This is a genomic window from Nostoc sp. LEGE 12454 (assembly GCF_056620565.1).
The window spans coordinates 1-41694 of the sequence record NZ_JBWQXL010000055.1 but is presented as its reverse complement, the minus strand read 5'-3'; the positions used below and the strand labels follow the sequence as shown (position 1 = coordinate 41694).

Sequence of the window (41694 nt, the reverse complement as noted above, 5' to 3'; positions counted from 1 at the left end):
GTTATTTACTGGGATCTGCCGATCCTTTAGCTTTTTTGACTCCGACTGCGCGGCAAGTTTGGGAACTTTTGCAAGGGCAGCCGGCGGGGGACTACAGTTTTGTTTACCTGCAACAAAAAGTCAAATCTGCTTATCGGGGAATTCGGGAGTTGTTGCGATTTGGTTTAGTAGAAAGCTACTTAGAACCACCACGACTGACTCGACCAAAATTGCAAAAAGCAGTTACGCTCACAGGTACAATTGACCAAGAGTTAACTACTCGCCAACGAGAGATATTAGAAGTGCTGCGGCGGCGCGGTGGCGAGTTATGGTTAAATGAGTTCTTACAGATTTGTAAAACAACTACCCCTACCCTGAAAGGGCTAGAGGAAAAAGGCTACATCGTCATCGAAGAACGAGAAGTTTTGCGAACCGAACAAGGCCCGACTTTAGTAGGCGATGGTGCTAAATCTTTAACTACAGCTCAAGCTAGCGCCTTAGCGACAATCCAGACATTAGATGGATTTGCTCAAGTTTTATTGCATGGGGTGACAGGTTCAGGAAAAACCGAAGTATATTTGCAAGCGATCGCACCTCTCCTCAATCAAGGTAAATCTGCCCTGGTTTTAGTCCCAGAAATTGGACTCACACCGCAGTTAACCGATCGTTTTCGCGCCCGTTTTGGTAATAAAGTCAGCGTCTATCACAGCGCCCTTTCAGACGGCGAACGTTATGACACTTGGCGACAAATGCTTACCGGAGAACCCCAAGTTGTCATTGGTACTCGTAGCGCCGTTTTCGCCCCTTTGCCCAACTTGGGTTTAATTATTTTAGATGAAGAACACGATAGCAGCTTTAAACAAGATTCCCCTATACCTACCTACCACGCCCGTACCGTTGCCCTGTGGCGAGCCGAATTAGAAAATTGCCCCTTGGTGCTGGGTTCCGCTACGCCTTCGTTGGAAACTTGGGTAAGCGTGGGGAGGCAGGGGAGCAGGGGAGCAGGGGAGCAGGGGGGTAGGGGGGTAGGGGGAGAATTTGTAACTCCTAACTCTTCACTCCTCACTCCTCACTCCTCACTCCTCACTCCTCACTCAGCACTCAGCACTCATTACTTAAGTTTGCCTGAGCGCATCAACTCCCGCCCTTTACCGCCTGTGGAAATTGTCGATATGCGGCAAGAGTTACAGCAGGGAAATCGTTCTATATTTAGTAGATCGCTGCAAGCAGCTTTAGAAGAGTTGCAAGAAAGAAAACAACAGGGAATTTTATTTATCCATCGTCGGGGACACAGTACTTTTGTATCTTGCCGCAGTTGTGGATATGTGTTGGAATGTCCGCACTGTGATGTGTCGCTGGCGTATCACCACACCGAAGAAAAAGCGCCGGAATTATTGCGGTGTCATTATTGTAATTATGCGCGATCGCACCCCAAATTTTGTCCTGATTGTAGTTCCCCTTACTTGAAATTTTTCGGTAGCGGTACTCAACGAGTCACGCAAGAACTAGCGCGACAGTTTCGTGACTTAAAATTTATTCGTTTTGATAGCGATACCACCCGCAATAAAGGCTCACATCGTACCTTACTCACTCAGTTTGCCAACGGCGAAGCGCATTTATTAGTCGGTACGCAAATGCTCACTAAAGGTTTGGATTTACCACAGGTGACACTTGTGGGCGTTGTCGCCGCCGATGGATTGCTAAATTTATCAGATTATCGCGCCAGCGAACGAGCGTTTCAAACCTTGACGCAAGTCGCTGGACGTGCTGGTAGAGGTGAAGATCCCGGTAGAGTGATTGTGCAGACTTATACTACAGAGCATCAGGTAATTGCAGCAGTGCGATCGCACGATTATCAATCTTTCTCTCAAGCTGAATTGGAACAACGCCAAGCACTCAATTATCCTCCTTATGGGCGGTTAATTTTGTTGCGTTTAAGTAGTCTCGACCCGATTCAAGTGCAAAATACGGCGCAAGTTATTGCTACAGCCTTGAGTACAGAAGAAGAATTCGAGATATTGGGCCCAGCACCAGCGAGTATTTTACGAGTAGCTAATCGTTATCGCTGGCAGATATTGATTAAATTTGCCCCCGATGCTTTACCGCGATTACCAGATTGGGAAGAAGTGCGATCGCTTTGTCCTTCGTCTGTAAGTTTAACTATTGATGTAGACCCGTTAAATATTATGTGATCGTTATGCGATCGTAAATTACTACCCCACCCAGTTGCGCACTTAATAAATAAAGCCGAATTGCTTGGTAATTGACTTAATCTCTGCATAATCCACCTTCAGATAGATGAGTGAATTAGAATATCATCTTATTACAAAGATAAAGCATAGATATGGAAAATTTTTTCATGATTTGCTGTCAAACTTAGATCGTGTTCGGCTAATTACTTAATAATAAAATCTCTCCATGTTCATGTTGAGTTTCACTATTTTTAAACACAACATAAATATGGATAAAATGTTGGATTTTGTTTTTCAAAAGTTACTTGCTTGGTTGTCGGGAAACCCCCAGATGTTTGCGGTAGCATCTTTAAGAGTTGCTGTGCCATTGCCGTACCACTTCGTGGAAGCAAGCTACGCCTAGCGTCTCCCTTTGGGAGAAGAGAAGGCTTTACGCTGCACTATCGCCCTTGCTGGCTCCCCAAAGTACAGATATTATAAACATCCAACTAACTTGATATTAGTTATCTATTAACAGCATAAATAAAAATGAACTCTGCCAACACCTATTCCAAGTTGGTTTCTGGTAATAATTTTGAAGATTTATTACTGATTTATTGCTTTTTACGTAATCATACCGTGGCAAGTTGAGGGATTAGAAAGTCCCCTTATAATTCTCTTAAAAAAAAGTTCAGGACTTATGTATAAAAAGTATTTTCCCAATACTTTTTATACAGTTTGGAGAAATGTGGTCCCTAAGACTTGCGGTCATTACGTTCGTTTATAGCCAGTGAAGGATTGCCAAGAATCATCATTGCAGATACTTGGCCAATGTTAATGGACTACTCACCTATCAACTACGAACACAACGGCAAGGCATACTATGATTTACAAGATCAAACCCAAAATACTGGTATTAGCAATTATTCAAGGGATTGCTTTTCAACCAAATAATGCTCCCGTACCATCTGGGTATATTAAAGATATCGGTCAAGCCTACAATGATACTAGAGGTTTTGGTTGGGTGCGTGAAGATAGCTTAAGCAATAGTACACCCACTCCCCTTGATATCCAACTCAATACACGCGATCGCAACCAAAGTAGCATCGATCGGCGACTAAATAGACTGATTCATCTGCAATATCCTCTTAGCAGTTCGGGACCAGGAGTCAAGATACCTGCTGCTTGGGAATATGCCCTATCTAATGCTTCGTACAATGTGACTGTTAGCGTCGGTGATGCTATTAATACTGTAAATAGTAAGCACCAGATCAATATAGAAGGGACGGCTGCTATTTCTGGCTTTGTACCAACGGCAACCAAAAAGTTTGCCGCAATTACCCGGATTGTTAATGTTGCCGATGGCAAGCTCACAATTGATGCTAAAGGTGGTAGGAATACCAAGCTCAACTATATTGCGATCGCACCAGGTAATCGTCCCTCGATCAGAACGACCAATCCCAATGATGGTCAGACAAACGTGTCACCAGATATCTCGATTACAGCAGACCTAAATCTTCCTAATAGTGGGATTGCGGTTAATACTATTTCTGCCTCAACCATTAAGCTGATCGATAGCACTACTAATACACAAGTCAATGCCAATTACAACACTTCCGGTGGTGGAGATGTGATTGTAGTGTCTCCGATAAATCGTCTCAAGAACAATACCAAATATTTGTTACAAATCACCGATGGGGTTAAAGATAGCAATGATGCTGCATTCTTACCCTATAGCATCAGTTTCACAACAGGCTCCTTTGTGAATCCAGTAAGCAATATTACTTTCGAGCAAGTCTCACTAGCGAATGTACCTGTCAAACCTTACACCACAGTAGTGATTGGGCCTGACAATAAACTCTATGCTGCTACCTTACTAGGTGAGATTTTGCGTTTCCCGATCGATGCTGATGGCACTCTGGGTACGCCACAAACGATTTCCTCATTGCAGACTGCAAATGGTGGTAATCGAACGATCGTTGGTATGCACTTCGATCCCTCATCAACAAATGCTAACAACCTAATTCTCTGGGTAACAAATAACTACTACTGGAATGGAACTGTTGATGCGCCAGAGTGGAGTGGTAAAATTACTCGTTTAAGCGGTACCAATCTAGAGACAGTAAAAGACTATGTGGTTGATTTACCGCGATCGAGCCGGGATCATCTAACCAATAGCATTGAGTTTAAGCCCAATGAGCCAAACGTGCTCTATCTGTTGCAGGGTAGTAATAGTAGTACGGGCGCACCAAACACTGTCTGGAGTAATCGTCCTGAGCAGTTGTTAACTGCTGCTGTATTACGAGTTGATCTGTCCAAAATCACCTCACCTCCTTTAAGCGTTAAGACGGAGGATGGAGGTACTTATAACCCCTTTAAAGCGGGCGCACCTGTAACTATCTTTGCTAGTGGTATACGTAATGCCTACGATCTGGTTTGGCATACCAATGGTCAGTTGTATGTGCCAACGAATGGTTCAGCGGCTGGTGGCAATACGCCAAATACACCGATCCCCCTACCTCTTGCCTGTCAAAACCGTATCGATCAAGCTACTAATGGGGCATATACTAGTCCATCTGTGCCTGCTGTTAGAAGTCTAGGTACGCAGCGAGACTTTCTGTTTCGCGTTGTTAAAAATGGTTATTACGGTCATCCCAATCCGAAGCGTTGTGAGTGGGTGTTGAGTGGAGGAAATCCTACAGCCGGTACAGATCCAGTTCAGATAAGTGAATATCCCGTTGGTACTCTACCTGACCGGAATTGGAAGGGTATTGCCTTCGATTTTGGAGAGCATTTTTCACCTAATGGCATTATTGAATATCGTAGTAATGTTTTAGGTGGTCAGCTGCAAGGTAAACTGCTGGTGACACGCTTCAGTTCAGGGAAAGACATCATTGTGCTAACACCAGGTGGCGCAAAGTTGGATATTATAAACTCCCAAACGGGTATTAGTGGTTTCACTGGTTTTAATCCAAGTCCATTGGATTTGGTTGAAAATCCCACGAATGGAAATCTCTACGTGGCGCAACTCAGTCAAGAGACGGGTATGGGCAAAATTACACTTCTGCGTCCACTTAATTAATATCACTACCGAGCGATCGCAATCAATTCATGCTTGTACCTGGGAAGGGTTTTTACTGAAACTGCAAGCATTCATTTTTGCATTTACTCTCCAACAAGCATTTATCTCATCAGTTAATTTTTCTACTTTTTTAGTTGACTCCCAATTACGGTTGCATTCTAGCGCAACCGTAAACTTTTTATGTGCATTTATCCAAATCACCGATTACGCAGCATCCAGAATTTTATAACCCCCAACTTGGGTTATTATGTTAATATTTATTATTCTCAACAATTCGGCCACACTAATTTTCTGCGAAGTTTTCGCAGAATTCAATTGAGTTCAAAAACAGCCCCAAAACATTAATTAGCAAATGTACAAAAGCCAGCAGCGGGATTTGAACTCGCGACCTTCCGATTACAAGTCGGATGCACTACCACTGTGCTATGCTGGCAAGTTTGACGATTACTCTTAATTAGCAACCACGATTTATTATTGTACCATAATTCATTTATTTGTCTAGCTGTAAATTCTAAAAAATATCTGCTTCATCGTAAATTAGGCTAAAAGACCAGAAATTTTAGCAATATCGCTGCTTTTGTCGCCCTAGATGGTTCTTCTGGCGTTGCCATTGTGATGAACCAGAAACAATCAAGCATTCTGAATCACTGAATAAAGTTGATAAATTAATATTTATAGCAAAAGCTAACTCAAATCCTGGGTTGAACCCAAAAATACCCGGCCAGTTCTAAAACTGTATTTTCTTGGCACGGTTGAATAAATGAACAGAAATATATAATTATTTTTTACAGATTACAAGCATGGCAGCATTGCTCGGACGAGATTTATTAAGTCTAGCGGACATCACTTCTACTGAACTTCAAGAACTCCTGCAATTGGCAACTCAACTTAAATCACAACAGTTGAAGTTGCAGTGTAATAAAGTTTTGGGGTTGTTGTTCTCCAAAGCTTCAACTCGCACACGCGTAAGTTTTACTGTGGCGATGTACCAACTGGGTGGACAGGTAATCGATCTCAATCCTAATGTCACTCAAGTTAGTCGCGGGGAACCTTTGCAGGATACGGCGCGGGTGTTAGATCGATATCTGGATATTTTGGCAATTCGGACTTTTGCCCAGCAAGATTTAGAAACTTTTGCTCACTATGCCAAGATTCCGGTGATTAATGCACTTACTGATACAGAACATCCTTGTCAGGTATTAGCGGATTTATTGACGATTCAGGAAACCTTTAACACCCTTGCTGGGTTAACTTTAACCTACGTGGGTGATGGGAATAATATGGCTAATTCTCTGATGTTGGGCTGTGCTTTGGTGGGGATGAATGTTAGAATTGCCACCCCTAGCGGATATGAGCCAGATTCTCAGATTGTAGAACAAGCAAGAGCGATCGCTAATAACAAAACAGAAGTCCTCGTCACTCACGATCCAGAATTAGCAGCTAAGGGTTCTGCTGTACTTTACACTGATGTTTGGGCGAGTATGGGGCAAGAAGCCGAAGCAGACAACCGAATGCCAATTTTTCAACCTTACCAAATTTCAGAGCAGCTATTAAGCCTTGCTGACCGAGAGGCAATTGTTTTACACTGCTTACCAGCCCATCGTGGTGAAGAAATTACCGGATCTGTTATTGAAGGTTCTCAATCACGAGTTTGGGAACAAGCAGAAAATCGCCTGCACGCCCAAAAAGCTTTGCTTGCTAGTATTTTAGGAGCAAAGTAGGGAATAGGGCACAGGGTATAGGGTATAGTTTTCTTGCTTGTAACCTGTACCCTCTAACGTGTAACCTGCAATATTCTTATTTGTCAAAAGGCAAAAGAGAAGAAAATAATTTTACTTTTGCCTTTCATATTTTTACTTTTCTCTTGTTATGGGGAGTTTTTTGTAGTACTAATGTTCTAGAGACATTTATAATTACTTCTCGGAAATTTATGGAACGTCTAACAGAAGCTCAACAAGAACTTTACGAATGGTTAGCAGAATACATCAAAACGCACCAGCATTCGCCTTCAATTAGGCAAATGATGCAAGCGATGAACTTGAAGTCACCAGCACCAATTCAAAGCCGTTTAGAGCATTTACGCACTAAGGGATATATTGAATGGACTGAAGGACAAGCGCGAACGATTCGGATTTTGCATCCTGTGAAGCAAGGTGTACCAATTTTGGGCACGATCGCTGCTGGTGGTTTAATAGAACCATTTACTGATGCTGTAGATCATTTAGACTTTTCTAATTTCGATTTACCTCCCCAAACCTATGCTTTGCGGGTAGCTGGCGATAGCATGATTGAAGATTTAATTACTGATGGCGATGTGGTATTTCTGCGTCCAGTAGCAGAACCTAATCATTTGAAAAATGGTACTATCGTCGCCGCCAGAGTCGATGGATTCGGTACGACATTAAAGCGTTTTTATCGCCAAGGCGATCGCGTTACCCTTAAACCAGCAAATTCTAAGTACAATCCCATTGAAGTCAGTGCTATACAAGTGCAGGTACAAGGTTCTCTCATCGGTGTTTGGCGAGGTTACAACTGAGTAATGGAGAATGGGGAGTAGGGAATGGGGATTGGGAAAGATAAGTACTAATGACCAATGACCAATGACCAATGACCAATGACTAAATAAATATGTACCTGACGAAAAATTCAGTGCAGCAACTGCCCACTTTCCGGTTAAAATTACCAATTGCAAGGGAAAGTAAGGGCAGTTATTACACTCCGCAACCATTACCAGGATGCCCAAGAATGCCTGTGTCTCTGCAATTGCGGCAATATCAGCGACAAGCGATCGCTAGCTGGTTTACCAACAATGGCAGAGGGACGCTGAAAATGGCTACTGGTAGTGGTAAAACAATTACTGCATTAGCGATCGCCTGTGAACTCTACCAGCAGATTAATTTACAAGTTCTGTTGGTAGTGTGTCCCTATCGCCATCTCGTTACTCAATGGGCGCGAGAGTGTGAAAAATTTAATTTGCAACCCATTTTAGCTTTTGAGAATTTACGCACCTGGCAAAGTCAACTTTCGACGCAAATTTATAATCTGCGTTCTGGTTCTCAACGGTTTGTCACGGTGATTACTACGAACTCTACTTTAATTGGAGATGGATTTGGGTCTCAACTTAAATATTTTCCTGCCAAAACTTTAATTATTGGAGATGAGGCGCATAATTTAGGCGCACCCAAGTTGGAAGAAAGTTTACCGCGCACTGTTGGGTTGAGACTAGCTTTATCTGCCACGCCGGAAAGATATTTTGATGATTTTGGTACGCAATCTTTATTTGATTATTTTGGCCCAGTTCTCCAGCCAGAGTTTACTTTAAGGGATGCGATCGCTCAAGGTGCTTTGGTGCATTATCTGTATTATCCGGTATTGGTAGAGTTAACTGAAGCAGAGAGTATTGCCTATTTAAAGTTAACTAAAAGAATTGGGCGATCGCTACTATATAGAGAACGAGAAAATGGCGAAGCGGGATTTGAAGAAAATGAAGACTTAAAGTCGTTGTTGATGAAAAGAGCAAGATTAATTGGTGCAGCGGAAAATAAATTAACCGCTTTGCATGAATTAATGACAACTCGCCGCGACACTACTCACACTCTTTTTTATTGCAGTGATGGTTCGCAAGATACGGGACAACGTTCATCCTTACGCCAACTCAAAGCTGTTGCTAAAATTCTGGGGGTGGATTTAGGGTACAAGGTAAGTACTTATACAGCTCACACAACTTTACAAGAAAGAGAAATTTTGCGGCATCAATTTGAAAGTGGTGAGTTGCAGGGTTTAGTCGCAATTCGTTGTTTAGATGAAGGTGTCGATATTCCGGCAATTAAAACTGCGGTGATTTTATCAAGTTCTGGTAATCCCCGTCAATTTATCCAGCGACGGGGGCGAGTTTTACGTCCTCATCCAGGCAAAGAACGTGCAACAATATTTGACATGATTGTTTTGCCACCAGATTTAGATAGAGAAACGATAGAAGTTGAGCGCAATCTGTTAAAAAAGGAATTGCGTCGCTTTGTGGAGTTTGCAGATTTAGCTGATAACGCTGGTGAAGCAAGAATGAAGTTACTTGATTTACAAAAGCGATATGGTTTATTAGATATTTGATGATGAACTATATAGTTGTATGATTTTGTAAAATTTTTCGAGTTTTGCAAAAACAAACATTAAGTATGAAATAATAAAATTATGAGTTAGATAATAATGGGATGTAAGTTGGTTTAAAAATTTTACTTACATCCTATTATCATCTAGATTGATTATATTAATAATAACAGAAGACAATTTAATAATAAAGTCTTTTTTCCAAGAAAAGTATAAATTAAAAAAAATAGTTTTTACAAAATTAAAGATAACGCTAACAGTGGCTTTACGGAGGCTATTTCAGGACTAGAGAAAGTTAAACTATAGAAAAAGTATATTTCCAAAACCAATATGTCACAAGAGGCAAATATTGATGATGTGCAGGAGCCAATAACCAGCGCTCCGCCGGAAGTACGGCAAATTATTGAGCGGGTATGGAAGCTGGAGAAAGGCCGGCTAGATAAGAAGATTAACAGCCATATAAATGATAATATTTTGGACATTATTAAGGAAGAGGTGCGATGAAGCTGACTTCAATAAAGCTATGCAACTTTCGCTCCTTTTATGGTACGACACCAGAGATGCTCCTCGCTGCTGGAGATATTCAAAACACAACGATTATTCATGGTAATAATGGCTCTGGAAAAACTAGTTTACTGAATGCCTTTACTTGGGTATTATATGAAAAATTTAGTGCAGCATTTGCGTCGATAGAACAGTTAGTTAATAAGCGTGCGATCGCAGAAACTCAAAAAGGTCAAGCTGTAGAATGTTGGGTAGAGATTGGCTGGGAACATGAAGGCAAACGCTATCGACTTAAACGTACCTGTCGGGGTTATAAAAACGAAGGTGATTTTGAGGCTGGGAAAACTCAATTAAGTATGTGGGTTGGTGGAGATGATGGTAAATGGAATATACAATATCAGCAACTCGACGATATAATTAATCAAATTTTACCCACTAGTTTACATCAATATTTTTTCTTTGACGGCGAACGAATTGAACAAATAACCCGTTCTGACAAAAAAGCTGAAATTGCTGAAGCTACAAAGATTTTCTTGGGTGTGGAAGTAATCAACCGTTCCATCAGACATTTGGGAGATGCTAAAAAAACTCTAGAAAATGAGTTGAAAGCTATTGGTGATTCTGAAACTAAACAACTTTTACGACAGCAAGAAAAAATAGAACGCGAACGCGAACGCATTACCAAACGGCAAGCTGAAATTAAAGAAGAGTTAGAATATCAACAAACTTTTAAAAAAGAGACAAGTAACCGTTTGCGAGAACTGAGTGCTGCTAAGGAATTGCAAGAAAGATGGCAGGATTTAGAATCACAGAAAGCGGCGAATCAAGAAGAATATAAAAAAACTAAAGAAGCGCTAAAAAAAGTTATTTCCGCGCGGGGTTATACCGTTTTACTCTCAGAAACTACATCCCAGTTTCGAGAAATTATCAATGATTTGAAGCAGCGCGGCGAGTTAACATCAGGAATTTCCCGGAAATTTGTAAATGATTTACTCAATTCTCAACGCTGTATTTGTGGTGCAGAGTTACACGAGGGTAATCATTCTCATACTCATGTAAGTACTTGGTTAAATAAAGCAGGTTCCTCAGCGGTGGAAGAAACTGCAATTCGGATGAGCGCTCAAGTAGATGAAATTGATAAGCAAGCCATAGGTTTTTGGGAAGAAGTTGATAGAGAACAAGCCAGAATTAATCAGTTAAGGCAAAGCATATCTCAAATTGAAGGCGATTTAGACAATATTCAAGAACGGTTGCGAAAAGACGCTAATGAAGAAATTAGCAGTTTGCAAAAACGCTTAGATGAAATTGAAAGTAAAATTGATGAGTTAAATCGAGAACAGGGTGCAAATCAGCAGCAAATTGCTCAACTCACAACTGAAATTGAAGGTTTAAATAAACAAATTGCCAAACAAAAGCTGAATGAAGACAAGCAAACTTTAGCACAGCGACGAATTAACGCCACTCAAGATGCAATCGAACGGTTAACGGAAGTTAGAAATCGTCAAGAACAACAATTTCGCCTGCAACTAGAAAAGCGAGTACAAGAAATATTCATGGATATTTCTGTAACTCCATACATTCCTAAAATTAGTGAAAAATATGAACTGACATTAGTAGAAAATACTACAGGTGTGGAAGCTCCAGTTGCAGCATCCACTGGCGAGAATCAAATTCTCAGTTTATCCTTTATTGCCAGCATCATTGATAAAGTAAGGGAATGGAGTGAGAAACGCAAAATGATGATGATTCCCGATAGTAGCACTTTTCCAATTGTGATGGATTCACCCTTCGGTAGTTTGGATGAGAATTCGCGGCGACATATTGCGAAGACAATTCCCCAATTAGCGAATCAGTTGATAGTTTTAGTCACTAAAACTCAGTGGCGGGGTGAAGTAGAAGCAGAAATGACAGACAGAATCGGTAGAGAATATGTGCTTACATATTATTCATCTAAGCCTGATTGCGAACAAGATTATATTGAGTTGGCTGGAGAAAGATATCCTTTGGTGAAACAAAGTCCGAATGAGTATGAATATACTGAAATTATCGCGGTTGAACGTAATGTTTAGAGGATAAAGTTATGGTTGCGAGTCCAGATGGAAATTATATGTCTCCCCAAGAATACCTGAAATGGGAAGAACACCAAGAAATTAAATATGAATATATTGATGGTGAAGTTTTCGCCATGACTGGGGGTACTCTTCCCCATAATGATATTGCTTTAAACTTAGCTTCAGCGTTAAAAAGTCACCTGCGAGGAAGTGGGTGTCGTGTGAATATGGCGGATGGGAAAGTAGGTATATCTGAAAAGGGGCCTTTTCATTATCCCGATGTTGTGGTGAGTTGCGATGAACGAGATAAACAAGCTATTCAATTTCTCCAATATCCTTGTTTAATTGTTGAAGTTCTGTCCCCAAGTACGGAAGCTTACGATAGAGGTACAAAATTTACGCGGTATCGTCGCATTGAGACTTTGCAAGAATATGTCCTCATTGATGCTGAAAAAATTGGTTTAGATTGCTTCCGGTTAAATGATAGAGGACTCTGGGAGTTACATCCTTATGAAGAGGGGGATGAAGTTCATTTAACTAGCGTTGATTTTCACTTTCCTATTTCTTTGGTTTATGAGGATGTTCAGTTTCTAACTTGAGTTTAGGGGAAACTACAGATGGTGGGAGAATAAGTAAAATTACATTTGGATGATTAAAAATGACAGCATACGAAAGAGAACAGTTAATTAAAGATATCAACGTACTGCTACATCAAGCTTATGACAGTACTTTAGTTGAAATTCACGCACTATTAAAAAGAATCGATGATGTAGACGATGAAGAAGACTTAAAAGCCATTAAAGAAGCTAGGGAAGATATACGCATTAATGGCACTGTGTCTTGGGATGAAATTCAAAAGGAAATAAGAAACGAAATAAACAAGGATGTTGCGTGAGTTACGAAGTTAAATTTTCAAGGGGTGCGAAAAAGCAGTTTAGGAAACTACCTATAGACGTACAACAGCGCATACAAACTAAAATCAACGACTTGGCAATAGAACCGCGTTCAAACGGGGTAAAAAAATTACAAGCTGATGATAATTCATATCGTATTCGAGTAGGAGATTATCGAGTTGTTTATGAAATAGATGATGATGTTTTAATAGTGACTGTAATTAAAATAGGACATCGTAGCGAGATTTATAAAGATGAAAGTTAGCAGAGTGTGGAATATCGGTGCGATGCCTACGGCGGCAAGCTACGCTAATTTTGGTAGGATTAGATCGTGCTAGTAATCCTGAAGAACCGTTTATCGCCGTGATGAGGTGGTGGAGGCTGAACCCGCAGTGCCACGATGGACTATGTTAGTGGATAATTTGTTTGTTTAAGCGATCGCTCACATACTAGTATAAAATAATGCGTTAATAATTACTATCACTTTTGACTTTCGGTTAAAATAGCAACAATGTAGATATTAAAACAATGGCTGCAAATAGAATCAGGGTTGCTAAAGATAAGGCTGAGTTGGTGAAATCTTTAGTCGCATCAAAAGACACAACTGGGCCTTTTCAGACTTATGTAGAAGTTATGGTGTTTGCAGCAGCATTGGGCGTTAAAAATAAAAAGCGCATTCCTTTAGACATAATTTCTAAAGATTTATCCCCACTGCGACAAGATTATTTTACTAGCAGCTTTACTCTATTAATTAATTTGTTGGCTATCACCGAAACAGAAAACATTAAGGTTATAGGTGATGATAATGTAGCAGACGAGCAACGCATTCACATTTTTGAAGAGTACGCTAATGCTGGTTTAGAGATTATACAAAATGAACTGCGTGGAGCAGTAGACTATTCAGAGCGACTTTTATTGATTCTTAGTTATGAGAGAACTAATACAGAGCAACAAGATGAGGAATTTGATCTAACCAAATTCCTATCTTGATTTTTAAGTAATGCTTAAAAGCAATAACTTTACATCCACCCCAGTGTAATTTTTACTGTTTTGACTGCATCTGTTACTGCACTAACAGTAGCAGATATTCTATATGGCTTGTCTGGATTTTTAGGTTGGGCATCTATTCTAATTACATTATCCTTCCAAAGTTGGTTTTCTCTTGACCAATCTAACTGTGCTAGTTGTGAAATTTTTTCTTCATTAAAATAATTGTTTTCTGAGTCATATATATAGTGCAATAAACGTCCTAAAACTTCCAATCCAACGCTTATACCAAGAATACAGTCTTCTTTAAATGCATTTACTTCATCTGTTGTGATTTCTTCAACAGTTGTATCAGCAATATACTCAGTGTTACTACATTCTGAGAAAAATTTATTAAGACAGATAACCAAAGCATCAGATGCTTGATAAACATCATAATCTCGAAGCTGATTACCTGGATCGTTAGTAAAAATGCAACTTACAAACCTAGCTATAAAATTGGTTGTGTAAATCAGCTTTTGTTTAGTTGCAGGACTTGATTTAATCTTCTCTGTCTTACCCTGAAACATTGGCACTCGTTTTATTAACTCTTTAGTAATGCCAACTCGACCAGAGAACTCCCCAAATGATAATAATAATGATTTATCTAGTTGTTTTGTTTGAGCCATGTCTCTGAAATCTGCCTGACACTGCTGAAAATCACCCTCTAAAACTAGAGTAATTGCAAAATCATCATTACTGATTAAGTGGCTTTCAGTACTTTCTATCAATTCGTGAATTGCACGTTTACGGTGTTGTCCATCAGTTATATCCAACTTGACTCCACGACGAATAACAACTAGACAAATACCTCTACTAAGTTCAAGAATTGTGATGTCTTTTGGAGCTACATTAGCAGTCAAAGTTCCTACAATCCAAGGTTTTTCTTTTCGAGAACGGTCAACAATATATTTTTTAATTTCATCAGCATGACCTTTAACCTCTGGGCGATTTTTACCAGAATCAGGATCATTCCCAGTGGATGGTTTAGCTTGGAGAAGACCAGAAAAGTCACTCGCAGGTACATTAATTTGCAGCATTGTCCGCTTTCCCTGCTGAAAAATCAGCCCTGGATAGCAGCGATCGCGATGATATTGTGAGAAGAATGGCTCAATAAAGGAGCTAAACTGAGCTTTTGTCTGAGGAGAAATGCTATTATTGTCGTCCTCAATCGGTTGAGCCATATAAATACCTAACATAAATTAGTAGATGTTAGCAAACATGATATGCAACCCTTATGGACTGTAGCATCGGTAAAAACCACACTGCAAAATCCCTACTTAACTTTGCTAGTTAAGAATATGTGGAAGTCCTACAGCTTTTGGTTCAACAAACTTGCCATCAAAACCTATAGTTTTATCTTCCACAGTCCTAGCATCTGCCAAAGCCTTACGAAGTTCGGCACGTTCCATCTGTTCCTGAATTCCACCCAGGATGTAAACCAATAATTTCGCCGCCAAATCTCGTCCAGCAACCTGCACCCGCTTTTTATTTGGGTCATACAAAATCCCATACCAGAGAGATTGGGGATATTCCATGCCACTAAAACCACCTTGCTGGTCAAACTTCCGCAGTTTCTTAAAAATATCTTCCAGAGAAAAACCTTTTTTAAAAACCAAAATTCCCAAAGCTTGGGCTAATGCAACTTGAGCAACTGGACGGAAAAGCATATTTCCTTCACCTCCATCCTTCTCAAAGCTGAAGCGCCGTAAAGCTGGTGTATCCTCGTGTTCTAAAATTTTATAACTAGAAAGACTTGCCAAAGAATCAAATAGCTTTTTAAATTCCTCAATTCCCTGCTCAAGTTCTTCATCCTCTGGACGCATGGGAATTAGACCTTTCTCCAAGGGTTTCCAGTGAGGGAACTTTTGAGCCAAATATCGCTCAGACATATCTTGCAGAGCTTGCAAAGTCGTCAAAACTGTAGAATTGGAAGCCACTGTTGCACTATTCCAATTAACACGAGGATTGCGCTCTTGTCGTTGTTCTAATAGTGGATGTGTAACTGCAATTTTTCTAGCAACGATCGCAAAACCATCATCTTCATTCAACTGTGTTAGTTGCCCTTTAGTCAAGGGTGCAGCCATCAAGTTGACATGAACAAAAATCGATCTCACCCTCCGCCTCGCCTGGGTGCGAGTTTCCCCAGCCGCTACCGCACAGATGAACTCAATACCAATTTTTTCCTTCGGTAAATTTTGCAAGTAAGCAAGCTCTACTTGGTACTTTTCTATCAAATCATTGACTGTAATAAAACTGTCATCAACACCTTTATCTTTTTTATAGCGCTGGAGTTTACGAGTTTTGATTAACTCCATCAACCCCTGAACCCCCATTAATCGGTGTTGACCATCTAGTGCATAAATAGTCACATCATCCTCAGAAATATTTAGCAGACCTACTTTAGCGTCTTTATCTAGAGGTATAAAATCAGTAGTAGACTTGGTGGCGCGTCCTTCACTATCCCACTCAGCAGCCTTGGGATTATCCACCCACGGTTGATTAATCACCACCAGCACTGGCGGAAACTTATGATTTTGTCGAGCCGCCAAATACTGCACTAGCGGCGCTTGACGTGACCAATCAAGGGGACGCTGTTGAATTTCATCAATGCTATCCGCGTCAATCTCGACATTCTCTGTCTCAGGATTATACTTTTTCTGAAACAGAGGTAAGCCAGAGGCGAAGTGAACCCGGCCTGCGAACCATTCCAAGGTAACAGAGCTAACATAAGCCTCAGTACCACCCATCTCGGTTTTTTGAACGAGAATCTGATCTTTTCTCCCTAAAAACTTCTCTAGGAGTAAAGCTAGTACCTGTTTTTCCTTGTCTTCCCGTTCCAGGTATTCTCTAGCGATGTCAGCAGTGGGGTCAGATGCACTATCTTTCATGTTAAATTTTAAAAACAGAATAAGATTATGTCGTTTAATTATCCAAAAATTTGGAAATTAGCAGTAAAGTTTTTAAAAACTTTTTTTCAACCCACGCAGGTGGGTTTTGTCTGTATAGCCGCGAATTCTATGACTCTGTTGGCGAATTGCGTAGGCGCAGCCCACCGTAGGTATCGCTATCCTCAAAAGCTTGAGATGTCGTAGCTTCTCACCCCAGAAATTGCGGTTTACATGAATTCGCCAACAGTCTCATTCTATTCGCCCTATTCGCCCCAATATTACACCAGTGTTTTCAGAGAGAAGGAGAAATGACTACAGCACAACAACCAGAAAAGACAGTTCAGCAAACACGTACTGTAGCAGAGTTAGTGGACTATATCCAAGTTCTCAACACTGAAATTCAAGAATTGTATTGTTTAGATGAGATACCTTGGGTTTTGGGCGTGTCTTGGGGAAAAGATTCTAGTACAGTATTGCAGCTTGTATGGAATGCGATCGCTGCTCTTCCTCCAGAAAAAAGAACTAAAACTATATATGTAATTACAACCGATACTCAGGTAGAAAATCCTGTAGTGTCTGCTTGGGTTCGCAAATCCATGCAGAATCTCAAGGTAGCTGCTAAAAAACAGGGGATGCCAATTGATCCACATTTACTACAACCAGTAATTGAAGACACATTTTGGGTAAATCTTATTGGTAAGGGATATCCAGCACCCCGTAACCAGTTTCGCTGGTGTACACCACGTTTAAAAATTAATCCTGCTAATCAATTCATCCGTGAAATAGTTAGAGCTAACGGTGAAACAATTCTTGTATTGGGTACTCGCAAAGCAGAAAGCGTCAAACGTGCTACCACAATGAAAAAGCATCAAGTTGATCGAGTACGCGATCGCCTGAGTCCTAATGCCAGCCTACCCAACTCCTTAATCTATACTCCTATTGAAGATTGGAGTAATAACGATGTCTGGATATACCTGAATCAGTGGGATAATCCTTGGGGACAAAGTAATAAAGAATTATTTGCTATGTATCGAGGTGCAACAGCCGATAATGAATGTCCACTAGTTGTTGATACTTCTACTCCTAGCTGTGGTGATTCCCGATTTGGCTGCTGGGTTTGCACATTAGTGAATAAGGATAAATCAATGGAGGCGATGATCCAAAATGATGAAGAAAAAGAATGGATGCAGCCATTATTAGATATTCGTAATGAACTAGATATCAAAGATGACCGAGAAAAAAGAGATTTTAGAAGAATTTGGGGAGATGTCCAACTATTTGAACGCAATAAAAACGGGGAAACCTCCATTGAACCAATCCCTGGCCCCTATACCAAATATTGGCGGGAACATTGGCTCAGACGATTATTAGAAGCGCAAACAAAAACCCGTCGTACAGCGCCAGAAAATATGCGCGACATCACCCTAATTACTCTAGAAGAAATGAGCGAAATTCGCCGCATTTGGCTAGAAGAAAAACACGAATTTGATGATAGCTTACCCCGGATTTATCAAGAAGTGACAGGCGAAGAATTTCAAGACCCCCGTCCTGGTGCTGATTATAGCCTACTAGGCCGTGATGAATGGATAGTATTAGAAGAAATCTGTGAAGGTGACGCGATGCACTTGGAACTCATGGCAAAATTGTTAGACACAGAACGCCAGTATCGCAAAAAGACTCGTCGCGTAGGCATATACGAAACCCTAGAAAAATGTTTTAATACGAGTTCCCGTTCCCCTGAAGATGCGATTAAAAATGCTCGTTTGAAACGCGAATTAAGCGAAGCAGTTAGTCAAGGTGATGTTGCAAAAGTCAAGCAGATGACTTTGGGCGATGTTGCAGCAATAAATGAAGTAGATGAAGGTGAAACTGAAAGTGATGAAGAGGTAACTTGGGCAAGTATGAAATTTAAAAAGGAAAACTCAGAATAATAGAAGACGGGAGTCAACCAAACTACTTAAAGAACGCTTGACAAAGTTGGGTTATCTTAAAACAAGCGAGGTTCTATGATTCAAGCCATACACAACTTAGTAACTTTTGAAGATTTTGCAGCTTGGCGGCCTGAGGGTGGAAGATACGAATTACATGATGGCGTGATTGTTGAAATGGCACAACCAGTGGGAGATCATGAGGATGTTGTTGGTTTTTTGGCGCTAAATATATCTATCGAAATTGGGCGACAAAAACTTCCTTACTTCATTACAAAAACTGTATTAGTCAAGCCATCTGAAAGTGAATCAGCTTATTCACCAGACATCTTAATAATCAATCGACCAAATTTAGTGAATGAGCCTTTGTGGAAAAAAGAATCAACTGTATCTCAAGCTACATTTATTCCCTTAGCTATTGAAGTCGTTAGTATTAATTGGCGAGATGATTACTACAAAAAATTAGCTGATTATGAATGTATAGGTATTCCCGAATATTGGATTATAGATTATGCGGCTATAGGTGCTAGGAAGTTTATTGGCAATCCTAAGCTGCCTACTATATCCATTTATCAATTAATTGATGGTGAGTACCAAGTTACTCAATTTAAAGGCGATACCCATATTGTCTCGCCTACTTTCCCAGAATTGAATTTAACCGCCGAACAGATTTTTCAAGCTGGAGGTGTGCAAATCTAGCCACGATTACCAACACCGAGACAGATACAATCGCATTTCCTAACAGTTAGTGATGGTATTATATATATTTCATAGACAATATTTTTTTTCAATGCGTCAGACAAAACCATCTAATTAATTTTATCTGATTCCTTTCACCACAAACTTTTTGCTTCTGCGATCGCTGTCGAACTCATGTTAATCTTAAAAATCAATGATATTTCTTGAACTCGTTCTACAAAACTTTGGCCCCTACAGTGGTAAACAGGTAATTAATCTTAACCCAAAAATTGATGAGGAAAACTCACACCCAATCATCCTATTAGGTGGTATGAATGGCGGCGGAAAAACCACTCTTATGGATGCGATTCGTCTCGCCCTGTATGGCGCTCGTGCCCAATGTTCTACCCGTGGTAATTTAAGTTATAGTGATTTCCTGAATCAATGCGTTAACAATAAAATTGATCCAGTTGCAGACACCCGGATTGAGTTGCTTTTTGAACATATTGAAAACGATAAACCAATAAAATACCGTGTTGTCCGTAGTTGGACAAAAAATCCTAAAGACGGTAAAGATACATTAGGGATTTTAGGCGACAGTGATACCTGGCCTGATGCTTTAGTTAATATATGGGATGAATATATTGAAAATCTTCTGCCATTAGGGATTTCCAACTTATTTCTCTTTGATGGTGAACAAGTTAAAGAACTTGCAGAACAGGAAACACCACCACCAGTTGTAGTAGATGCAATTCGCGGACTTTTAGGGCTAGAATTGGCAGATCGTTTAGCAGTTGATTTAGATATCTTAGTTAACCGTAAACTTAAAGAAGTTGGTAATAGTAAGGATTTAGCAAACCTAGAGGAAATTGAAACTAGGTTAACCCAACAGCAAGAAGATTATCAAACCACAGAAGAGAAAGTAGAAATTCTCAAAAATCAGGTAGAAGAGTTAGAACAAAAGCAGCAAGAAGCCTTTGATAAATTTATTTCTGAAGGTGGAAAGATTGCAGCCGAACGCAATCAACTGGAACTACAACAGGATACCAAAACTGCGGAAATTGAACAAGTACGTCAGTCGATGTGTGAATTAGCGGCTGATGTTTTACCTCTGGCATTAATTCCTAATTTGCTTACTCAGGCGCAAGCACAGGGAGAAAAGGAATTTCGCCATCAACAGATACAAATTTCTAAAGATTTGTTAATTGAACGAGATCAGCGTTTACTCTCTTGGCTAAATCAAGTAGAAATTTCTCCGATACAAGTTGAAAAAATCCAATCATTTTTAATCCAAGATGTAGATAGTTTATATGCAAAGACTCTCCAGACGGAAGCACTTTGGTTATTAGCTGATGATGAAACTTTAAGTCAGCTAGATAATCTCATATATCACTTACAAAATTCTAAACTTTCTGCAAAAGAAAAATTAGCTATTCTCAAAAATAAAGAAGAAGAAATTCATACTCTAGAAAGGCAAGTGCAAACAGCAGCAGCACCAGAAGATTATACAAAGCTGCGTCAAACACTAGAAGCGGCACAAAATCAAGTTGTTGAAGCTAAAGCAAATTACGAAACAATCCGCCGCCGTTTAGCTGAATTAGAAACTATTATTGCCAAGTCAAAAAGAGAATTAAGTGATTATACTGTAGAAAATATTAAGCATAAAAATAGCGAACATATTATTACCTCTGCGGCTAAAGTTCAAAACACACTTAAGATTTTTCGTGAAAAATTAACTCTGCGAAAACTCAATAAATTAGAGGAGGAAGTTAAAAATTGCTTCCTTTATCTTCTCCATAAATCAGACTTGGTGCATCGCATCACCATTGATACCAAGACTTTCAGCCTTTTGCTTTACGATTTAAATGGTAAACCTGTTCCTAAACATCGTTTATCAGCAGGTGAAAAACAACTACTTGCGATCGCATTCCTCTGGGGTTTAGCAAAAGTCTCTGGACACCGCTTACCAGTAGCAATCGATACGCCACTAGGTAGACTAGACTCCTCTCACCGCAGTAACTTAGTTGAACGTTACTTTCCATCCGCCAGCCATCAAGTAATTTTGTTATCTACGGATACTGAGATTGGCAAAAAAGAAGTAGAAACACTGCGAGAAAACGAAGTGATCGCGCGCGAATACCTTCTCAAATACGACTCCTCCACGCGCCAAACAACTATCCAACCAGGGTATTTTTGGTAGTAGATAGGGTATTTTTGGTAGTAGATATTGTTAAAAAATTGGCGGATCGTGATTTTTCTAACTCTAGATATTTACAATATATATAACGGTCTTTGGAAAGTAGATAAGCAATTATGAACTCACCACATTTACTAAAAATAGAGCGTGATCTACGTGCTTTGTCATTAGAAGAACTAGAATGGGTTTTAGAACTTATCACAAGACAAGTGCAAGAAAAGAAGCAAATATCAGATAGCTTTACTGATGTTAAATATATGAATGAACAACTAGCTGCAATGGCTAGTGATTTAGATATACAGGCAGAAATTGCCTCTATAAATAATGAATTTGGTGTTACAGAAATGGATGGGTTAAAAAAGGGTTTAACAAAGTGGTGAGCATTGAGAGAGGACAAATTTATTTTATAAATCTTAATCCAGTGCGTGGGCGATAACAAGCAGGAACACGACCAGTTTTGGTGTTATCTATAGACGCTATCAACCAATTACCTTTGGTTGTAACTGTAGTTGTAGGTACGAAAGGAACAAATATTAGGCACGATTATCCAAATAATATACGAGTCTCTCCAAGTGACAGTGGATTGCGACTAGAAACAGTGTTTTTATGTTTTCAAATTCGTTCTTTAGATCCAAATCGCTTTCCTGCCGATCCATCTGGCAAGATTTCTGACTCCAAGATGCTTGAAGTCGAAACTGCGGTTCGCTACTGTTTGGGTTTATGAACGAAAACTACCTCAATTTTTAGGAAGATAATGGAATCACCCATTGAAAGAATAAAACTCTCCCAAACAGCCAAAGACCAACTTACCAAACTTAAGCGCAGCACCAAAATCGACCAGTGGAATATCCTATGTCGTTGGGCATTTTGTCGTTCCCTTGCAGAATCAACCACACCCTCCCCCGTCCCAATCCCCCAAGATAGCAACGTTGAAATGAGTTGGCGCGTCTTTGGCGGCGAAATGTCCGATATACTCCTTCTCGCCCTCAAGCAACGCTGTCACAATGACGGTTATCCCACCGATAAAGAAACCCTAGCCACCCAATTTCGCTTACATTTGCATCGTGGAATTGGCTACTTAGCAGGCGATCCAAATATCAAGAAAATTGAAGATTTAATTGAACTAGCGGTTAAAAATTGAAAGGATATTAGTTGATTGTTAACTGTTGACTGTTAACTGACAACTAATATTATGCCTGAAGCGCTAGAAATTGAGCGTCATAGAGCTGCGATCGCTCGCATTGATATATCTCGCCCTGTACGATTGGCTATAGAAGGGTCAATCCTCAATCAAGACACCACTTTTTTTGACTACGGCTGCGGCTACGGTGGTGATGTGCAGCGAGTAAAAAACTTAGGCTACACCAGTACAGGCTGGGACCCTTACTACTATCCCGATGTACCACGCACCTCCGCCGATGTGGTCAATTTGGGTTATGTCCTCAACGTCATTGAAGATTCAGAGGAACGCCGTCAAAGCTTGATCCAAGCTTGGGAACTCACCGGGAAAGTTTTAATTGTCGCGGCTCAAATCCTTATTAACGCTCCCAGCAAAACCCAACTTGCTTACAATGATGGCATTGTGACGCGCCGCAATACTTTTCAGAAATATTACGAACAACAAGAACTCAAAACTTATATTGATGAAGTCCTAAATGTTGATGCAGTACCGATCGCACTAGGCGTTTACTTTGTTTTTCGAGATGAAGCTGAAAAAGAAAGTTACAAAGCTATCCGCTTCTTTTCTGCGACTTCTACACCGCGAGTCCGCATTCCCACTAAGCGGTTTGAAGATTATCAAGAACAGCTGCAACCCTTAATGGCTTTTTTTACCAAGCGCGGTAGACTACCTGTCAAAGGCGAACTGGAAAATGAACAGGAATTACTCAGCGAATTTGGTAACTTCCGCCGCGCCTTTGGTGTAGTTTTGCAAGCGACTGATGAGGCTGAATGGGATGCGATCGCTTATCGTCGTTCTCTTGATATCCAAGTTTATCTTGCCCTCACCCACTTTGATAAACGTCCTGCATGGCAGAAACTTGCGCCAGAAATGCGTCACGATATCAAAGCCTTTTTTAGTAGTTATGAAGAAGCTTGTCAAGTAGCCGATCAAAAGCTTTTCAGCTTAGGTAAACCTGGGGTGATTCAAACTGCTTGCGAAAAAAGCAAAATTGGTAAACATACGCGTGGTGCGCTTTACGTCCATGTTTCCGCACTAGCAGCACTTGACCCCGTACTACGAATTTGTGAAGGTTGCGCTAGCCGTACTATTGGGCGTGTCGATGAAGCTACATTAATCAAATATCACACTGATAAGCCGCAAATCTCCTATCTGTCTTACCCCGAATTCGACAATGATCCTCATCCCGCATTAAAAGCCAGCATCGGTATTGATTTAAAGACCCTATTCGTCACTCATCGAGACTATGAAACTAGGGCAAATCCGCCAATTTTGCATCGGAAGGAAACATTTGTTACCAGCAACTACCCAGGCTACGAAGAATTTGCTAAACTCACCCAACAAGAACAGCAATTAGGATTACTCAATAGCAAAAGCGATATTGGTACGCTTGAAGGTTGGGAAAAATGCCTCGCCACACACAGAGTAGAAATCAGGGGGCATCAAGTTTATCCAATTTAAGAAAGTTAAGAAAACGCTGACGCTATAAGGTTATCCTGAATTTGTATTTAACCCAAGTAAATCTTGGTAGTTTGTCATGTTTGCGATAAATTACACAGCAGCTATAGCAAATTTCAATCCCCGATCGGGATTATATAAGAAACTGCTGCCGCTCCGATAATTCAAACCTTTATAGGTACTAGTTACATGATATGCCTTTACATTTCCTCGTTGGATTTTATTGATATTTCCTCAAAAGAGGCTAAAAGTTAAAACTATGAGGAAAATTAAATCGCTACTGGGAGTTTTCGGTAGTCGCAAGATGGCGGCTTTATTATTTTTAGGTTTTTCATCGGGTTTACCGTTATTGTTAATCGGTAATACCTTAAAGGCTTGGATGACCGTAGAAAAGGTAGACTTAGCCGCTATTGGTTGGTTTAGCCTTGCTAGTTTGCCTTATTCCTTGAAGTTTCTGTGGTCGCCACTGCTGGACAGGTTCGCCTTACCAGTGTTGGGACGACGACGGGGTTGGTTAATTTTGACGCAGATTGCTTTAATTGTAGCGATCGCATTCATGGCTTTTCAACAACCCAAACAAGCATTACAACTACTAGCAATCAACGCCATAGTTATCGCCTTTATCAGTGCAACTCAAGATATTGCCGTTGATGCCTACCGTACCGACGTTTTAGAAAAACTAGAAATGGGGGCTGGTGCAGCAGTTTTTATCTTAGGTTATCGAATTGCCCTATTAGTCGCAGGTGCTTTAGCCTTAATACTTGCTGACAAACTGCCTTGGTCATCAGTTTACTTGTTTATGGCAGGGATAATGGTAATTGGTATTCTTGCCACCTTGTTCGCACCAGAACCCCAGGAAATTAGCCCTCCAGGTTCTCTCGCTGATGCTGTCATCTTGCCCTTTCAGGAATTTTTTCAGCGTCAAGGGATTATCAAAGCGATTCTAATGCTGGCATTCATTACCTTATATAAACTAGGTGATGCTTTGTTGAGCAATATGACCACGCCTTTTTTGCTGCAAACTGGTTTTACCAAAACCGACATTGGGGCAATTCAAGTGGGGATGGGGTTAATTGCGACGATTGTTGGCGCTTTAGCAGGTGGTTCAATTTTGAGTGCTATTGGCATCAATAGATCGCTTTGGGTTTTTGGTATTCTACAAGCAGTAAGTAATTTAGCTTACTTTTTTCTAGCATACATCGGTCAAAACTACCAAGCTATGGTACTTGCCATCAACGTAGAACAATTTTGTGGTGGATTGGGGACAGCAGCCTTTGTTGCCTTTTTGATGAGTCTTTGTAACCAGCGGTTTTCCGCAACCCAATATGCTTTGTTATCCAGCTTAATGGCTGTCAGCCGCGATATTCTGGCGGCCCCTGGAGGCGCGATCGCTCAAAGCACGGGTTGGCCTGTATTTTTCTTAATTACCATCGCCGCCGCTGTACCAGGACTATTCCTATTGCCAGTATTTGCCCCCTGGAACCCTCAGCCAGTGGCAGTATCCAGACCAGGACTTGAGGACGAAGAAGAGGATATATGGGGAATCAAGTAGTTATTGCTGTCGGCACATTCATCCTCTTACTCACTGGTTTATTACTGGGGTATGTTCTCTCGCAGTTAGTTCTGGGATTTCTAGCATTTAACCTCCTAACTTTTTTCGGAACACTCAGCCTAATTTTAATTTTTGGTACACTTTATTACGTTTTATTTTGGCAGTTGCGGAGAGAGCAATCCCGACCATCAACTCCATCAAGCATAAATCAAGGGATACCAACCCAGGTAGAGGAGGGTTCATCTGATAGCTATCTCAAAAACAGGCTAATTGCTAAATTATCTGGTGACACTGCCGCTGCCGAACGGTTAATTGAACAGGCAAAGGAAACTTATCCTGGGATGCCGGAGAATTGGTATTGCGAAAGAGTTCTTGATGACTTGGAGAGCGATCGCCAGAGGGAGTAGGGAGACAAGGGGAAAAGGAGAATAAGAATGCCCAATGCCCCATTCCCAATCCCCAATTTCCATGCACAGAAAATTGCTAAAATAAATCAAGAATACTTCACAAATCTTCAGCTAGGTTCTCATAAAAGTTCCTAGCTTCTTGCAATTAAAATATGGCTATTTTTCGTCAATACATTGCCCCACTGCTTGCAGTATTAGTATTTTTCTTTGCCCTAGTGGCAGTCAGCGCCCGCATATTTTTACCCTCTGATATGGCAGCACCCGCACCAATTGAAGAGGTGGGAGTAAGTTCTCAATCTACTCCAAGTGATTTACCACCAGCAGCACATAACGCGAGCTAGCTAAGTCAATAAACGTATTTAAGTGTCTGAGCAACTATTACCTGGATATATTATTCGCCGTGGCTCCCTTTTGGAGCGATCGCTGTTGCTTAAATTCATGCAGCGAACTTACCAGGATCTCTTTCCCAATGAAGATTTTTCTCACCTAGAGCAAACAGTTAAGCAATACTTTTCTAGCGATACGCCCTTGTGGTGGGTAGAAGAAGGGGAGCAGGGGAGCAGGGGAGCAGGGGAGCAGGGGAGTAATAAAGAATCTTTGTCCTCTGCCCCTCATTCCCCTATCGCCTGCCTCTGGGTTGGCAATGCCATAGATCAAGTACATGGAAATCGTCATGCTCACATCTTTATTCTCTACGTTGTACCAGAACATCGGCGACAGGGTATTGGTACAGCTTTAATGCAATATGTGGAAAATTGGGCTATTCAAAGAGGCGATCGCCAAATTGGACTGCAAGTGTTTCAATCAAACAAACCCGCATTAAATCTTTATAATCAGTTAGGTTATCAAACCCAATCCATCTGGATGGTAAAATTCCTGAGTGCAGAAAAATAAACTCAAGGATAGCGATAATATACTGTTGCATCTGAGTTATGGAGGTTCTCGTTTGGATAAAACTCAACGAGGAAGAAAGGAAAATGTATAAGAACCCAACTAATATATATAAAGCTTTAACTTATTAGCGCGGGGGATTATGTGTTAATCCCTTTTCGGGATTGAAATCAAATTATGTATGACGAAGACGATCTAAGCCTGCTCGATATTGAGGAGGAGCTAGAAAGCCCCTTAGATAAAATAGAGCCGCTAACTGCCGAATCAGTTGTGGCAAAGCCCGATCCAGAAGTGATGCTAGCCTTGCTGGAAAATCCCCAGGCCCAGCAAAGAATGTTAGCGGCACGTGCTTTTTGTGATATAGAAGATGCCCGTGCTACCCCTCATCTGATTCGCCTGTTAACTGATACCTGTCCCTTAGTGCGGGTAAGTGCAGCTTATGGCATCGGACGCAATCCCAGTTTAGAAGCAGTGAGTCCGTTAATTGCTCAACTAAACAGTGATTGGAATGGCTATGTACGTAAAGGTGTAGTTTGGGCTTTGGGAAACTGTCGCGATCGCCGTTCTTTAGCACCTTTAGCAAACGCTCTCAGAACCGACATTTCCGCAGTGCGTTTGTGGGCTGCTAGTGCCTTAGCACAGATGGCAGAAGTTGGTTATGAAGCAGTGATAGGAGCAATACCACCATTAATCGAAGCCTTAGTCCAAGATCCCGTAGCAGCGGTGCGGAGTAACAGTGCTTGGGCAATCGGTCAACTGTGCCGCGAATTGCCTTCTAATGTAGTTTATGCCACAGCGATCGATGCCCTAATTCAAGCCTTTGCCGAAGATCAAGATTTGGGAGTCCGAGAAGACGCTAAAGCCTCACTGTTAGGAGTGGGCGATCCCCGTGGCTTACAGCTAATTGAAACCTTGGAACAAGAAGGGTGGTTTTGATGATTGGGCATCGGGCATCGGGTAAGTAATCGGACAGAAATATTTACACATTAGGTTTTAGGCTGGATAAGAGTTTCAGTCGAAATTTGTATAATTAATTTTGTCTTATTATGTTGTTAGTTATTTCTCCCTCTCTCCCCTGCCCCTCTGCTCCTCTGCCCCTCTGCTCCTCTGCTCCTCTGCCCCTCTGCTCCCCTGCTACAAACCTTACTGTCCTTCAGCTACAGGTTTGACCAAATTTAAGTCATAAGGGCGCTCAGTATCATCCTCACCCAAATATTCACCATTTTGAATTTCCAGAATAACTAGCGGGATATGTCCAGGATTTTCTACCTTATGTAGTGTTGCTGCGGGGACATAAGTTGATTCGTTTCGATTCAGCAATATTTCTGCATCGCCACAAGTCACTTTTGCCACACCGGAAACTACAACCCAATGTTCATTGCGGTGATAATGAATTTGCGGTTTAATTCCATGCCTGGGCTTGATTTCCACACGACTAATTCTATAGGTTTCTCCCTCTTCGATTACCTCTACCTCACCCCAATATCGTGTACCTGAATGTGGAGACAATTCGTTGATATTTGACTGAGTATTATTTTCATTGGGAGTCATAATTCATTTTTCAACCAGATAAGTATTAGTATTTATCAGTAATTTACCGTAAACGAGATAAACCTGGGTAGAGAGATGCAGTTACAACGTCTCTATTGATGACAACTGCTCTAACTTTACTTGAGGCAATAGATTCTATCCGTAAATTTCTAAATGTTGGAATACGTGAATTGTTCACTCCCCCGTATACTGAATCCGATAAATCCGATTATTGGCTTCTTCTGTTAGTAGTAAACTGCCATCTGGCAACACGAGTAAACCTACAGGCCGTCCCCAAGTGCTGGGTACAGAAGGATTTAGCAAAAATCCTGTGAGAAAGTCTTCGTAGTAGCCAAGCGATCGCCCTTTAGCATCGAAGGGAACAAATACAATTTTATAACCAGTGCCGCGATCGCGGTTCCAAGAACCACGAAAAGCCGCAAAAGCACCGTTCTGGTATTTTTTCGGAAACGTTTTACCATCATAAAACTGTAAACCCAATGCTGCGGAGTGCGCCTGGAACAGTACATCTGGCGTTTGAGTACGGGCTACTAAATCAGGACGTTTACTTTTGTCATCCGTCTTTTGCCGCGGATCGAGGTTGTTTGGTGTTAGATAAGCGTAGGGCCAGCCGTAAAATGCCCCCTGTTTAACACGTGTCAGATAGTCTGGCACCAAATCATCACCAATTCCATCCCGTTCGTTAACAGTGGTATAAAGTTCCTTAGTTACAGGATGAAAGTCTAAACCAACAGGGTTACGCAAACCGGAAGCGAAAGTTTGCTGCTGGGAACCATCTAAATTCATCACCTGTATCGAAGCTCGTGGTAGGGGTTCCTCGTCTACATTGGTTCCCGATCCAACTGAAATATATAATTTATTGCGATCGGGTGAGACAACGACATTACGCGTCCAATGGTTGTTATAACCTTGAGCGGGCAAATCGGCTATTTTTTCTCCTTTACCTGTAATCTGGTTTTGATCTTGAGTGTAGGGAAAACGCACTACAGCATCTGTATTTCCCAGAAAAAAGGAATTACCTGCAAAAGCCATCCCAAAGGGTCTATTGAGTCCGTTGTCACTACTAGCAAATGTTTCTCGAACGTCAGCTACACCATCAGCATTGCTGTCACGCAACAAACGAATGCGATTTTGTCCGGTTTCAGTCACTAAAACATCACCACTGGGGGTTAAAGCTAGCCAGCGTGGGGCATCTAAACCTTCGGCAAAAACGTTTACTGTGAAGCCTTGTGGTACGCGCAGCACCGGATTTTGGGGAATGGGCACAACCTCAGGCCGCTTCGAGGCACTTTCTGTTGCGAAGGGTGCTGGTAAATTCTTCAGATTGATTCGGATGGGTGTAGGTGAAAGTGCTTCAGTACGGACAATATTTTTTGGCTGTGTAGGATTCTGTGTCAGTTGGGCAGAAGGTACAGATTTTTGAGGTGTAGGATTATCTGAGTTAGCGCGAGTCTGGTTACAGGCTGCTGCCAAAGTCATTAAAAAAACTGGCAGCAAAAAACGCGCAGGAACTTTCATGGTGGTAGACACTATACACAATGTTCCTACTCTAGACTTGAGGCTTAATGATTGTCGCCAGTCAAAAGTTTGATTTTTCTTAGTTGTCAACCTATTAACAATTCAAAAATAAAGCAATAGTAACTAGATTCTATTCCCGATACCCAATGCCCGATGCTCAATATTTACACATATAGCAATCTTATTTGAGTTGTGAAAAATATAGATTAGAAAACGAACCGCCATCTCTACGAGAGGCTTCCGCCAACGCGCAGCGTCTCGTAGAGAAGGACGCCAAAGACGCCAAGGAAAGAAAGAAGAAAGAGAGATATAATTTTCACGAATGACTTAGGACTGCTATATAAGCATTTAGTTAGTGAACAAAAAATCTTCAAATTTTGCTGCTGGTAAGGGACGACTAAATAGAAAACCTTGCATAGAATTACAGTTATATTTGCGTAAAAAATCCAGTTCTGCTTCTGTTTCTACACCTTCAGCCACTACATCTAAATTGAGATTATGAGCCATTTGAATTAATGCCTTAGCGATGGCTGACTTTTGCGGATCGTTAGCAACATTATGGATAAAATAACGGTCTATTTTTAATGTATTAATTGGTAAGTTTTTCAGATAAATCAAAGAAGAATAACCCGTACCAAAATCATCAATTGCAATTTTAACACCCAAGGATTGCAATTTACTCATAGTAGCGATCGCACTATTGACATCTTGCATAATCATACTTTCAGTGAGTTCTAGTTCTAGGTCATCTGGTTCTAGATTATTCACGGATATAAAATTAACTACGTTATGAATGAAATCTGGCTGGTTAAATTCAATTACTGATAGATTTACAGCAACAATCAAGGAATTAATTCCAGCATCACGCCAGCTTTTAATTTGTTGGCATACCCTTTTTAATACACATTTTCCAATTGGAACAATTAAACCTGTAGACTCTGCTAACGGAATAAATTCTGTTGGATAAATCATTCCTAATTCTGGACTTTGCCAGCGCAATAAACTTTCAGCACCTACTATTTTTCCCGATGCGATATCGACTATTGGTTGATAATAAATTTCAAATTCTTGAAAATTATGTTGTTTTATAGCTCGGTGTAAGCTAATTTCTAACAACTGCATTTTTGGAGACAAGTTATTAATGACAGTCTGAGGAGATAAATACCTTTTTAAAGTAGCGTATTTTTGCAACCTGTTCATGATGGCACTTAATAACTCAGCTCTAGTAAATGGCTTAGTTATATAGTCATCTGCACCCATATCCATACCTTGACGGAAGTCAGATTTGGCAGATTTGGCAGTGAGAAAGATGAAGGGAATTGTTGCCGTTGATGGATCTTGACGTAATGCTGTTAGCACGCCATAACCGTCAATTTCTGGCATCATCATATCACAAAGAATTAAATCAGGAACTTCGGAGATAGCCAAATTTACCCCGATTCTGCCATTAGCCGCAGCAATAGTTTCAAAATCCTCTGCTTCTAGCAGATCTAAAATGTTTTCCCTGACTGCTTCTTCATCTTCTATTATTAATATTTTGGGCATAAATTACCTCATATTTATATTTTATTATTAACGGCTTAATCTAGCAATGCTTATTACCAAAACAAGTATGTTTCTAACAAGTATTTTAACTATTTAGATATCTCCACAATTTTTTAAAATTGCCATTTTTAATCCAGCATCTAGTATATTAACACCATTGATAGCGCAAGCAAATGATTTAATAAAATATACTATATCTTTCTTTTTGGAAAAGACAAATTTGCCAATCTTTAATTTCAAATACAACTTGTCTATATTGACTAAGTAAATTCAAATTGAAAATCCTATCATCAGAGAAAGATTTGATAAAAATTGAAAACAAGTTAGTCAAAATCTGCGCCAGAAGTTTTTCATCGATGCAGCAGGTTGCAAATTTATATTGACTGGTGAAAAAAATCAAGCGCCGATAGCCCAGATTCATCTGTATTTGTTCTGGCGATTGTCGGCTATATTCAACCAAATTGAAGGATGTTTGTCTATACTCTAATTTTCCTACTTCTAACTGGCCAATAATCAATACATCATTCAACATTTCAGTCATGATTATGTGATATTTGGGCCTATTAGTCTGCATGACCCTATAAGACTTACGGTAGAAGTCCAAATTTTTCTCATAAACTTCAATGAAGTGAGTGTATTTGCCTGTCGTAGCTTTACGTACTATAGCGCGTGCTAGTAACCATTGGGGCTTGAGTAATTGTCTCTCAACGAAAATCTGATGTTCTACCTCCAAGGAACCAATACTAGCATTACCTCTAGTTTTCTCTGTTTTTTGTGCCAGTACTTGACAGATAGAGATACTTTCAAAAGTAATATTGTCGGTAATGCTACGTTGCTTATATACAACTATAAGTAGTTCCAAATGATGCTGACACAGCCGTGATAGCACTGAGACTCTCTCCAAAAACTCTGACATATTCAATGTCATGACTAAGGTATGCATAACTTCAAAAGTATTGGCTGTTTTCAAGCTAGTTCCAGAAGCTACAAACAGTACCATATCATGCTTGGTGAAGTACCCTACTACCTGCGAAGATGAAAAAACAAGATAATTTTACCCCGTGCTACATCAGTGCGTAAGTGTAGCCCGTTGTAGAAATAGCATCTACTCTAATAGTGATGCTTTTAACACAACATCAGTGGCGAACAGTCAATTCTTGACTCTAAGCTTTGCAGCCCAATGAGTTGAGGTAAAGCTTGCATAGATTTTAACGATAGCTATCATCAAATAATAGTTATCTAAAGTCGGTTATCTAAATATTTTCCAATATTTTGACGCTAAAAAACTAGTAATATTTGGGATACAAACACTACAAAAAGTGTGTTAATAATTACAAGCCAGCTTATATCTAGCTAGTTGGGTATTGAGCGTTGGGCAAAACAGTTCCGAGTGCTGTTAGCGGTAGCAGGGCGTTTAGCCCGTGTTGAGTTAGGAGTTTTCTTTTTTGTTTCCCCTCCTACCCGCCTCTGCCTCTTCACAAAGGACGTAACTGCACCCGCCGTTCGCCATAACGTAAAAGCCTTTCTATAGTTATGAGCCGATTTTCCCAAACTTTGACTTGATAGGAATTCGACTTAATTTCTTGGCTCATCAATACGCGAAATTGAGACTGAAAACGAGTTAGAGAGGCTTTCGCCACGAGTAACTTACTAGCAGAAGGGGAAACGGCAAGCTGATTTAAAGCACTGCGTAAAACTTCTGCCTGGTTGTTAAAATCTGAAATTTTCTGAGATGGCCTTTGTCGTTGGTCATTTTGGAAAACAAATTTCCATTCCCGTTGTAGCGCGGTGTAACGGATGGCGGCAGTTTGAAAAGGCTGACGGAGAGGAATCGGTTCACTTGTTGTAGATTGAATTTTACCTTGGGTGCGACTAAAGATTTTTTGGAGATCGTTGCTAAAATTCTCTGCGGCAAATAGTGCATAACCACTAACTGGCAAGTCTCTTACCAACTGGAGTTGATCGAATGCTCCGATGGTTGGCAAAGAAAGTAAGCGAATTCCCGGCACCAACAAGGTAGCTCCTAATTGTTTAGAGGCAATCCAGGGTTGAGCCAGTCGTTGAAACCGAGAAGTATCGAGAGCATAAGTCATGGGAACAATTAAATCTACATCCCCCTGCCTTGCCCAAGTTTCCCAATTTTGTTGAATTTTTTGAATCCGCTCTTGTTCTGGCAAAGGAAATACTGCAACCGACAAAATCAAATTCGGTTGCTTTTGTCGCAACTGCTGTGATATTTGGGCGACAAAGCTATCAACTTGCTCGGTGCGAAATTTTGTCCATTTTTGCCACAAATCTGCTTGGCTAGGAGAAATATTCACTGGATCTACACCAGTAAGTTTCTGAAATTGCGCTCTTGCAGCTTTCCCATAGCCATAAGTTCGACCTGCTGATGGGTCTTGGAAAGGGTAGCGAATGTAGTCTAGCTGTAGACCATCCACTTTATATTTAGTGACAATTTCCTCATACAGCTTGAGCAAGTATTGCCGTACTTCGGGGTTGGCTGGATCGAAGAATGGTTTGCTCTGACCAACGGGAATCATGTTGCCCAGATTATCGTAGTTTGCCCAATCGGGATGAGCCGCCAGTACTGGCCCTGGATAATTAGGATTAAGGTTGAGAATTTCATTATGACGTTGATTGCCAGCAGCAAAAGTCCACACCCAAGCGTGTAATTCCATGTCTCGCTCATGGGCTAGTTTCACCGCTTCTTCCAGTGGGTTCCACCCACGAATTAATGGGTTTTGCTCTTTTGCGACTTGGCTCGGATAAATTGTATAGCCAGCGTTAACAGTTTCAAAAAAGACGGTATTAATCCCAGCTTGAGCGAGGCGATCGAAAATCTGTGCCAGTCCCGCCTTACTACCAGCACGAACAATCGTCCCCCGATCTAACCAAACTGCGCGAATTTCTGGTTGAGCTAGTTTCCGATCGACAGGAAACTGCTGCCACAAAGTCGTTTTAGCGAGCAGCCACTGCTGACGAGCCAAAGCGTAGTTTTTTTGAGCAATCAATTGGGGTAAATTTTTGGCAATCAGCCTTGCTTGTGCTAACACTTGATCTTTACTTATGCCTAGCGCCCCCAGTTTGGTTGAGGCTAATTGTGTTGGCTGTTCTTTGACAGACTGAGGAGTGTTCAAAGGCCTAGAAAACTGCTTCTCCTCAGATATTGTTTCGCCAACATTAGCCGCATCAGCTAACACCGCTAAATGAGCGCTTTCCACTCGACCAATCAGATTTTCTAGCTCTTGTTGGAGAGCGATCGCTTGGTTGTTATCAATCGGCTCATTAGAGTTGGGTGCAACATCCAAACGCACCGCTTGTTCTAATTGGTCAATAGCCTCCTGAGAACTTGGCGGTTTGACCATAGGCAAAGCTCTAGGTATGGGAGCAGTGGCAGTTTTAGGAGGAGATGAGAGAGATGAACCGCTCCCCTGCCCCTCTGCCCCCCTGCAATGAAGGCGCAGCCGCCACAGTTGTAGAGCAGCTTTGGGAACCTCCTGGTATTTTTTTTGTACGATTTGATGGCGCTAGTGCTGTCAAATAGTGATTGAGAGTAGTTTTTAACCAGGCATTATCCAACTCGGCTGCGGAGGCTGTATCTGTTCCCCAACGCCAGCCCAAAAAGGTGGAACGCTCAGTTGTCACTACTGCGGCCGGATTATCTTTAGAATTCCAAACAGCAGGAGATTCAGCGCTCATATTGTTAGGAATCACAACGCCGCCACGCACTTTACCAAAGAGTCCAGTTTGATTTGCCCATTCTGGGATCTTGGTTTTTGCAGCTTGAATCTGTTCTGTATCATTAAGGCTGAATCCCCAATAACCTCCCAAGAGCGATCGCAATAATTGCCGTACTCCTGGCGATGACAAACTACCTACAGGCCCACTAGCAATCAAACGCCCTCCCTTACTCATCCAGTCTTCTAGAGCGATCGCTTGAGTTGGTGTTAATGTCTCGACGTTTGGCAAAAATAATACCCGGCGATCGCCCCAATCTCCTCCACTCTTGACATCATTTAGGGAAATTACACAATATTTCACCCCTATTGTCTGTAAGCGATCGCTTATTCCTCTCCATTGATTTGCATTTTCTTGCCCATATACTACGCTCAATACGGGTTCTTCAGTCGCCGCCGCTACTGGCAAAATACTCAAAAAACTTAAAACTACAATTTCACAACTTAAAATAAATAATCTTTTAGCTTCTTTAATTTTTAAACTTATATCTTTTTGGTTTTCCTGATAATTCACCAGTGACTCCTCACTTCATTATTAATTAATTTAGTTATTAGTCATAATTCATTAGTACACAATATAGGACTCTAGCTTGATTCCTAGTAAGTTTACTGAGATTCTCACCCGGATTAAGTAAAGCTAATATTTGGCTTTTCAAAAATCAAATAGAATTCCTATAAGCTTTTCGTAGAAGTACTTAGTGAATGACCTTCATCAATCTAGCCTATCAAAAGCAGTAAAAAATGCCAAGATGGATACTCAAATCGCCCAGGCGATTCTATAGAAATTGTTAGCTATTACATTGTGAATTTCATTCTATTGGTGACTAGCTTTTTAGAAAATTTTGTGTTTATCAATTCCCATAGGCTTTTGGGCAATTGCAGAGAGTTTTCACTTAAACCTAAAAAAAATGCCACTCTTATTCTAATTATCTGTTTTTCAGGGTTTTGTGAGTTAAAAAAGTAATACTAGTGCATCTTAAAGCCCTCACCTAAATCCTTCTTCCAAGCATGGGAGAGGGACTTTGAAATTGGCTCGGCTCCTCTTCTCCCAAAATTGTGAGAACGGGTTGGCGGATGAAGGCAGATTTTGTATTTGTGCAATAAGTCTAATTAGTACTCTTGACGATCGCCAGAGTTAAACTAACAATAATTTCTCACGAGCTTTCTAGAAAGTTTTAGATAGGATAAGACAATAATTTCAACAGATGCAATTACAATCACCAAAGCTTATTAAATATAAAGTAATATGTTTATATTTAATTAAAGTTTATCAATTTTGTATTTAACATCCAAATGTTTGGATACAAAAAATTAGTTTGAATTGAAAGGCTTAAAATTATACTGATTCAAAAAACGTTTATAACAGATAACCACACCCCCAAAGCATTTTCTTGACAAGAATAGGGGTCGGGGGTGAGATTTTGATATGTACTTCATCCACCTGGGAACTGCTATAAAACTAAAGGGCTAACAAAAACAGCTTAAAGAATACAAGTATTGATTAAATCTTCAACTCCTCCTACTGGTAAAATTTTTGTCTCCAGTTTGCAGGCTAATTCTTCAATACTCATATCATCTAAAAATACCAATTCACCATGTTTGAGCATTACATTTGGTAGTAAAATTCCGTCTCCCAAATCTTGCCCTTGTAAGTTCAACAGCAAATCATGACCCGTTAGTAATCCCGTGACAGTGATACTCTGTCCCCAATAATCACTACATAAAGCACGCATATTTACTTTTAATCCTTCAACAGCATTTAACCGTTTCAAGATAGGTTCAAAGGCGTTTTCTACTGCATTGCCTACTACCCAAGTTAATTTTCTCTGAGGATAAACTTTTGGCGGTAGTAATTCTGTTGCCGCGGCTGCAAATTGCTTGATAAACAACTGAATTGAACCAACACCATTATCAATTTGGGGATACTCTTCATATTCAGATTCGCTCGGTAATTCCTCACCTGCAATCAAAAACCACTCATCAGCTAACCAAGCGACATTAGAGGAAAACTTTTGGCGAAATTGTTGCGAGAGTATTCGTACTTGAGAAATTACTTCTTTCGCTTTTTCTCTGGTTACGGGTGTAAGTTCGTCTTCTGGAGGTCGAAACCTTGTCAATCCGACTGGCACAACTGCCACCGATGCCACCGTAGGCACTTCACCAGTATGAAAGGATGCTAAATCTTTTAGGGTTTGCTCCAGGTGTTCGCCATCATTTATACCAGGACAAACAACCACTTGAGCATGAACTTGTAGCCGTCTTTTTTGAAACCACTTGAGTTGTTGTAAGATTTGTCCTGCACGGGGATTTTTCAGCAGTCTAATTCTCACTTCCGGCTCCGTGGCATGAACAGAAACATACAACGGAGATAAGCGCATTTGTTCAATCCGCTGCCATTCTCTTTCTGGCAAATTGGTCAGGGTAAGATAAGAGCCGTACAAAAAGCTTAAGCGGTAATCATCGTCTTTAAAGTACAAGCTGGTGCGCTTACCTGGTGGCTGTTGGTCGATAAAGCAAAATGGACAGCGGTTATTACACTGAATTAAGCCATCAAATAGGGCAGTTTCAAATTCTAGCCCCAAGTCTTGGTCATAATCTTTTTCAATTTCCAGGCTATGAGTTTTACCAGTAGCGTCTAAAACTTCTAATTCCAAGACTTCATCAGCACACAAAAACTGATAATCAATTAAATCGCGGGGACGTGTACCATTGATTGCAACGATCGCATCCCCAGCTTCAAAACCAATCTCTGCGGCTATTGAGTCTGGAAGAACCTTGGTAATTCGGGCAGGATGAATGGTAGTCATAGTGCATAGAGCATTGGGCATTGGGCATTATAGCGTTTCTCAGTTGAGTCTAATACAGACCTAACCCCCAGCCCTTTCCCTACTAGCGTTGGGGAGTAAAATTCAAAGCCTCTCTCCTTGTAGGAGAGAGGTTAGATTGTATTACAAACAAACGAGCGTAGGCGTAGCCCGTCGTAGACATCGCCACAGTCATTTACTTTAGACAAAGGACAAATGACTAATGATTATTATCCTTTCCAACCTGCTGCGATCGCTAGTAAGATTGCACTACCAAATGCTAATCTATACCATACGAAGATCAAAGTGTTTTTGGTTGCTAAGTATTTGATCAAAAATGCAATTGATAGGTAGGAAAAAATAAAGGTTGAAATAATTCCTACAATTAACAGTCCAACAATGTTATCTGGCAACTGATGAGCTTGAAACAACTTGAATATTTTCAAGTTTTTATACAGCGTCGCAATTGTAAGAGTTGGAAACCCTAACAAAAATGAGAATTTTGCTGCTGTAGCGCGTTCTAATCCTAAAAATAAGGCAGTTGTCAACGTCGAACCAGAACGAGAAACGCCCGGAATCAAGGCAAGTGTTTGTCCTAATCCAACCAAAATACCATCCTGAATCTGCAATGAATCAAAACCGCGCTTACGAGTGCCAATTTTTTCTGCTAGAGCTAGTATAAGTGCCATAATAATTGACATGATGCCAATAATTAATGCACTCTCAGGTAAAATATCTTTTAAAAGGAAGCCGAAAATTAAAGCCGGCAGTGTTCCTACTACAATACCGACAAGAATCTTCCATTCTTCGCGTTGCCAGTCTTTGGCTTTTAGCGCTTCGATTCCACCTTTGGTAATACTATAAATCAGCGACCAAAAATACCCCACAATTGCGATAACGCTGCCAAATTGAATTGCATCAACAAAATCTTTAGAACCTAGTTCTTTCCAACCAAATAGTTTGGTAAAAATCAGAAGATGTGCAGTACTGCTGATTGGCAAAAACTCTGTAATCCCTTGAACAATACCTAAAATAAAAGCTTGAATAAACTCCATATAGAATTAATACCTTTTTCGTGTTATAGAGATCGTGATGAACATTTTTTAGCTGATGATGTTACTTTATATACTCTCTATTGCACCCAATCTTGTAGAAAACTCAATTTTACCGATCGAAAACATCATCGAAGACGCTGACTATGTTCTTACACCCACCTCAATAAGTCAACGCAATTTGAAAAATTCATCAAATTTTAATATTTAGCAGACTCATAGCAGCTGACTTTTTACCTCTCTGTAGTCCCTCTTTACAAGGAACTACAGAGGAGTTATGTACATAGTGGAACTTTAATGGATTCGTCTGGCGCAGAATGTTTTGTTTGGTTTGCGCCAGTGCTAGTGGAAATTTCAGTATAATTACAATGCCCCAGGGGGGGATTTGAAAATGTGATATCTTAAATAAAATAAAGTTTAGTAACAAATATTAAAAACTTTGATTAATAATACACTGTCTTCCTACAGCGTTTCTACCCCTTCTATTGATACCGAGTTGGATTTAGCTGAGACTGGGCAGAATGGTATCAGACAATTGGAATCTACACTTTCCCTTTCTCCCTCTTTACCCTTATCTACTTCTGCCCGGCAAACTTGGTTAGTGTTTGCAGCAGCGGTGTTTTTGGTAACAGTGCCAGTATTTATAGAAGCGCCTATCGTGCGATCGCTACCAAGTCTGAGTTTAGCGCTGACAGGATTTTGGGTGTGGCTCAGTTTTGCCTTAATGTCGCGTCCTGCAACTTACGTCTGGGGCGATTTGCTTTTGGGGTTTAGCTGGAGTTGGTTAGCAGGAGCGATTTACTGGGGTTGGTTACGTTGGGAACCTTTATGGCATCTGCCGGTGGAATTTATCGGTTTACCGTTTGCTTGCTGGTGTCTGGCAAAAAATTGGGGCAAGGTAGGTAACTGGTTTTATTTAGGTTCTTTACTCGGTACAGTTTTAACAGATGTATATTTTTATATAGTAGATTTGATGCCCTATTGGCGGCAAATCATGAGAGTAGATGCAGATGTAGTACCGCAAATATTACAAAATGCTCTCATACAAGTACAAGCACCTTGGGGACAAACTTGGGCGATAATTCTTGCCGTAGTGCTATTAACAGTAGGAATTTCAGCGTTAGGTCGAAATCAAAGACACTGGTATGCCTTTGGTGGCGCAGTTTTAAGCACAATTTTGGTAGACAGCCTATTTTTGTTAGCTGCGATCGCAGCGTGAAGAGGGCAGAAGACACTTGTGTTCCAATAAGCGTGTAAGCTTCTCTTACCAAAACTTTTCCCAGCCAATCTACGGCACATCAAAAATGATGCTGTAGATGATTAATTAGTTAAGAAATATTACATAAAAATCCATCGACATCAAGTCTTTATTGGTAAGGTTTTCGCTCTTAGAAATCGTGCAGTTTTGTGTCTGCTTGAGAGGTAGAATCAGCCACCCCGAAAAGATTTCGTCTAGCAGAGAATGCTGCTGGAATCGTCGATGCAACGCTATTGCAGCCATGCAGGCACTCTTTCCACGATGAAAATTTTTGGCAAAAGTATAGTCAAACCCAGTAACGGTAAATATTGTGGATATTAATACGCTGTATATTAGTTTCTGATGACTGCTGTGTTGACTAAGCTATCAGCTTTTGTCCTTTGTCCTTTGTCCTTTGTCCTTCGTCCTTGGCGCTCTCACGTAGAGGCATTAGCGGCTTCCCGCAAGGTATGACTAATACTTCGGCTTCTCTTCGAGACGCTACGCGTAGCTTGCTTCCCCAAAGGGGTACGCTCAGTACAAGTGACTAATGACTAATGACTAATGACTAATGACTAATAACTGTTGTTAGCTTAAAACTTTTATTTCTGTTTGATGGAGAGAGGTAGAAAAATCGTGAAAGGATTGGCGCGTTTATTAACAGTGTTTAGCTTGTTACTTAGTTGCTGGGGATGGTTGGGAACAACTCAGATAGCCCAAGCTGCTAGTTTCAACAGTTTTGCTTTTCCCCAAGTCCCAGTTCTGGCAATTGAGCGGCAGAATCGGGCAGACGCTAAACTAGGAACGGAATTTGGTAAAAAAATTGATTTGAATAATACCAACGTCCGAGCTTTTCAACAGTTTCCAGGGCTTTATCCCACCCTGGCTAAGAAAATCATCACCAATGCTCCCTACCAAAAGGTAGAGGATGTATTGGATCTTCCAGGATTGAGCGATCGCCAAAAACAAACCCTGCAAGCCAACCTCGATAAATTTACCGTGACAGACCTAGAGCCTGCCTTCAATGAAGGAGACGATCGCTTTAACAACGGTATCTACAGATAACTGAATTGCAGTTAATGTAGCAAATAGCAGCCCACTCCTGATTCTAAGGAGTGGGAGTATTTTATTTAGAGATAAGGGAGATGAGGAAAACAAGGAAGACAAGGAAGACAGGGGAGACAAGGGGGACAAAGTAAGATATCCCCTGCTCCCCTGCCCCCCTGCCCCCCTGCTCCCCTGCTCCCCTGCCCCC

At 40.7% G+C, this 41694-nt stretch carries 34 protein-coding genes, 1 tRNA gene and 3 pseudogenes; 27 read left to right on the top strand and 11 right to left on the bottom strand.

The features are described from left to right. From priA to AC1F2U_RS30720, 4 genes and pseudogenes are all read left to right on the top strand, one after another. Positions 1-2171: primosomal protein N' (gene priA, locus AC1F2U_RS30735; protein WP_480264567.1), on the top strand; the 2171-nt coding region annotated here is incomplete at its 5' end. A gap of 268 nt (positions 2172-2439) precedes the next feature. Next, entirely contained in the window at positions 2440-2574 is a 135-nt protein-coding gene (locus tag AC1F2U_RS30730) for a hypothetical protein (protein ID WP_480264566.1), read from the top strand. Positions 2575-3033: 459 nt separating this feature from the next. Then, positions 3034-5232, top strand: coding sequence for a PQQ-dependent sugar dehydrogenase (locus AC1F2U_RS30725; protein WP_480264565.1), 2199 nt, complete (start codon positions 3034-3036; stop codon positions 5230-5232). A gap of 19 nt (positions 5233-5251) precedes the next feature. Next, a pseudogene (locus tag AC1F2U_RS30720) lies at positions 5252-5338 on the top strand (IS982 family transposase); the annotation flags it as partial. A gap of 255 nt (positions 5339-5593) precedes the next feature. Here AC1F2U_RS30720 and AC1F2U_RS30715 read toward each other — a convergent pair. After that, a tRNA-Thr gene (locus tag AC1F2U_RS30715) sits at positions 5594-5665 on the bottom strand. A 367-nt stretch (positions 5666-6032) separates the two neighbouring features. On the opposite strand from AC1F2U_RS30715, the gene argF reads away from it, so the two are divergent. From argF to AC1F2U_RS30670, 9 genes are all read left to right on the top strand, one after another. Further along, a complete protein-coding gene (gene argF, locus AC1F2U_RS30710) occupies positions 6033-6953 on the top strand; it encodes an ornithine carbamoyltransferase (RefSeq protein ID WP_480264564.1) in 921 nt (306 codons plus the stop codon). Positions 6954-7162: 209 nt separating this feature from the next. Beyond that, positions 7163-7768 (top strand): transcriptional repressor LexA, encoded by a 606-nt coding sequence (gene lexA, locus AC1F2U_RS30705; RefSeq protein WP_480264563.1) that lies wholly within the window; start codon positions 7163-7165, stop codon positions 7766-7768. 92 nt (positions 7769-7860) lie between these two features. Then, complete coding sequence (locus AC1F2U_RS30700; protein WP_480264562.1) at positions 7861-9339, top strand: DNA phosphorothioation system restriction enzyme; 1479 nt, start codon at positions 7861-7863, stop codon at positions 9337-9339. A gap of 327 nt (positions 9340-9666) precedes the next feature. Beyond that, positions 9667-9840, top strand: a complete 174-nt coding sequence (locus AC1F2U_RS30695; protein ID WP_180277607.1) for a hypothetical protein — start codon at positions 9667-9669, stop codon at positions 9838-9840. Next, positions 9837-11909, top strand: a complete 2073-nt coding sequence (locus AC1F2U_RS30690) for an AAA family ATPase (protein ID WP_480264561.1) — start codon at positions 9837-9839, stop codon at positions 11907-11909. The genes AC1F2U_RS30695 and AC1F2U_RS30690 overlap by 4 nt, the downstream gene beginning before the upstream one ends. Positions 11910-11920: 11 nt before the next feature. Continuing rightward, positions 11921-12490 carry a Uma2 family endonuclease gene (locus tag AC1F2U_RS30685; protein WP_480264560.1) on the top strand — a complete coding sequence of 190 codons (570 nt, stop codon included), beginning with the start codon at positions 11921-11923 and terminating at the stop codon, positions 12488-12490. A 59-nt stretch (positions 12491-12549) separates the two neighbouring features. Further along, positions 12550-12786, top strand: coding sequence for a hypothetical protein (locus AC1F2U_RS30680; RefSeq protein WP_480264559.1), 237 nt, complete (start codon positions 12550-12552; stop codon positions 12784-12786). Next, complete coding sequence (locus AC1F2U_RS30675; protein WP_480264558.1) at positions 12783-13049, top strand: type II toxin-antitoxin system RelE family toxin; 267 nt, start codon at positions 12783-12785, stop codon at positions 13047-13049. Before AC1F2U_RS30680 ends, AC1F2U_RS30675 begins: the two co-directional genes overlap by 4 nt. Positions 13050-13312: 263 nt before the next feature. Beyond that, the gene (locus tag AC1F2U_RS30670) at positions 13313-13774 is read left to right on the top strand and encodes a DNA phosphorothioation-associated protein 4 (RefSeq protein WP_480264557.1); all 462 of its coding nucleotides are present in this window, start codon (positions 13313-13315) and stop codon (positions 13772-13774) included. Positions 13775-13803: 29 nt separating this feature from the next. On the opposite strand, the gene AC1F2U_RS30665 is transcribed toward AC1F2U_RS30670, so the two are convergent. Together AC1F2U_RS30665 and AC1F2U_RS30660 are read right to left on the bottom strand one after the other, a co-directional pair. Then, positions 13804-14994 (bottom strand): DNA sulfur modification protein DndB, encoded by a 1191-nt coding sequence (locus tag AC1F2U_RS30665; protein WP_480264556.1) that lies wholly within the window; start codon positions 14992-14994, stop codon positions 13804-13806. Positions 14995-15099: 105 nt separating this feature from the next. Next, positions 15100-16701, bottom strand: a complete 1602-nt coding sequence (locus AC1F2U_RS30660; RefSeq protein WP_480264555.1) for a DGQHR domain-containing protein — start codon at positions 16699-16701, stop codon at positions 15100-15102. A gap of 308 nt (positions 16702-17009) precedes the next feature. Between AC1F2U_RS30660 and dndC the strand changes: the two genes are divergently transcribed. The 12 genes and pseudogenes from dndC (at position 17010) to AC1F2U_RS30600 (ending at position 27928) form a co-directional block, all read left to right on the top strand. Next, positions 17010-18632, top strand: coding sequence for a DNA phosphorothioation system sulfurtransferase DndC (gene dndC / locus AC1F2U_RS30655; RefSeq protein ID WP_480264554.1), 1623 nt, complete (start codon positions 17010-17012; stop codon positions 18630-18632). A 75-nt stretch (positions 18633-18707) separates the two neighbouring features. After that, positions 18708-19328, top strand: coding sequence for a Uma2 family endonuclease (locus AC1F2U_RS30650; protein ID WP_480264553.1), 621 nt, complete (start codon positions 18708-18710; stop codon positions 19326-19328). A 193-nt stretch (positions 19329-19521) separates the two neighbouring features. Further along, a complete protein-coding gene (dndD, locus tag AC1F2U_RS30645; protein ID WP_480264552.1) occupies positions 19522-21507 on the top strand; it encodes a DNA sulfur modification protein DndD in 1986 nt (661 codons plus the stop codon). Between the two features lie 113 nt (positions 21508-21620). Beyond that, positions 21621-21884: a hypothetical protein gene (locus AC1F2U_RS30640; RefSeq protein ID WP_109011374.1), complete on the top strand. Its 264-nt coding sequence runs from the start codon at positions 21621-21623 to the stop codon at positions 21882-21884. A 68-nt stretch (positions 21885-21952) separates the two neighbouring features. Beyond that, positions 21953-22228 (top strand): annotated as a pseudogene (locus AC1F2U_RS30635) (type II toxin-antitoxin system PemK/MazF family toxin); the annotation flags it as partial. Between the two features lie 30 nt (positions 22229-22258). Further along, on the top strand, positions 22259-22645 hold the full coding sequence (gene dndE, locus AC1F2U_RS30630) for a DNA sulfur modification protein DndE (RefSeq protein WP_094345020.1): 387 nt from the start codon (positions 22259-22261) through the stop codon (positions 22643-22645). Positions 22646-22696: 51 nt separating this feature from the next. Then, entirely contained in the window at positions 22697-24145 is a 1449-nt protein-coding gene (locus AC1F2U_RS30625) for a DNA phosphorothioation-associated putative methyltransferase (protein ID WP_480264551.1), read from the top strand. Positions 24146-24401: 256 nt separating this feature from the next. Further along, the gene (locus tag AC1F2U_RS30620; protein ID WP_480264550.1) at positions 24402-25694 is read left to right on the top strand and encodes an AmpG family muropeptide MFS transporter; all 1293 of its coding nucleotides are present in this window, start codon (positions 24402-24404) and stop codon (positions 25692-25694) included. Then, positions 25679-26101 carry an ABC transporter permease gene (locus AC1F2U_RS30615; RefSeq protein ID WP_334893423.1) on the top strand — a complete coding sequence of 141 codons (423 nt, stop codon included), beginning with the start codon at positions 25679-25681 and terminating at the stop codon, positions 26099-26101. The genes AC1F2U_RS30620 and AC1F2U_RS30615 overlap by 16 nt, the downstream gene beginning before the upstream one ends. Before the next feature lie 152 nt (positions 26102-26253). Beyond that, positions 26254-26442, top strand: coding sequence for a hypothetical protein (locus AC1F2U_RS30610; protein ID WP_094353026.1), 189 nt, complete (start codon positions 26254-26256; stop codon positions 26440-26442). A 22-nt stretch (positions 26443-26464) separates the two neighbouring features. Next, positions 26465-26995 (top strand): GNAT family N-acetyltransferase, encoded by a 531-nt coding sequence (locus tag AC1F2U_RS30605; protein WP_480264549.1) that lies wholly within the window; start codon positions 26465-26467, stop codon positions 26993-26995. Between the two features lie 174 nt (positions 26996-27169). Further along, complete coding sequence (locus tag AC1F2U_RS30600; protein ID WP_334844372.1) at positions 27170-27928, top strand: HEAT repeat domain-containing protein; 759 nt, start codon at positions 27170-27172, stop codon at positions 27926-27928. 207 nt (positions 27929-28135) lie between these two features. On the opposite strand, the gene AC1F2U_RS30595 is transcribed toward AC1F2U_RS30600, so the two are convergent. The 7 genes and pseudogenes from AC1F2U_RS30595 to AC1F2U_RS30565 form a co-directional block, all read right to left on the bottom strand. After that, positions 28136-28543, bottom strand: a complete 408-nt coding sequence (locus AC1F2U_RS30595; protein WP_480264548.1) for a phosphomannose isomerase type II C-terminal cupin domain — start codon at positions 28541-28543, stop codon at positions 28136-28138. A gap of 174 nt (positions 28544-28717) precedes the next feature. After that, a complete protein-coding gene (locus tag AC1F2U_RS30590) occupies positions 28718-30061 on the bottom strand; it encodes a PQQ-dependent sugar dehydrogenase (protein ID WP_480264547.1) in 1344 nt (447 codons plus the stop codon). 348 nt (positions 30062-30409) lie between these two features. Further along, positions 30410-31606 carry an EAL domain-containing response regulator gene (locus AC1F2U_RS30585; RefSeq protein WP_480264546.1) on the bottom strand — a complete coding sequence of 399 codons (1197 nt, stop codon included), beginning with the start codon at positions 31604-31606 and terminating at the stop codon, positions 30410-30412. Positions 31607-31784: 178 nt separating this feature from the next. Next, positions 31785-32606, bottom strand: a complete 822-nt coding sequence (locus AC1F2U_RS30580) for a hypothetical protein (RefSeq protein WP_480264545.1) — start codon at positions 32604-32606, stop codon at positions 31785-31787. Between the two features lie 475 nt (positions 32607-33081). Next, a pseudogene (locus tag AC1F2U_RS30575) lies at positions 33082-35863 on the bottom strand (glycoside hydrolase family 10-like protein). Positions 35864-36827: 964 nt separating this feature from the next. Then, positions 36828-38153, bottom strand: a complete 1326-nt coding sequence (locus AC1F2U_RS30570; RefSeq protein ID WP_480264544.1) for a TIGR03279 family radical SAM protein — start codon at positions 38151-38153, stop codon at positions 36828-36830. A gap of 227 nt (positions 38154-38380) precedes the next feature. After that, positions 38381-39205, bottom strand: coding sequence for an undecaprenyl-diphosphate phosphatase (locus AC1F2U_RS30565; protein ID WP_480264543.1), 825 nt, complete (start codon positions 39203-39205; stop codon positions 38381-38383). Positions 39206-39641: 436 nt separating this feature from the next. Here AC1F2U_RS30565 and AC1F2U_RS30560 point away from each other — a divergent pair, with 436 nt between their 5' ends. Continuing rightward, complete coding sequence (locus tag AC1F2U_RS30560) at positions 39642-40421, top strand: DUF3120 domain-containing protein (protein WP_480264542.1); 780 nt, start codon at positions 39642-39644, stop codon at positions 40419-40421. 105 nt (positions 40422-40526) lie between these two features. Here the strand turns inward: AC1F2U_RS30560 and AC1F2U_RS30555 are convergent, their stop codons facing one another. Continuing rightward, a complete protein-coding gene (locus AC1F2U_RS30555) occupies positions 40527-40703 on the bottom strand; it encodes a hypothetical protein (RefSeq protein WP_480264541.1) in 177 nt (58 codons plus the stop codon). Positions 40704-41075: 372 nt separating this feature from the next. On the opposite strand from AC1F2U_RS30555, the gene psbU reads away from it, so the two are divergent. Then, on the top strand, positions 41076-41504 hold the full coding sequence (gene psbU, locus AC1F2U_RS30550) for a photosystem II complex extrinsic protein PsbU (protein ID WP_194040639.1): 429 nt from the start codon (positions 41076-41078) through the stop codon (positions 41502-41504). Positions 41505-41694 lie beyond the last annotated feature (190 nt).

Bases quoted from the DNA above. Each gene is read 5' to 3' on its own strand.
- dndC (WP_480264554.1), top strand. From the start codon at position 17,010: ATGACTACAGCACAACAACCAGAAAAGACAGTTCAGCAAACACGTACT.
- AC1F2U_RS30725 (WP_480264565.1), top strand. From the start codon at position 3,034: ATGATTTACAAGATCAAACCCAAAATACTGGTATTAGCAATTATTCAA.
- AC1F2U_RS30680 (WP_480264559.1), top strand. From the start codon at position 12,550: ATGACAGCATACGAAAGAGAACAGTTAATTAAAGATATCAACGTACTG.
- AC1F2U_RS30610 (WP_094353026.1), top strand. From the start codon at position 26,254: ATGGCTATTTTTCGTCAATACATTGCCCCACTGCTTGCAGTATTAGTA.
- lexA (WP_480264563.1), top strand. From the start codon at position 7,163: ATGGAACGTCTAACAGAAGCTCAACAAGAACTTTACGAATGGTTAGCA.
- AC1F2U_RS30670 (WP_480264557.1), top strand. From the start codon at position 13,313: ATGGCTGCAAATAGAATCAGGGTTGCTAAAGATAAGGCTGAGTTGGTG.
- argF (WP_480264564.1), top strand. From the start codon at position 6,033: ATGGCAGCATTGCTCGGACGAGATTTATTAAGTCTAGCGGACATCACT.
- AC1F2U_RS30700 (WP_480264562.1), top strand. From the start codon at position 7,861: ATGTACCTGACGAAAAATTCAGTGCAGCAACTGCCCACTTTCCGGTTA.
- AC1F2U_RS30650 (WP_480264553.1), top strand. From the start codon at position 18,708: ATGATTCAAGCCATACACAACTTAGTAACTTTTGAAGATTTTGCAGCT.
- AC1F2U_RS30590 (WP_480264547.1), bottom strand. From the start codon at position 30,061: ATGAAAGTTCCTGCGCGTTTTTTGCTGCCAGTTTTTTTAATGACTTTG.
- AC1F2U_RS30555 (WP_480264541.1), bottom strand. From the start codon at position 40,703: ATGGCTGCAATAGCGTTGCATCGACGATTCCAGCAGCATTCTCTGCTA.
- AC1F2U_RS30695 (WP_180277607.1), top strand. From the start codon at position 9,667: ATGTCACAAGAGGCAAATATTGATGATGTGCAGGAGCCAATAACCAGC.
- AC1F2U_RS30600 (WP_334844372.1), top strand. From the start codon at position 27,170: ATGTATGACGAAGACGATCTAAGCCTGCTCGATATTGAGGAGGAGCTA.
- AC1F2U_RS30730 (WP_480264566.1), top strand. From the start codon at position 2,440: ATGGATAAAATGTTGGATTTTGTTTTTCAAAAGTTACTTGCTTGGTTG.
- dndE (WP_094345020.1), top strand. From the start codon at position 22,259: ATGGAATCACCCATTGAAAGAATAAAACTCTCCCAAACAGCCAAAGAC.
- AC1F2U_RS30620 (WP_480264550.1), top strand. From the start codon at position 24,402: ATGAGGAAAATTAAATCGCTACTGGGAGTTTTCGGTAGTCGCAAGATG.
- dndD (WP_480264552.1), top strand. From the start codon at position 19,522: ATGATATTTCTTGAACTCGTTCTACAAAACTTTGGCCCCTACAGTGGT.
- AC1F2U_RS30640 (WP_109011374.1), top strand. From the start codon at position 21,621: ATGAACTCACCACATTTACTAAAAATAGAGCGTGATCTACGTGCTTTG.
- AC1F2U_RS30615 (WP_334893423.1), top strand. From the start codon at position 25,679: ATGGGGAATCAAGTAGTTATTGCTGTCGGCACATTCATCCTCTTACTC.
- AC1F2U_RS30595 (WP_480264548.1), bottom strand. From the start codon at position 28,543: ATGACTCCCAATGAAAATAATACTCAGTCAAATATCAACGAATTGTCT.
- AC1F2U_RS30580 (WP_480264545.1), bottom strand. From the start codon at position 32,606: ATGGTACTGTTTGTAGCTTCTGGAACTAGCTTGAAAACAGCCAATACT.
- AC1F2U_RS30685 (WP_480264560.1), top strand. From the start codon at position 11,921: ATGGTTGCGAGTCCAGATGGAAATTATATGTCTCCCCAAGAATACCTG.
- AC1F2U_RS30625 (WP_480264551.1), top strand. From the start codon at position 22,697: ATGCCTGAAGCGCTAGAAATTGAGCGTCATAGAGCTGCGATCGCTCGC.
- AC1F2U_RS30690 (WP_480264561.1), top strand. From the start codon at position 9,837: ATGAAGCTGACTTCAATAAAGCTATGCAACTTTCGCTCCTTTTATGGT.
- AC1F2U_RS30565 (WP_480264543.1), bottom strand. From the start codon at position 39,205: ATGGAGTTTATTCAAGCTTTTATTTTAGGTATTGTTCAAGGGATTACA.
- AC1F2U_RS30665 (WP_480264556.1), bottom strand. From the start codon at position 14,994: ATGGCTCAACCGATTGAGGACGACAATAATAGCATTTCTCCTCAGACA.
- AC1F2U_RS30660 (WP_480264555.1), bottom strand. From the start codon at position 16,701: ATGAAAGATAGTGCATCTGACCCCACTGCTGACATCGCTAGAGAATAC.
- AC1F2U_RS30570 (WP_480264544.1), bottom strand. From the start codon at position 38,153: ATGACTACCATTCATCCTGCCCGAATTACCAAGGTTCTTCCAGACTCA.
- AC1F2U_RS30585 (WP_480264546.1), bottom strand. From the start codon at position 31,606: ATGCCCAAAATATTAATAATAGAAGATGAAGAAGCAGTCAGGGAAAAC.